The following is a 56,819-nucleotide window of genomic DNA, read 5'->3' on the forward strand; positions in this document are numbered from 1 at the left end:
GTCACAAACCGGTGCTCCCCGGCCGAAATTGACCCACGGAAGAGTCAGGAGAGCCCATTTTCCGGCGCAATTCGGCAAGCGTCCACCGCAGTGCCCCCATGGGATCGTCGGCGTCAGAAAACAGCTCATCCACGAGAACCTGGCGGGAAACCGGCCCCGATGACCGGACCAGTCTCCCCAATACGGCCCAGCTCTTATGACCTCTGGGCCCGGGAATCGGCTGGCCGTCGCGTTCAAGACCCAATCTGCCGATCAACCGAAGGCGCAGCACAAGCACAATGTAGCAACGCTCAGGCAGCCAGCACCAGAGCGTGTGCCGGATTGAGCTGCGCCAGGAGTTCAGCTTGGGCGGGCGCACCCAACACACGCACCAACACACCGTGAACGATTCCGAACGCCCGCAGCCGGGCTACCTCCGAACCGTCCCAGTCATTGAGCGCGGCCGCCGCGCCCGGTGCCAACGGCCGGACCGCGGATGCCATCATCTCCAGGGTCCGGCGATCCATCTGGGTGCCCTCAGCCACGATACGGTCGGCTGTGAGGGTGATGAGGGTATTCAGTTCTGCTGTGGTATTCCAATTAGTTTCCATAACTGGAGTTTCCAGCGCCGGCGTGTGACCGTGCGTGTGACCACCTGAAAATTAAAGCTGCGCTTCCCGGCGATCCAGGACAATCTGCTGCACGTCCAGGTAGCCGGACTGGAAACCCGCCCGTGAATAGCACAGATAGAACAGCCACATTCGCTGGAACACTGCGTCAAAGCCGAGCCCACCGACTTCCGCAGAGCGCGCGATGAACTGCTCCTCCCAGAGGCGGAGGGTCGCGGCGTAGTGATCTCCCAGGCCCATCCGCTCCCGCACCCGGAGTGTCGTGTGCTGCTGGGTCACGCTTTCGATGGCCCGCACGGACGGCAGGAAGCCGCCGGGGAAGATGTACTTGTGCACCCAGGTGTAGGCGTTGCGCGTGGCCAGCATGCGGCCGTGCGGCATGGTGATGGCCTGGATGGCCACCTTCCCACCTGGGGCCAGCACGCGGTCGATGGTCTGGAAGAAAATGGGCCAGTACTCATAACCAACCGCCTCAATCATCTCCACTGACACAATGGCGTCAAACTCGCCTTCCACGGCCCGGTAGTCCTGCAGCGCCACGGTCACCCGGTCTGCGTAGCCGGCGGCGGCAATGCGTTCCTGCGCCAGCGCCCGCTGTTCACTGGAGAGAGTCACACTGTAGACAGTGGCACCGCGTGCTGCTGCCCGGAGGGCCAATTCACCCCAGCCGGTGCCGATCTCCAGCAGCCGCGTGCCCGATCCGACGCCGGCCTTGTCCAGCAGCCTGTCGATCTTGGCCTGCTGGGCCTCCGCCAAGGCGTCCCACGGGACCGAATCCAGTGCACCGTCGCTCAGCGGGAAAAGCGCCGAGGAGTAACTCATGGTCGTGTCCAGGAAGTTGGAGAAGAGCTCGTTGGACAGGTCGTAGTGCCGCGAGATGTTGCTGCGGGTGTTGTGCTCTTCGTTGCGTTCCTGCCGTGGCGTCCGCGGCAGGTACAGGGTCCGCAGCTTCTGCAGCGGTGCGGGGATCAGCGTGTCCACGGAAGCGGCGAAGACCTCCAGCACTCCGGCGAGGTCTGATGCTTCCCAGTCCCCCGCCATAAACGACTCGCCGAGCCCGATCAGGCCGTTGTCCCCGATCCGCAGATTGAATGCTGCCGGCCTGACCATGGTCATCACCGGCGCGTCCGGGCCGCCGGTGCCCAGCACTGAACCGTCCGGGTAGGCAACGCGCAGAGGCAGCCGTCGTACGGCCGCCTTGAACAGCAGGCCGGCGGCTTTACCCGCCACCAGCGCCTTAGTTCCCGACGGCGCGTGGGCAACACCGGGCCATACGTCAGGATCAATGGTGGCCGGCGACGCCGGTACCCCGCCAGCAGTCTGCCCTGTCACCAGGTGCCGTGCGGCTGACTTCGCGGCGGAAACCTCCGCAGTCGCGGGTGTTCCGTTTTCATCGGTCATGGTCATTGGACTGCCTCCTGTGAGGGGTGATGTGGTTTTTTGATGACTGGCAGGCGTCGTGCCCAGAGTTTCATGCCCTGAATCCGGATCAGCGCCGATACCAGCAGCGGCGCGGCCGGGACTGCAACGGCCGCTGTCAGGATGTTCCTGACGGTGGCCGGGCGCCGGTTCCCGTCCATGGTTGCGGCGAACGGCCGCTGCCCTTCCCGCTCCAGGACGATGGAGACGGACAGCCGCTGCTCCGGCGCGGGCAGCTTCATCCTGTACTGCCCGTCAACGTCATTGAACGGTGAAACGTAGAAGGCCTTGGGCACGCTGGCCCGGCCGGAAGGATCCGTTTCCAGGAGGTAGCAGTGGCGTTCGCCGTAGGTGTTGTGGACCTCGGCGATGACGCATTGCAGCTCGCCGGACATCCGGTAGCACCAGAAAAGGGTGAGCGGGTTGAAGACGTGGCCGAAAACCCGGGCGCTGGTCAGCATCCGGATGGCGCCGCCGTCGGGCTCTATCTCCCGGGACCGCAGGAACCGTTCCACGTTGCTGCGGATGGTGGCCCCGGGATCGCCCAGGTGGTCGGCGGCACGGAAGACAGCCAGCGGCCGCATGATCCGGGGCAGAACGGGGAGCCGGTCCACGTCCACAAACCAGCTGTAGCTCCGGTAGGTGAAAGCATTCTTCAGCGGGCTCTGGCGCACGTGGGAGATGGACGTGCGGTAGATGGCTGCGGTTGAGCTCATGCGCCCTCCGAGGCGGAAAGCAGCTCAGGCTTGTGCGCCTGAATCCTGGGCGTATCCCAAGTGCGCCCCAGACTCTCTGCGGCACGGACACCGGCCAGGGCGCCATCTTCATGGAAGCCCCAGCCCAAGTAGGCGCCGGCGTAGGCGATGCGGTCATCGCTAAGGGCCGCAATACGCTGCTGTGCCCGCAGTGATTCAGGCGTGTACTGGGGGTGTTCGTAGACCATACGCTCCAGGACGCGGTTTTCCGCGATGAGCTCGGACTCCCCCAGGCTCACCAGGTAAGGCTGGCCATCCGACGGGTCGAGGCGCTGCAGCCGGGTGAGGTCGTAGCTGACCAGTACCTTGTCCGGCCGGGCTTTGCAGTCCGGGAGCCGGTAGTTCCAGGACGCCCTGGCATTGTCCGCGGTGGGCAGGACGGCCGCATCCCGGTGGAAAACGGTGTGGTTGACGGAGTACGGCATCTGCCCGAGGGCTTCCTTTTCGGCCAGCGTGGCGTCCGCGAGGAAGCCCAGGGCCTGGTCCGGGTGCGTGGCTATGACCACTGCCTCGAAATCTTCAATTCCCTGTTCGGTGGTCAGTTCCACACCGAGCGCGTGGCGCCGGATGCCGGTGACAGGACTGTTAAGCCGGATATCCGGCAACGTGGCTGCCAGTTTCTCCACGTACTGCCCCGAACCGCCGGTGACCGTCCGCCACTGCGGCGAACCCTTGACCCCCAGCATCCCGTGGTGTCCCAGGAAGGTGAAAAGGTACCGCGCCGGGTAGGACAGCGCTGTAGTGGGATCACATGACCAGACCGCACTGACCACCGGCGTCATGAAATGCGAGATGAAGTACTTGCTGAAGCGTTCCTTTGCCAGGAATTCACCGAGGGTGGGCTCCGCGCCGCCCGCACCAGTGCCGGCGTCGGACGTTGGGGCCGCCTCAATCAGCGCCCGGGCCCTGCGGTAGAAGCGCATGACCTCCAGCAGCATCAGCAGGTAGCGTCCACGCAGGAGACTGGACGGGCGCGCGATGATCCCGCGGCCGCCCCCACGGGCCCCGGCGTACTCCAGACCGCAGCCGTCACAGCGGACGGACATGCTCATTTCCGAATCCTGCGTCTCCACACCCAGCTCCGCGAACAGCCGCAGCAGGGTGGGATAGGTCCGCTCGTTGTGGACGATGAAGCCGGTATCGATGCCGAGCGCTGACCCGTCCGGCTGCGCGACACTGTGCGTGTGGGCGTGACCGCCCAGCCTGCTGTCCGCCTCAAAGAGGGTGACATTGTCGTGGCGGTTCAGGACATACGCGGCCGTCAGGCCCGCCACTCCACTGCCCACAACGGCAATGCGCCGTCCCTGCGGCTTGAAGGTCGAGTTCCCTGCCAAAAACACTGTTCTGCTCCCCTGCTCGGACTTCGTGGTGCACTTGCTCGGTGCAAACTCTCTAGGGGCAGTTCGACGCCGTGGGGCCGGTGGATGACTGAGTTTGAAGTTATTCTTTGTGCCACAATAAAGCGGGCCTTCCAGAACCGGTACCACACGGTGCTCAGGCGGCCCCGACCGAAGGACTGCCTTGGTAAATCCCGTTCATCTGAAGACTCTCCTCGAAGTTACCCGGTTGGGCTCGTTTGCGGCCGCAGCGGCACGCCTGGGGTACACGGCGTCGGCGGTGTCGCAACAGATGTCCGCCCTGGAACGCGAGACGGGTGTGGTCCTGTTCCAGCGTTCGGCCCGCAGCGTGGTCCCCACCGAAGCCGCGGTGGTGATGACCCGGCACGCCGCGAAGGTCCTGACGGACATCGAAGCCCTGATGGCGGCAGCCTCGAAGACACACAGCAGCTCCAGCCAGGAGCTGCGGCTGGGAATCTTTCCCAGCCTGGCCACCTACGTCCTCCCCCGCATCTTGAAGAATCCGGCGTGGAAAGACCTGGGCATCGACCTCAAGGTGTCCGTGGCCGAGCCGGCCCAGACTATCCAGGGACTGCGCACCGGCGGGGAGCTGGATGTGGCGTTGGTCTTCCAGGTGGGCCAGTCGGGGCTCGCCTGGCCGCACACTATCAACCGGCAGTGGATCGGCGACGACAACTTCCGCGTGGTGCTGCCCGCGGCCTGGGGGTTCCGCACGGACGCCAAGGTAGCGGCGGACCATTTGTCCGAACTGCCCTGGATCATGCACCACCCCGGGAGCCCCGATGCCGTGGTGATCGAACGGCTCTTTGCCAGCTGCAACCTGTATCCACGCGTGGTGGCGCACAGCGACGATTTCCATGCCAGCCTCGAAATGGCGGCCGCCGGACTGGGCGCCGCACTGGTGCCCGAGCTCGCATTGCGGCACCGGCCGGCCGGCGTTGTGGTGCTGGACGTTCCAGAGATCCGGCTGGCACGGAACGTGTTTGCCCTGCTCATCAACGAGAAGAAGACCGCCCGGGTGCAGCTGTTTGTGGACCTGATTGCTGAAACGCTGGCTGGCCTGGGGGATGCAGGGAATTAGCCCGAATGCTGGAAAGCGCAGCACTTGGGGTCTATGTTGAAGGTATGAACAGGGTAGCGAGCCAGCACTTTGGAGAAATCGAGCTCAACCACGGCAGGGATCACAACATCGCCGCCAAACATGAGCTGGGTGGCCAGTTACTGGAACTCGACCTGAATATTGACGCACACGACCACTTTGACGAAGCGGCCATGCACAAAGTGGACTACCGGTTGCGGTTCCTTCCCGAACTTGTGGACGAGGTCCGGCAGATGATCGCCGAGGAGCTGGAGCAGGAAGGCACCAGCCCGCAGGAATACCTTCACTTCCACTGCAGCGCGCTGAAGGACGAACACCTGCAGAAAGTCTTTGGCGTTGAAGAGCGCAGCCAGCTCACCAATGATGTGTTCCTCAAGGCCCTCAAGCTTGGCCACGTGGGTATCTTCCCCGGCCAGCCGGAGCGCTACTTTGTCATGGACTTCACCTTGGGCGCCCACTTCACGGACGAGGTGCTGGTGGTAGCCGCTGACGAGGACGGCGTGGTGGACGACGAAATCCTCTGGGAGTCCTAAACACTCTTAACGCACGTCGGCGGCCGGTCACCTTTTGGTGACCGGCCGCCGACGGCGTTAATGCGGTGGTGTTACTTCGCGGATTCCAACAGGCCTGCCCGGACCGTCTTGGTGGCCTTGACCAGGTTACGCAGGGACTCTTCGGTCTCGGCGTAGCCGCGGGTCTTCAGGCCGCAGTCCGGGTTGACCCAGAGCTGGCGGGACGGGACGTGCTTGACGGCGGTCGCCAGGAGTTCGGTGACCTCCGCTTCGCCCGGAACACGCGGCGAGTGGATGTCGTAGACGCCCGGACCAACGCCGCGGCCGAAGCCGTGGGACTCGAGGTCGTGGACAACCTCCATGCGGGACCGTGCCGCCTCGATGGACGTGACGTCTGCGTCGAGGCCATCAATGGCGTCGATGATCACGCCGAACTCCGAGTAGCAGAGGTGGGTGTGGATCTGCGTGGCATCTGTCGCCCCCGCGGTGGCCAGGCGGAAGGAATCCACTGACCACTTCAGGTAGGTGGCGTGGTCGGCCTTGCGCAGCGGCAGGAGTTCGCGCAGCGCGGGCTCGTCCACCTGTATGACCTTGATGCCGGCAGCCTCGAGGTCCTCGATCTCGTCGCGGAGGGCCAGGCCAACCTGGTTGGCGGTCTCGCCGAGGGGCTGGTCATCGCGGACGAAGGACCAGGCCAGGATGGTGACCGGACCCGTGAGCATGCCCTTCATGGGCTTGCTGGTCAGCGACTGGGCGTACTCGGCCCAGGCCACCGTGATGGGGGCGCTGCGGGTGACGTCGCCCCAGAGGATGGACGGGCGGGTGCAGCGTGAGCCGTAGGACTGGACCCAGCCGTGGACCGTGACGTCGAAGCCTTCGAGGTTCTCGGCGAAGTACTGGACCATGTCGTTGCGCTCGGGCTCGCCGTGCACCAGGACGTCGTAGCCGAGCTCTTCCTGCAGCTCAACAACGCGCTTGATCTCGTCCTTCATGAGCTGCTCGTACTGCTCGTTGGTGAGGGCGCCCTTGTTGATGCGGGCTCGTGCCGAGCGGATCTCGGACGTCTGCGGGAAGGAGCCGATGGTGGTGGTGGGCAGCGGCGGAAGGTGCAGGGCCTCTTCCTGGGCAGCTTCGCGGACTGCGTAGGCGGAGCGGCTGAAGTCCGCTGCGGTCAGTGCCTCGGTGCGGGCCCGGACGTCGTCGCGGCGGACGCCTTCGGCGATGGCGCGGGCTGCGATGATGGCGGACGCCTCGTCGATGGCTGCCTGTGCGGAGGCCGGGTCGGCCAGGTAGGACGCGAGCGTCTTGACCTCTACGGCTTTCTGGTCGGCAAACGCGAGCCAGCTGCGCAGCTCTTCGGAGAGCTGGCCTTCTTCGGTGACGTCGTGCGGGACGTGCTGGGTGGATGTGGAGGTGCTGACGGCGATCCGGCCTGCGGCAGCCTTCAGTTCATCCAGCTTGGCGGCGGCGACTGCGAGGTCGTTGCGCCAGATGTTGTGGCCGTCAACGACGCCGGCAACCAGGGTCTTGTTGCCAAGGCCGGCCAGCGCAGCTGCGGACGGGACTGCACCCTTGAAGGCGTCAATGTGCAGGGCGTCGATGTTCGTGGCGGCAAGTGTTCCCAGCTGTCCGTCGAGGGCACCGTACGGGGTGGAGACGAGGATCTGGGGGCGCTTGGCTGCCGCGGAGAGAACTTCGTAGGTGCGGGCAACGGCTGCTTCGATTTCTGCGGCCGGGGTGTCCTGGTCAACCACCAGTGCGGGCTCGTCCAGCTGGATCCAGCTGGCGCCTGCGGCGGCGAGCTTCTCGAGCAGCTGTACGTAAACCGGCAGGACGTCTTCGAGGCGGGACAGCGGGGCGAAGCCTGCGGGGGCCTCATCGGATGCCTTGGAGAGCAGCAGGTAAGTGACCGGGCCGACGATGTACGGGCGGGTCTCGATGCCGTTGGTCAGGGCGAACTCGAATTCCTCAACGATGCGGTTGGAGGCGAGGGTGAACTCGGTCTCCGGGCCGATCTCCGGAACGAGGTAGTGGTAGTTCGTGTCGAACCACTTGGTCATTTCCAGCGGCTGCTGGTCCTTGGTGCCACGGGCCAGGGTGAAGTAGCCGTCGATGTCGAGCTGGCCTTCGGCGTTGAGGAGCTTGCCGAAGCGGGCCGGGACAGCGCCGAGGTGGGCGGTGGCGTCCAGAACCTGGTCGTAGTAAGAGAAGGTGCCCGGAACGGCGGCGGCTTCGGTGAGGCCCAGTTCCTGCAGGCGCTTGGCGATGGTCAGCTGGATGCCCTTGGCGGCGGCGTCCAGTGCAGCGGCGTCGATCTTGCCGGCCCAGTAGGCTTCGATGGCCTTCTTGAGCTCGCGACGGCGGCCGATGCGCGGGTAGCCGAGGAGTGACGCGGCCGGGAACGGGGTGGTGTTCTGTTCAGTCATGGGAGATTCCTTGAGTGTTAGTGGAAACTGTGAATGGTGTAGCGGATGTTGGAAGATCAGCTGGCGAGCTGGCCCCGGAGGATGGCGCTGCGGCGGCCAACCGAACGGGTCTGGCGCGGAAGCGCCAGCTTGTCCAGCACCTCCAGCGCGCTCTGGTGTTCGTTGAAGGTATAGATGTGGATGCCCGGTGCTCCGGCTTCGAGGGCCGCGTTGGCCAGGTCCACTGTGGCCCGGACACCGATCCGGAGGCGTTCGGAATCAGTGTCCGCGGCGGCGAGTCGGGCCAGGAGTTCCGGGGCCGGCTCCACGCCTGTCAGTTCCCCGAGCCGTGTGACCCGGCGCAGGCTGGTGAGCGGCATAACGCCCGGGATGATGGGGATGGTGACCCCGGCCCGGCGTGCTCGGCTGATGAGGTTCGCGTACTGCTCGGTGTGGAAGAAGACCTGGGTGATGGCAAAGTCGGCGCCGGAGCGCTGCTTGGCGAGCAACACCTCGACGTCGTGGGCTTCACTGGGTGATTCCGGGTGCCGGGTGGGGTAGGCGGCGACGCCCACGGCGATCTTGCCTGCACACAGAAGGGCCGACCGCCGCTGTTCAACCCGCCGGATGAGTTCGATCAAGTCCTGCGCATACCGCAGTGACCCTGCGGCAAGCGGCGCACCGCCCTTGGGCTGGTCGCCCCGGAGGGCCAGGATGCCCCGGACCCCGGTGTCCAGGAGGTCGCCGATGATCTCTGCCAGTTCCTCCGGCGTGTTGCCAACGCAGGTGAGGTGGGCCAGCGGTCGGAGCGTGGTTTCCAGCAGGAGCCGGTTGATGAGTTCGACGGCGGTGTCCCGGTTCGAGCCACTGGCACCGTACGTGACGGAGACGTAGTCCGGTTCGGTGGTTTCCAGTTCCCGGATGGTGGTCCAGAGTGACTCGGCCGCAGCCGGTGAGCGGGGCGGGAAGAGCTCGTACGAGAGCGCCACGGGGGCGGTCTCGGAGAGATTCGGATGCGTTTCGATAGGGCTTGGCGGTGACATTTGCGTCCTTGGCTTTGGGCCATTGCCGGATACCGATCAGCAAATGTGACGGTGGTGCCGGGAATGAATTTGAGTTTGGGAACACGGAAAACTCCACAGGGACGCAGCCGCGACTGTTACGCCTGTCATGAAGCTGTCCGTGAGCAAATGTCAGGCCCACATGGGGGCACCCACACCCTCCACACTCGGAGGATCGCTGACACGTTACCTCGGTAACTTGTTTAGAAGTCTAGGAGCCGGCGGGGCACCCTTCAAGTCGGCTACCGAATTAAGACGCAGTTTTACGGCGCGGTTCGTCCTGGTGCAGAATTTTGTTCGCCGTTTTCGTCAAAGAATTCAAGGGGGCATACTGCGGGCCCGCCTGCTTTGGCCTGTTACCAGGGCCGGTCGACGCCCGGTCCGAAGTCATCGTCCCGGAGGTACTCGTCCCGCTCCCGCCCGGAATTCCGCTTGCTTTGGGCTTCTCTTGCACTGTCCGTGAGCTGCTCAAGCTGGCTCTGCTGGTCCGGATCTGCGTGAACCTCGTCCTGCCCAGGCTGTTCCGACGGTTGCGGACTGGCCGTGTCCGTCGCCGCTGCATCGGCCTTTTGCTGCAGCCGTTCCGCCGCCTGTCCCAGCTTCTCCCCTGCGCCGTTCTCCTCGCCGGCCTCGCCGGCGGTTTCGAAGCAACCCTCCGGCGCAGCCTTGACTACGGCAACACCTTCGGCGAAGAGCCGGGCCGCCGCCGTCGGATCTTCTGCTGTGGCCTGGGCGTCCCCAAGGCGTTCGATGGTGAGCGCCAGGTTGACCCGGACGACGCACTCGTCGGCCGTGCCCGCCAGGGAGAGTGCCTCCTCGAAGCGTTGGCGGGCGGCAGCGAAGTCGCCCGCAAGGAACAGCCCGTCACCCTCGGCGAACGGCGCCTTCTGCGGTTCGACGAAGTTGGCCATCCGCAGTCCGGCCGCAGCATCCGCCACGCCGCCGGAGTCCCCGGCCGCGAAGGACCGGGCAGCAGTGTCGGCGAGAATGCCCACGCTGAGCAACTTGGCGGCCAGGCAGAGGATCAGGAGTGCGGGCAGCGCAGACCACCACAACAGCCGACGGCGGCGCTCCCGCCGGTCCCGTGAGTTCACCGGGGCTGCCCGTCTGGGCGATGCGGGCTCGCGTGCGAGCGATGTCGGTAAGGGAGGTACGGGTGTGGGCGCTGGAGGTGTGGGCGCTGGACGCATCATGTGCGGACTCCCTGTTCCGGCCGGAGCTGCCGCCACTGGCGCAGCAGCAGAAAACTCTCTCGGAGGGCCAGCAGGAACGCGCACGCGGCCAGAAGCCAATACAGCTCAGTCCGGCTGGCAACGTCACTATCCGCCGCTGACCGTTCGAGGTCCCCGGGATCAGCGGCCTGCATCATCGGCGCCACCGGATCTCCGGCCGAACGGTGGACGTAAGGAACCCCCAGCTGACCGGCAATCCCCTGCAGCCGTGCCTCCTCGATGACCGACAACGCATCCCTGCCCATTCCGGACGACCGGTCCTGGATGTAGCCGGCAGCCACGTCCTGCCCCGGTCCCTGCCCCGTGTTTTCCTTCATCCGGCCACCACCCGCCGTGCCATAGCCGAGTACCGCACCGCCGTCCACCAGGCCACCGCCGACCCGAAGAGGTTCCGCTGCTTTGGCGCTGGTCTGTTCGCCGTCTCCCAGGTAGTAGACCACGCGTGGCCGTTCGGGATGGCTGTCCCGCGCGGCGCGCAGCCGTTCCGCCAGCAAGGTTCCGGCAGCCGTGATGCTGCTGCCTTTGGAGAATGCGGTGACCTGGGGCTCCAGGACGGAGACGATCGTGTCCAGGGTGGTGGTGTCGGTGGTCAGGGGCATCCGGACCACGGCGTTGCTGTCGAACGTCAGGAGCGAAAAGCGGGCTCCGGCCAGTTCACTCGCGATGGCCATGATGTCCTGCCGCACCCCCTCCAGCCGGGGTGAATGGTCGCCGTAGTCTTCGGCCGCGATGCTGCTGCTGGTGTCCACCACAAAGAAGACGCTGACGTCCGCCGTCGCGGCTTGGGAACTTCCACCGGGAACACCCGGCCGGAGCGCCGCCGAAAGGAGCAGCAGCACCAGAGCGCCCCTGAACAGCCAGTCGCGGCGTACACCGGAAGAGTGCGCCCGCGAAGCCTGGACCAGTCGCCAGACCAGAAACAGCACGGTCGCGGCGATGAGCGGGGCCATAACCCACCAGGGCAGGATCGGTTGCAGTGTCATGGCCGCAACCGCCACGATGCGCCGGCCAGCACCAGGCCGGACAGGACCGCCAGAGTCAGCGGCAACTCGGGCCGGTCCGAGACAACTGCCTGGGGTGCACCCTTCATGGCAGTGGCTTCGCTTTCCTGAACGGACCTGACGATGTCCGCCACAGCTTCCGGGCTGTCCAGCCGGTAGTACTTCCCACCGCTGGCTTCGGCCGCTGTGCGCAGCCTGGCTCCGGGCTGGCCGGCGCCGGGTCCATAGTCGAAGTCGCCGGGGTTCAGCGCGTACACCGTCACTTCACGCCCCTTGGCCAGGGCGGCCGCCTGTTCGAGGGTGAAGATGGGATCGCCGGACAGGTAGTTGTCCGTTGCCATGACAATGGACCGCGAGCGCCGCTGACCGGTGTCTGCGTTGCCGGTGTGACTCGTGCCGGCCTCCGCGCTGCGGGCATCCGTGGCGGCCGTGTCCGGGAATCCGTTGACACAGGACGCCAGGCCGTCGCCGATCAGCGACGATCCGCGGCCGTTCCAGGTGCCGTCCAGGAATCCGGCGCTGCCGGAGTTACCCTCGAAGGCGTCCTTGGCCAGCGTGAGCTGCTCCTGGACATACGCGTAGTCGTCGGTCAGTGGGAAGACCTGGACGGCGCTGCTGTCGAAGACCGTGAGGCCGATCCGTTCACCGTCGAACTCTTTCGCCAGTTGGGCAAACACCTGCACCACAGCCGAGTCGGCGCTGCTCATCGAACCCGACGTGTCCAGGCAGAGCATGATGTCCCGGTTGTGCTGCTCCGGCGCGATGGTGGTCAGCTCCACCGGGCGCGCCGCTGCGGCCACGGCCGAGACCAGCAGGGTTACAGCCGCGAGCGCGGACACCGCCAGCCAGCGGCGGTGCCGGCGGAGGGCGGCCTGGTATTCGGGCAGGGCGGTGAGGCGGTCCGCATTGGCCACCGGCCGCCGTCGTGCGTTGGCGTGGCGGTCCGGGCGGAAGGCGCGCCATCCTGCCAGGGCCGCGATGACCAGCGCCGGAGCGATCAGCCACCAGAACATCAGTTCCATTGCCGCACCGTCTGGCGGGCAGTCGCGGCCGATTGCGTGACCGGCGGCAGCGGTTCCAGGCCGAACTCGCCCGGGTAGATCGTGCGGACGGCCTCGGCCACTGGGGGCAGCGGGTGCCCGTGCAGCTCCGCCAGGGTCATCCTGGGGGCGTCGATGCCGGTGACGTCGCGGGCGAACCGGCGGACCAGCAGGCTCAGTTCCTGGTGCGACTCCCGTGCGGTCAGCAGCCCGGCGTCGGCGTCGGCTGTTACGGCATCGATCCTCTGCAGGTAGGCCTCCTTGAGGCGGGCAAGGTCCGACGGCGGCGTGAACCGGGATGCCTGCTGCGGCGCCGCCGGTTGACGCGTACTCAGGAAAACGAACGCGTACCATCCCAGGACCGCTGCCAGGAGGGCGACGCCGGCCCACAGCCATGCCTGGCTGTACTGGAGGGGTCCGTAGATGCCCGGTTCAGCCTGCACGCCGGTGCCTTTCCAGGAGGGCGAAGAGTTCCGTCATGACCGCGCTGCTTCCGGCCACGTGGCCCTGCGTGATGCCCGCGCGGCGGAGCATGGCGTGCCGGGCGGCGTCCCGCTCCCCTGCTGCCTTGACATAGGCCGCCGCGATAGCCGGGGATGCTGCCAGATGTGCTGGCAGCATCGACGAGTCTGGCACGCTGAACGCGTCCTGGCCGGTAAGGCCTTCCCCGGCCAGGACGGCGTCCCGGATGGTGAGCCAAAGGACCTCATGCTGGGCACGGAGCCGGCGGAGCAGCTGTTCGGTGCCGGGGCCGGCGGCATGTTCGTCGGACACCACGAACAGCAGGAACCGGCCCTTGACGTTGCGGGCCACGTATTCCAGCTGGTCCTCGATCCTGCTCGGGCCTGAGTCCAGGGAGGTGGATGCGTCAACCTCGCGCAGGAGCCGTTCCAGATGCGGCTCACCGGCTTTCGCCGGGATGGAACGGGTCCCGTTGCGATCGCCGCAGACCAGGCCCACCACGTCGCCGTGCCGGTGCGCCAGGTAACCCACCACACCGAATGCCATCACGGCGATGTCATTCTTGGTTTCGCCGTCGCGGGACTCGGCAGCCATGCCCCGTCCTGTATCGGCAATCAGCAGGACGGTCTGGCGCCGTACGGCGACATACCGTTTGGTGAGCGGCGATCCGAACCGGGCGGAAGCCTTCCAGTCGATGTCGCGGACATCGTCCCCGGGGATATAGGCGCGCAGGTCATCAAAGTCGAGGCTGCGGCCGCGGAAGACGGAACCGTATTCGCCGTCGAGCATGCCGCGGGCTTTCCGGTGGGCGAAGATGGCCATCTTCGACTTCACGCGCTGCAGGAGGCTGGTCACCACAGCCTCAGGGAGTCTGGACGGAGGCTACGACCGCATCGATGATCGTCTCCACCGGCACCTGCTCCGCAACGGCGTCGAATCCCAGGATGAGGCGGTGCCGCAGCACACGGTGGGCGAGGGACTTCACGTCCTCCGGGATCACATGGTCCCTGCCGCTGAGCAGTGCCACTGCCCGGGCGGCCTGGCTGAAGGCAATGCTGGCGCGCGGGCTGGCACCGAATTCGATGAAGCCGGCGAGGCGCTGGTCGATGTACTGCCCGGCGTTCCGGGTGACGAACACCAGGCCCACGATGTAGTTGATGATGGCCGGGTCGATGTAGATCCGCTTCACCAACTCCTGCACGCCGATGACGGCGTCCAGCGAGGCCGCGGCCGCCGGCTTCTGCTCGGCGCTGAAGACCCCGGCGTCGATCCGGCGGATGATTTCCGTCTCCTCGGCCGGCGTGGGGTAGTCCAGCACGTCCTTGAGCATAAAGCGGTCCATCTGCGCCTCCGGCAGCTGGTACGTGCCTTCCTGCTCGATCGGGTTCTGGGTGGCCAGCACCATAAACGGGGACGGCAGCCGGTATTCCTCTCCCCCGATGGAGGTCTGCCGCTCCTGCATGGCTTCCAGCATGGCACTTTGGGTCTTGGCGCTGGACCGGTTGATCTCATCGAGCAGGACGATGTTGGCGTGCACCGGCCCCAGCTGGGTGATGAAGGTGCCCTTGGCGGCGTCGTAGATCTGCGTGCCCACGATGTCGCTGGGCAGCAGGTCCGGCGTGCACTGGATCCTGCGGAATTCTGCACTCACTGCTTCGGCCACAGTCTGGGCGGCGGTGGTCTTCGCCAGGCCCGGAACGCTTTCCAGCAGGATGTGCCCGCCGGTCATCAGGCCCACCAGCAGGGATTCACGCAGCCGTGCCTGGCCCACCACTTTGGCCTCGAAGCTGCGGGAAATGTTCGCCACCACCTGCTGTGCACGCGCCAGTTCCGCCGGTTCGAGTCGTGCGGGCGCACTGGTCTGAAGCAATGGATTTCCCCCTGATGGCTGGTGGTGGACGGTTGGTAGGCCGCGTGCTGCCGGGCGGCTGCACTCCGCCCGCCATCCTATCCAAGCCACCTGCAGGTCAGGCCGCAATGGGGACCCCTCCCCATCGCGGGTCTGCAGGTCTATTCTGGTGGAATGAGCCAGCTACCAGCCAGTTATCAGGAGTATCTCGCAGGAAAAAGCGAGAGTTTCATCAACACCGTTCGGCCCATCCTGATGCAGTCGGCGGCGGATCAGGCCCACGGTGTGCGGGTGCTCAACCTGCCTCACGGCCACCAGGCCCACCTCGATGACAGCATCCCCTTCGGAGTGGTGGTCGAGGACATCGACTGACGGCTCGGCCCGCATCGCCAGCCCCGGGCCGCGCTCAGCCCTTCACTGCACCCGAGAGCGCGAAGGAACTGCCCGCGCCCCTGGCCACAATGACGTACAGGGCCAGCACCGGGACTGAATACAGGATGGAGAAGGCGGCTAGCTGGCCGTACGCCACTGCGCCGTGCTGTCCGAAGAAGCTGAAGATCGACACCGCCGCGGGCTGACGGGCTTCGGACAGGAGCAGGACGAATGGGACGAAGAAGTTCCCCCAGGCCTGGATGAACACAAAAATGAACACCACGCCCAGCCCCTGCCGCATCAGGGGCAGGACGATGGTCCGCAGCGCCGTTAATCCTGACGCACCGTCCACCCAGGCCGCTTCCTCCAACGACACCGGGACGGCGTCCATAAAGTTCTTCGTCATCCAGATGGCCATGGGCAACGTGGTAGTGGCCATAAAAAAGATCGTGGCGGGCATCGAATCCAGCAGTTGAAGCTGCACAAACAACCCGTACACCGGCACCATGATGGCCGTGATGGGAAGGCAGGTTCCAAACAGGACGGTGTACATAAACGGCTTGTTGAACCTGGACTGGTAGCGGGACAGCGGGTAGGCCGCCAGGACTGCTGCCACGAGGTTCACGGCGGCCGTGCCGGCGGACAGCACCATGCTGTTCCAAAGCGGCTGGAACAGCAGCCCCGGTGTCATGATGGCGGCAAAGTTATCCAGGGAGACCCGACCCGGGAGCCTTGCCTCGTGTCCGGCGGAGGCATCAAGGGACGCAAACACCAGCCAGAGCAGCGGCAGGACAAAGCAGGCGCCGATCAGGACCAGGGACACGTCCGCTGGCAGCCGGGCACGCCGCCGGGCACGGGAAACCGCGCCCGTCCCGGACCGCAGCTGCCCCCGCGCGGAGGTCCCCGCCGTCGTCGTCATGGTTTGCTCTCCCGCAGGAGCCGGACGTAGGCGGCACCGAACACCACGCCAATAAGGATCAGCACCGACGCCACCGCCGTGCCGTAGCCGATGTCGCCGAACTTGAAGGCCTCCAGGTACGCCAGCACCGGCAGCGTAGTGCTGGCGTTGGCGGGACCGCCCGCTGTCATCACCCAGATGAGGGTGAACACCGCCAGCGTCTGCAGGGTGATAAGCATCAGGTTGGTGACGATGCTGCCGCGGATCATGGGGATGCTGATGAAGGCCAGCCGCTGCCAGCCACCGGCACCGTCCATCAGCGCGGCCTCCGTGACCTCGCCGGGAATGTCATTGAGCGCGGCGCGGTAGACGAGCATGGAGAACGCCGTGCCCCGCCAGATGTTGGCAAGCAGGATGGCGACCATCGGGAACGAATACAGCCAGTCGGTCTGCCCGAGCCCCAATCCGCCGAGCAGCTGGTTCAGGGTCCCGTCCCGGCTGAAATAGGCGTAAGCGGCGAAGGCGGCCACGATCTCGGGAAGCACCCACGCAGCCACCACCGCAGTACCGACGACGGCGGCCACCGTTCGGCGGGCCCGCCGCATCAGCACCGCGAGGGTGAGCCCCAGCAGGTTCTGGCCCAGGATAGCCGAGCCGCCCACGAACAGGACCGTCAAGCCGAGCGAGAGCGGCAGCATCGGATCGGACAGGAGCCTCGCGTAATTGTCGAACCCGATCCAGCCTGGATTGCGGGCGTTGCGGCCGGTCAGGGCAGCGTTGGTGAATGACGCGTGGAAGGCCCACAGCACGGGACCGGCCAAAAACACAAGCAGCAGGAGGACGGCCGGGAGAACCGGGAGCAGCCGTGTCCGGCGCCGGCGTCCGGGGCGACGCCGCCGGTGGCCGGTCTGGTGACGCGCTGGGGAAACCGCCACAGGCTACTTGGTGACGGTCTTGGCCTCACCCACAATGCCTTTCACCGCCGTGTCATAGTCGGCGGCAGCCTGCTCCGGGGATTTCGCCCCGGTGATCACGGCTTCAGAGGCCTCCTGGACGGCCGCGGAGATCCGGGGGTAGTCGGCGGTTGCGGGACGGTAGTGCGTAACGGCCACAAGCTCGGACACGTCCTTCACAAACGGGTTGGCCGCCTGGTAGCCGGTGTCGGCGGCGACGTCCTTCCGCACGGCGATCTGGGAGCTGGCGATGTTGAAGGCCAGGGAGTTCTTCTGGTTCAGGGCCGTGGCGAGGAACTCAAACGCGAGGTCGGGGTTTTTGGTCTCCGCCCCTACCGCCAGGGTCCAGCCGCCGGACATACTGACGCCGCCGGGTGCCTGGCCGTTCTGGGTGGGGAACGCTGCGACGCCCATGTCCTGCCCGTACCCGGCCCATTCGTAGCTGCCGCCCTTCTGCCAGAACGACGGCGCATAGGAACCCTCCACAGTGGCGCCCATCTTGCCCTGCGGCAGCCATTCGCCGAAAATCTTCTTCCACACATTCGCGTCGAGGGCCTCCGCCGGGGAGACGGCCAGTTTTTCGTCGTAGAGGGTCTTAAGGAACGCCAACGAGTCGGTGAACCCCGGGGCACCGACTACCCACTTCTTGGCGTCGGCATCGTAGAGTTCGGATTCCGTTCCGTAGAGCAGTTCGTAGAAGCTCTGCATTACGGTGCCTTCGCCGGTGGCCGTGCCGGCGTACATGTTGAACGGCACCACGGAGGCGTCGCTGGCCTTGATTTTGCGGGCAGTGTCCAAAATGTCCTGCCAGGTGCGGGGCTCCCACGGGACGCTGACCCCCGCGGCGGCGAGCACCTTTTTGTTGTACCAGATACCGCGGGTGTCGGTGCCCAGCGGGACCGCGTACGTACCGCCGTCGTCCCCCAGGCCGGCGGCCTTGGCGCCAGCATCGAAGGTATCCCAGTCCTCCCACCCCTCAAGGTGACTGTCCAGCTTCAGGAGGTACCCGGCGTCGACGTCGGAACGCACCTTGAAGGTGTCCTCATAGAAGACGTCCGGGGCAGTGGAGGGCGAACGGAGGGCGAGGGCAAGCTTGGTGCCGTAGTCGTCGTCGTTCGCCTGGATGGGCTCCAGGGCAACCGTGACGCCATGGTTGGCGGCCTCAAACTCCTGCTTGGCCGACTGGAAGAGCGTGTCCAGGGCAGTGAAGGAATCGGTCTTTTGATAGACCACCTTCAGTGTTTTGGTCTCCGCTTCGGGGGCAGCGGGGGAACATGCGGTCAACACCAAGCCCGCTGCAGCGATGAGTGAGGTGAAGTTGAGGGCCCGGCGCATTAGTGCTCCATTCAGTCAATGGCTGCCGTCCCCTGTACCTGCGGGCCCCAGCCGCGGCGATATCCACATGCTAGATGGGGCTCCTGCCACTGGCAAGGAGACCCCGGTCAGACGTCCGGTTCAGACTTCCAGGAGAAGCCGCTGGGCCCGGGGCGCCAGCGTATGCTCCAGGACCAGACAGGCTGCTCCAATGGCGCCCACGTCCTCACCGACACCCGTCCCGACTACCTCGATGGTGTGGATCAGGCGGGCCGCGCTGTTGGCGTCAACCAGTGCCGGGATCTTGGCCAGGTAACGGTCAGCGATCCGGCTCCAGAACGGCCCGCCGAACACCACCCGTTCCACATCCAGGGTGTTGGTGACCACGGAGACGGCCCGGGCCACCAACACGGCTGAGGTGTCGATGATCGCCAGGGCCTTGGGGTCGCCGGCATCGGCGAGGTCGCACAGCTGAGCAAAGCTCTGCTGCACTTCGGCGCCGCTGGCGTCCTTTCCTGAGCCGTCCAGAATACCGGCGGCAACGGCCTCGGCGACGAGCACCTGCGGGATGGCCGAGGACTTTACACAGCCGCGGAGGCCGCAGTCGCAGAGCGGGCCATCGGGATCCACCACAATGTGGCCGATCTCGCCCGCATTCCCCGAGGTTCCGCGGACAACTTCATCGTTGAGGACGATGCCGCAGCCGATCCCGGTTCCCATATACATAAAGATGAAGCTGCCCGAGCCGCTGGGCCCGCCGGCCCATGTTTCGGCGACGGCGGCGCTGGTGACGTCCTTATCCACGAGGACGGAATAGCCCGTGGCCTTGGCCAGCGCGTCCCGGAGTCCCACACGGTCCCAGCCCGGCAGCAGCGGCGGATCCACCACGGTGCCATTGTCCAGGTCGATGGGTCCCGGCGCGGCCAGGCCCAGGCCGGCGATCCTGCTGGTGTCCACGCCGGACTCGGTGACCAGCTGTTCGATCTCGGTGGCCATGGTGGACATGACGGCGGCGGGATCATTCCCGCCGGGTGTTTTGATCCGTGAATGCTGCACAACGGCGCCCACGAGATCGAGGACCACGAACGTGGTGACGGCGGGGTCCAGGTGGACGCCGATGGCGTACATGCCGCCGGGGTTGAGGCGTAGCATGGTGCGCGGTTTGCCAGGGCCGCTGCCTTCTTTGCCGGCTTCGACGATCAGGTGCTGGTCCAGCAGGCGGCGGGAAATGTTGGAGATAGTCTGCGGCGAGAGGCCCACAATCTGGGCGAGCTCCACGCGGCTCAGACCCCCGGAAGACCGGCGGATGGCATCGAGGATGACCGTGAGGTTAAAGTCCCCCATGCGCGGAAGATTAGTCCCGCGCCGTGGCGCCGAGGACTGGCGGATTTCTGGCACGGTCTCCCCTAGGTTTTCGGCCGCGTATTCATGATGATGTCTGAATGGTACGTTACCTCCTGATCAACGCCCAGAGCCGGAGGTTGGGCCGCGCCGCGGCCGGGGGCGCCACCTTGCCGTGCTGGCGCGCCTACGGCCGTCTGGTGCTGACCGCCACCGTGAACTTTGGATTGCCGCCCCTCTCAGTGGTGGGACCCACCAGCCGCTCCAGCGCCGGGAGGTACTGCAGGTGCCGGTTGAACACCGTCCACAGCTCACCGCCCGGCGCCAGGACCCTGGCTGCCGCCTCGAATAGTTTGATGCCCGCTCCGGCATGAACACTGGCGCCCAGGTGGAAGGGCGGATTCAACAGGACCAGCTCGGCGCTTCCGGCCGGGAGGGTGCTCATCGCGTCATCCTGGAGGGCGGTAATCCGCTCCTCGAGGCCGTTGGCCTGCGCCGTGGCCCGGGCGGACGCGACGGCGGCGGCGGACCGGTCCGTGGCCGTGACCCTTGAGGCCGGGTTCTGGCGGGCGTACATGGCGGCAAGGATACCGGTGCCACAGCCCAGATCGATGGCGTGCCCGGCTTCAGGCATCTCCGGCAGGAAGGTCAGGAGGAACCTGGTCCCGATGTCCAGTTTCGCCCCAGCAAAGACGGCACCGTGCGCAGCGACGTTCAGGTCCAACTCGGCAAGGCGTTCGACGGCGGGACTCCACTCATGCGTCTCAGTTTGCCCTGCGCCGCTGGCCAGGATGATCCGGGATTTCTGCCGTGCCAGCTGCGGCTGGACCGTCTCGAAATAGCGTTCGAGGACCGCGTTCATTCCCAGGGACATGTGTTTGATCCGCCCGCCGGCGAGCAGCACCACGTCAGGGGCGGCATAACGCGCCACGGCGGCTGCGATTTCCTCAAGCTCCGCCAGCGTCCGCGGCAGTTGAAGCAGCACCAGCTCCGCGCCGGACAGCAGTTCCTCCCCCAGCGGAGATTGTTCGAACCCAGTGGCGCCAACGGCTCCGGGAGCTGCGGCTTCGAAGCCCAACCCGGCGGCATTGTTCCGCAGGGCGCGCTCTCCGGTGATGAGATCCTCGTGAACACGGACCCGCCGGACCCCCAGGGCGCCCAGTGCACCAAGGGTGAGGGCGCCGTAGCGGTCCCCGATCACTGCCAGCCGCGCCTCCGGTTCCGTGCGCGCTGCGGCGGCTTCCAACAGGAGCCGGTCTGTGGCGTCCCAGGCCTGGAGGTTCGGGGCTTCGACGTCCGGGTGGCGCCGGAGCGTGCCGAAGATGTCCTCAAGAGTGTTCTGTGCCACTGGTTCCTGCGATCTGGTCATGTACTGGTTGTTGATGCGGTTGGTGCAAGCGCGGGCAGTTTGAGGATGGCGGTGACGGCCGCCCGGCCCGCCCTGTTTGCTCCGATGGTGGACGACGCCGGTCCAACGCACCCGTTGTGCCGCCACCCACAGTGCCGATGACCACAACGGCCGTGGTTCCGTAGTCCATGCTCGTGGCCGGTTTCCTGCTAGACCTTCTTCACCACAGAGGATTTGAGCTGCATCGGCCCCACACCGTCCACTTTGCAGTCGATGTCGTGATCGCCCACACCGTCCATCAGCCTGATGCCCCGGACCTTGGTGCCTACCTTGATGACACCGGAGCTGCCCTTGATTTTCAGGTCCCTGACCACCGTGACGGTGTCGCCGTCGGCGAGGATGTTCCCCACTGCGTCCTTTATGACCCGCGGCCCGGCCTGTGCCGTGGCCTCCGCTGCCTCGGCGGTCCACTCGTGGCCGCATTCCGGGCAGACCAGGAGCGCACCCATTTCGTAGGTGTAGGCACTGGAACATTCGGGGCATGGCGGCAACGTCTCATTCACTCCCCCATGATAAACGCGCCGCTGCGCTGACAGGCGCGCGCCGCCGTCGTACTGTTGGCCCTAGGCAGACGAAAGGCGAGGACCATGACAACGGAAAAAGGGGCGGCGTCGCTGCTGGCCAACGCACTGGGCATTGTGCTGGGCACGGCGGAGATACCCCTGCGCCTCCGGGCGTGGGACGGTTCCGAGGCGGGGCCGCCCGACGCCCCGGTCCTCGAGTTCAGGTCACGCCAGGCCCTGCGCCGGATCCTGTGGTCACCCGGGCAGCTCGGGCTCAGCCGCGCCTACGTCGCCGGGGACATCGACGCCCCCGGCGACATCTTTGCCGCCTTCACGGCTCTCAGCTCGGTGGGAAAGTTTTCCGAGCCCGGCCCCTTCCGGCCCCTGACTCCGCGCGAACTCGCCACGCTGTTCGGGGCGGCCGTCCGGCTTGGCGCGGTGGGCGCCAACCCTGCTCCGCCGCCGGAGGAAGCAAAGGTCACGCGGAAGGGCCGGCTCCACACCCGGCAGCGCGACGCCGCGGCCATCTCGCACCATTACGACGTCGGCAACGACTTTTACGCCCTCGTGTTGGGACCGTCGATGGTCTACTCCTGCGCCGTGTGGGCGGACGGACCCGACGGCGGCGTCCCCGCCGGCCGCGGCCTGCCGGCCGGACTGGATGAGGCACAAGAGGCCAAGCTGGACCTCGTCTGCCGGAAGCTGGGGCTGAGGCCCGGGATGAGGGTGCTGGATGTGGGCTGTGGCTGGGGCAGCTTCGCGTTGCACGCCGGGCAGCACTACGGCGTCACGGTGGTGGGGGTGACGCTTTCCACGGAGCAAGCCGTGCTCGCACGCAAACGTGCGGCCCACGCCGGTCTGACGGAAAACATCGATATCCGGGTGCAGGATTACCGGGATATCTCCGACGGGCCGTTCGACGCCATCAGCTCCATCGGGATGTCCGAACACGTGGGCCGGGAACAGACACCCCACTACGTCGACGTGCTGCACGGCCTGCTCCGTCCCGGCGGCCGGCTGCTCAACCACGCCATCTCGTGGAACGCCGGGCGAACCAAGCCTGATCCGGATTCTTTCATTCCACGCTACGTCTTTCCGGACGGCGAGATGATCAGCCTGGCCGAGATGGTCAGCTCGCTGGAGACCGGCGGGTTTGAGGTGCTGGACGTGGAGGCCCTGCGCCAACACTATGCGCTGACCCTGCGGGCGTGGGTGCGCAGGCTCGAAGCGAACTGGGACGAAGCCGTCCGGCTCACCAGCCTGGGCCAGGCACGCGTGTGGCGGCTCTATATGGCCTCAAGTGCCCTGGGCTTTGAAACCGGGATCACGGGCGTGAACCAGGTACTGGTCCAGCGTGCGGGCGGAGACGGGCCGCCGCTGCGTCGGAGTGAGTGGATTTGAACTTTCACTACCCGGGTGCCTACCGCCCCGGGCTCGCTCAGGAAACAAAAAGGAGCCACCCGGCCGGGTGGCTCCTTTTTACGGACCATGGTCCTGTTTGGTGGAGCTGAGGGGACTCGAACCCCTGACCCCCTGCATGCCATGCAGGTGCGCTACCAGCTGCGCCACAGCCCCAAACTTGTGCCCGACAAGCGGTGCAGACCGCCCGAAGCAACCTGATCAGCTTAATAGAAATCTGCGCAGGGCGCCAATCGGTAGGTGAGTTTTCCTGCCATAAAAAAATCCGCCGGAATCTTTCGATTCCGGCGGATTATCCGGTGGAGCTGAGGGGACTCGAACCCCTGACCCCCTGCATGCCATGCAGGTGCGCTACCAGCTGCGCCACAGCCCCGAACCTTCGTTACTCCGTGGTCTCCCCGGAGCAACTCAAATATCTTAGACCAGCTATTCCGAAAATTCCAAATCGGGCATATTCGGGCCCGCGAGGCCTGCTATTCGGAGTCGGAAGCCGCCGTCGTCTTGGCTGAGCTGTCTTCGCCCAGCTGCAGGTCAACTACAGGGCAGTCCTTCCACAGACGCTCCAGGGCGTAGAAAACGCGGTCCTCTTCATGCTGGACGTGGATGACGATGTCCGAGTAATCCAGCAGTACCCAGCGCCCGCCGGAGCGGCCTTCGCGGCGTACCGGACGGAGGTCCTGCTTGGAAAGTTCTTCTTCGATGCCGTCAACGATGGCGTTGACCTGGCGCTCGCTCGGCGCGGAGGCGATGAGGAAAACGTCTGCCAGTGCCAGCCGTTCGCTGACATCGAGGGCCACGATGTCGTGGGCAATCTTGTCCGCGGCGGCCTTGGCGGCTTGGCGGGCAATGGCGATGGATGAATCTGTTGCAGTCATGGGACTCCTTGTAGTTTTCTAAAGCTTCGTAAAGAAGGCGATACCTGGTCAGCCGGAGATGCCGCTGACAATGAGGATGACGCCGCAAATAAGGGCCACGATCCCAAAAGCCAGAACGAGGACCTGCATGAGACGGAGCCGTTTCGCGCGGGCCAGGCCTGCCGTTGCCGCATCCAGCGGCTCCAGCCCGTGTGCTGACCGTGCCGGGATGCGCGGCAGGTCATCAAACAGGTCGTCCGGCTCCCCCACCGGCATATCAGGCATGACGGGCTGGACGGGGACGATACTTTTCGGCGCCGTGGCCGCTCTGGCAGCAGCTTCCGCACGGGCGATCACACTGGAACGGCCCGCAGCGGCTGCCTGCGCAGAACCCGCGGCCGGCGCCGTTGAAGCAGTGGACGGCCGGCGGCCCTTCCCGCCAGCCCTGACCTTCGGTCCGGGCTGGGTCATCAGTGGCACGTAAGAGGTCGCCGGGGGTTTCATCACAGGACGGTCGATGCCGGGTACCTGCACAAATTCCAGCGGCGTCACCATGGCCAGGTTATCGGCGGTGGCCGGGCCAGTCCGGGGAACGGATTCGGTGGCCTGCGTGGAGGCAGCCTGCGTGGGCGCAGGTACTGGCTGCGCAGGGGCAGCCTGCTCGGCCAGCTTCTGCTTGGCCATTGCCCGGCGGTTGAGCACCGCCGCACGCTCGGCCAAGGCGATCTGTTCCGCAAGGATGTCCGGATCCACAGCTTCGGGGTCCAGCGAGGCGATGTGTTCCATCTTGGCCAGTTGGTTCCTGGCCTGCTCAGCGATGAGGGCTCGGGCCGCGAGTGCCTGTTCCACGCTCATGCCAGCCGGAACACCTGAATCCTTGTTCGGCGCGGAGGGCCCGGTCTTTTCTGCGGATACAGCGGTGCCGTGACCCGGCTTCGACGGATCTGGCTGGGTTTGACCCGGCTTGGCCTGGCCCGGTTTGGCCTGCCCTGGCTTAGGTTGGCTCGGCGCAGGTTGGCTTGGCAGTGGCTGCCCCATGGGAGCGGGAATGATGGGATTGGCCGAAGTGACGGCCTGTTCCTTCAGTTGCTGGAGCCGCAGCTGCCTGCGGGTCGGAGGGCCCCCAGCGGAAAGCTGGCCCTCTTTCTCCTCAAGTTCCTTGATGGCACGAAGGGCCGCGCGGTCGCGGGCCCTGATCTGCGAGGACCGCTGCGCCGGGGTCTGCTCGGGGACGGAGTCCACCGGGGTATCAGCCGCGCGCCGTTGTTTTGAGGCAGGCGAAATCTGGCCCGGGCGGTTGGACCCGGGAGCCGTGTTCTCATCTCTGGCCTGTCGCAGTTCGCGGCGGCTGCGGACGGGGGGCTTTTCCTGACTCATTGAGGACTCATTCAGTACTGGCTGGCTCATCTGTTTTGGTAGTTCGGACGTCCTCGGGATCTGGTCCCTCGGCGTACAGACCATATTTGGCGATGTATTGGACCACTCCGTCCGGCACGAGGTACCAAACGGGGTTGTTCCCTGCTACACGGACACGGCAGTCCGTGGACGAGATGGCCATGGCGGGCACCTCGAGAAGGCTCACGTCTTTGCGGCCCATGCCATCAAGCACATGTCCTGGCCGTGTCACGCCGACAAAATGCGCCAGGGACCACAGCTCGTCAATGTCCTTCCAGGACAGGATCTGCGCAAGCGCATCCGCACCGGTAATGAAAAACAGATCCGCATCCGGACGCTGGGTCCGGAGATCCCGCAAGGTATCAATGGTATACGTGGGACCGGGCCGGTCAACATCCACCCTGCTGACGGTGAACCGGGGGTTTGATGCCGTGGCAATTACCGTCATAAGGTAGCGGTGCTCAGAATCGCTGACCTGCTTGTGCGACTTCTGCCACGGCTGCCCCGTGGGGACAAAAACCACTTCATCCAGGCCGAACTTGGCGGCCACCTCGCTGGCTGCAACAAGGTGGCCGTGGTGGATGGGATCAAACGTCCCGCCCATCACGCCCAGCCGCAGCCGCCCCTGCGCACCATCACGGTGCAGAACACGCGAAATGTCAGTGGCCTTGGCCGTGGTCGTGCTTGTTGGGGTGCTGGCGATGCGGATCAGCGTGCTCGTCCGTTACCGTGTGACGGTTGCCCAGGTTGGAGTAGGACCACGTCACGAACATCAACACCATCAGGATGGCGAAAATGGATACGCCGAAGACCCACGGCTCAGCCCAGATCGGAGCGGGCGCGTGTTCCCCACCTTCGGCAACGGTCATGGCAATCTGCTGGAGTAGCATTTTCTCCCCTAAGGCTCAAGGATGTGGCAGCGGATTGTCCCGCCGTTCCGGACTTCTGTCTATATTACCGCGTTGCTACCCGCGGACCTGGCCCTCGCCCTGAACGATCCACTTGGTGGTGGTCAGCTCCGTCAGTCCCATGGGGCCGCGCGCGTGCAGCTTCTGCGTGGAGATGCCAACCTCGGCACCCAGGCCCAGCTCGCCGCCGTCGGTAAACCGCGTGGACGCGTTGACGATCACCGCCGCCGAATCAATCTCGGCGATAAACCGTTCCGCGTTAGCGAGGTTGTTGGTAAGGATGGCTTCGGTGTGGCCCGTGGTCCAGGTCCGGATGTGCTTCACGGCATCATCCAGGCTGTCCACCATGGCCACGGCGAGGTCCAGGTCCATGTACTCGGTTGCCCAATCCTCATCAGTTGCCGGCTCGGACTCAATGGAGGACGGCAGTGCCGCCCGGATGCGCTCGTCGGCATGGAGCCTGACGCCGGCACCGCGCAGCGCGGCGGCTACAGCGGGCAACACAGTGGACTTCGAATGGACCAGCAGGGTCTCCACGGTGTTGCAGACACTGGGCCGCTGGGTCTTGGAGTTCAGGAGGATCTCCACCGCCATGTCCTCGCTGGCGGATTCGTCGATGAAGATATGCACATTGCCCTCACCGGTCTCGATGACCGGCACGGCGGCGTTCAGCACCACGGACTGGATCAGATCCCGGCCGCCGCGCGGAATCAGGACATCAACGCGGCCGCGGGCACGCATCAGCGCATTCGCACCTTCACGGCCGTACTGGTCCACAGTCTGAATGGCGTCCGCCGGCAGCCCGACGGAGTGCAGGGCTTCGCGAAGGATCTGGACCAGTGCTTCGTTGGTGAAAGCGGCAGCAGTACCGCCGCGGAGGATGACGGCGTTCCCGCTCTTGAGGCCAAGTCCGGCAATATCTACCGTGACGTTGGGGCGGGCCTCGTAAATGGCGGCCACCACTCCCATGGGCACGTTGATCTGGCGCAGGCGCAGCCCATTGGGCAGGGTCTGGCCGCGGACAACGTTTCCTACCGGATCCGGCAGGCTGGCCAGGTTCTCCAGTGAAGCGACGAGCCCGTCGATCCGGGTGTCAGTCAGGGTGAGCCGGTCCAGCAGTGCCGCCGACGTGCCGTTGGCTTTGCCGGCCGCAACATCCTTGGCGTTGGCGGACAGGATCAAGTCCTTCCGCTCCAGCAGTGCAGCACCGATTGCCCGGAGGCCACTGTCCTTCAAGGCGCGGTTGGCTCCGGACATCTGGCGTGCAGCCTGCCGCGAGCGGTCAGCGATGATGTGGACGGCTGCCTCGACCTCCGCCGGAGTGGGGGTACTCCCCCGTTCCGGCCCGGAAGGAACCGCGTTCGAATTGTTGGACGTACCAGGGGCTTGGGAAATCAGTGCCTCAGTCATCCTTCAAGTCTAGGCGAGCGGACCGCTCAGACCAGCACCAGGTCGTCGATATGGACAACCTCACGGTCGAAGCCGCGGCCCAGGGACTCGCCCAGTTCCACTGTCGAGCGGCCCAGCATCTGGGGCAACTCTTCGGAAGAGTAATTCACCAAACCGCGCGCGATGATGGTACCGTCGCCGGCCACCATCTCGACGGCGTCGCCGGCTTCGAAGGTGCCGTCCACCGATGAAATTCCGGCGGGGAGCAGCGAGTAGCGATTGTCCCGCACAGCATGCACGGCGCCGTCGTCAAGAAAGAGCCGGCCCTGGACATGCGCCAGGTGGGCGAGCCACATCATCCGCACGGACTTCCGGCCGCTGTTGACGGTGAACCAGGTCCCCACGTCTTCACCGGCCAGGGCGGCTGCGGCGTTCGCGGTGGAGGTGACCAGCGCCGGGATGCCGGAATCGGCGGCCATGATGGCAGCCTCGACTTTAGTCTGCATTCCGCCGGTGCCTACGCCTGCCTTGCCCGGCTTCCCGATGGTCACTGCCTCAAGATCTTCGGGGCCGTCCACCTGGGAGATGCGCTTGGCGCCCTTGGCGGGCGGGCCGTCGTATATCGAGTCGACGTCGGACAGCAGGATCAGGGCGTCAGCACGGACCAGATGGGCCACTAGCGCTGAGAGCCTGTCGTTGTCGCCGAAACGGATCTTGTGCGTGGCAACGGTGTCGTTTTCGTTGACCACCGGCACCACGCCGAGGTTGAGGAGGCGGTTCAGTGCACGGAACGCGTTCGCGTGGTGGCTGCGACGCATGAGGTCATCTGCAGTCAGCAACACCTGGCTGACGGTGACGCCGTGGGCGCCGAATGCGTGCGTGTAGCGCGCCATGAGCAGGCCCTGGCCCACGCTGGCGGCAGCCTGCTGGGTGGCGAGGTCGCGCGGGCGCTTCACCAGACCGAGGGGCGCAAGCCCTGCGGAAATGGCTCCCGAGGAAACCAGGATAATTTCCGTGCCGGCGTTATGTTTGGCGGCCAAAACATCTGCGAGGGCGGTGAGGGACTCTTCCGAAATGCCGCCCTTGATGCTGGTCAGCGACGACGACCCGACCTTGACAACGATCCGGCGGGCCCGGGCGAGTACACTGCGGTCGCCTTTGGGTTCCTCGATGATTACGGCGGAATTTTCGGTCATTTCAGTGGCCTCACTCGTCATCTTCAACGCCCAGTCCACTTTCAGTGACCGGCTTGGCAGCGCGGCGGCCGCTGACCGATTCGGTCCAGATCCCGGCCTTGCGCTCTGCCTCGAGTTCGGCGCGGGCGGCGGCCTTGGCCTCCCGGCGTTCGACCTGCTCGTCCCGCTTCTGCCCGCGGGTAGGCCTGTCGCCAATGTCGGCGAATCGGACGTCGGTGCCACGTGGCGCCGCCAGCAGTTCCGCGCCAGCCATCATGGTGGGTTCCCAGTCGAAGACAACGCCGTCGTCCTCGCCGATTACCACAGTGTCGCCCGGAGTGGCGCCCTGCTTGAACAGTTCATTTTCGACGCCGAGCTTAGCCAGGCGGTCGGCGAGGTAACCGATGGCTTCCTCGTTAGTGAAGTCGGTCTGCTTGACCCAGCGGACGGGCTTGTCGCCCAGTACGCGGAAGAGCGGCTCGAGGTTCTTTTCCTCGCGGCGGATCTTGAAACCGGATTCGTTGACAGCCCGGGGCCGCAGAATGGGCGGCTGGACCTTGGGCGGGGCGGCCGCGAGGGCGGCACGGGCGGCCTGGACGATTTCCGCCATGGCGAAGCCCAGCTGGCGGAGACCCTCGTGGCTGGTAGCCGAGATCTCGAAGACCCGGTAGCCGCGTGACTCGAGTTCCGGGCGGACAAATTCAGCCATGTCCTTGCCGTCCGGAAGGTCTACCTTGTTCAAGGCGACCAGGCGCGGGCGGTGGTTCAGCGCAACCACTTCGCCGTCGGCACCCGCGAAGCTCATGTCGACGGAGTACTTTTCCAGCTCGGCCTCGATGATGGCCAGGTCCGCCAACGGGTCACGGTCCGATTCAAGCGTGCCGCAGTCCAGCACGTGTACCAGGGCGGCGCAGCGCTCCACGTGGCGCAGGAAGTGGTGGCCAAGACCCTTGCCTTCGCTGGCGCCCTCGATGAGGCCCGGGACGTCGGCAATGGTAAAGCGGACGTCACCGGACTGGACAACACCCAGGTTCGGGATCAGCGTCGTAAAGGGGTAATCAGCGATCTTGGGCCGCGCGGCGGACATGGCCGCGATCAGGCTGGATTTGCCAGCAGAGGGGAAACCCACCAGTGCGATGTCCGCGATGGACTTCAGTTCCAGGACAATGTCACGGGCGTCACCCTCGATGCCCAGCAGGGCGAAGCCCGGGGCACGGCGCTTCTGCGAGGACAGTGAGGCATTGCCAAGGCCGCCCAGACCGCCGGCAGCCGCCACGTATTCGGCGCCTTCGCCGACGAGGTCCGCCAGGACGGTGCCGTCCTTGGCCTTGACCACGGTGCCGTCCGGTACGGGCAGGATGAGGGTTTCCCCGCTCTTGCCGCCGCGCCAGTCACCCATGCCGGGGCCACCGTTGGTGGCGTGGCGGTGCGGGGCGTGGTGGTAGTCCAGCAGCGTGGTGGTCTGGTGATCAACGCGCAGGATGACGTCACCGCCATCGCCGCCGTTGCCGCCGTCGGGACCGCCCAGGGGCTTGAACTTCTCCCGGTGAACAGAGACACAGCCGTGGCCGCCGGTACCGCCGGATACGTGCAGTACTACCCGGTCTACAAAGCTCGCCACGTGGATCTCCTCAGTGCTGTTTCCTGACGCCCAAGGGCGCCAAGATGATTGTAATGCGGTTAAAAGAATAGTGGAGCGGACCAAATGGCCCGCTCCACCGTTTCAGAACTATTTGTTACTCTGCAGCTGCAGCAGCAACGATGTTGACAACGCGGCGACCGCGGCGGGTGCCGAACTGGACGGCTCCCGGTGCCAGTGCGAACAGTGTGTCGTCGCCGCCACGGCCAACGCCAGCGCCCGGGTGGAAGTGGGTGCCACGCTGGCGGACAATGATCTCGCCTGCGGAAACTACCTGACCACCGAAGCGCTTGACGCCGAGGTACTGGGCGTTGGAGTCACGACCGTTGCGAGTGGAACTCGCGCCTTTTTTATGTGCCATTTGAAATGCCTGCCTTTAAATTCTGGGGAATCTGCTGAAGAACCTGAACAGTAACGAAGAGTTACTTGATACCCGTGATCTTGACCTTGGTCAATTCCTGACGGTGACCCTGGCGCTTCTTGTAACCGGTCTTGTTCTTGAACTTCTGGATGACGATCTTCGGACCACGGAGGTCTTCGAGGATCTCAGCCGTAACCGTTACCTTGGCCAGGTCCGCAGCAGCAGAGGTGACTTTGTCACCGTCTACCAGGAGCAGTGCGGGCAACTCAAAAGTGCTGCCGGCTCCACCGGGGACGCGGTTCAGGGTAACGAAGTCTCCAACGGAAACCTTCTCTTGGCGGCCGCCTGCGCGGACAATCGCGTACACCACTTGGGAACTCACTTCTCTCGACGTTTATTACTAAATTTGCGTGCTGAACCCGATTCAATAATCGGCCGGGTTCTCGCTGTGCCTCAACGCCGTGGGGTCGTAACCCAAGTGTTGGCGTAAGCACCGAAGATCTAGAATACGCTAATTTTGCCTTCGGCCGCAAATGAGGCTGGTTACGGTCGGTTGTCTGTGATAGGACCCATAAGCAGGTACTGCACTGACAATCCAAAACCGTGCCTGACTATCGTACAGGCCAGGCGGGCCCCGGACTGTCAGGAATGAATTCGCGGCGCGTCGAAGAATTCCACTTCGAACCGGCACGACTGCCTGAACGCCACGAGCATCGCCGCACGTTCATCGGTGGAAGCGCTCCGGCCGGCCTCGTCAGCCAAGGCGATGGCGTCGCGGGTGGCCTGCGCGAAGTCCTCGTCAGCGTAGGCCCGCAACCAGTCGGCATAGGGGTGCTCTTTCGGTGCACCGGCGGCCAGGAACTCCGCGTGGAGGGTCTGTCCCACCTCGGCGTACAACCAGAAGCACGGCAGCACCGCAGCGACGAGGACCGCGTAGCTGCCTGAGGCCGAGGCTGCCAGCAGGTGGTCCACGTAGGACTTGGTGACTGGGCCAAGGGCGGAGTTCACCGTCCTGGTGCTCAGCCACGTGCGGTGCAGCTCGGATTCGACCTCAAGGCATTGCCGGGCAGACTTTGCCCAGAACGTCTGCGCGGCTTCCGTGGGCGCCAGCGCACTGGCCCGGGCCAGGACCCGCGAATAGCCGTTCAGGTAGATGGCGTCCTGCGCAAGGTAGTAGCCGAACTCTTCCTCAGCCAACGTGCCGCCCGCCAGGTCGCGGATGAAATCCAGCCCGAAGATGGCCGCAAGATCCGGCGCCGACGCCCGCTGGAGCGTCTGGGCGAATTCGCCGGCTGCCGGAACCTGTTTCATGTGGTGGAAGTGGTTGATGGGGCCGTGGCCACCGCCCACCTCCAGTTGATCAGCGGCCTGCAGTGCGCCGACCAGCCAAGGCTTCACGTGCCGCAGCGCGGATTCCCAGTTCCCCAGCCTCGCCTGGGCCGTAGCCATAGCCGACGACAGCGAGCAGCCGGTGCCGTGGCTGTTGCGGGTTGGGATCCTGTCACCGCTCACTTCCACTACCTCCTGGGCGAGCAGCCCGGCGGCGTTGACCAGGGCATCCGGGCACGCACCGCCGTCGAGATGGCCGCCCTTGACCAGGACCGTGGCACCGGCCGAGGCGGACAACCGCTGCCCCTGTCCGAGCGCATCAGGCCAGTCCCGCGCCTGCGGCTCCCCCACCAGGATGGCCAATTCGGCCAGGTTGGGGGTGATCAGGTCAGCGAGCGGGAGCAGCTCCCGCAGAGCTGCCTCGGCAGACTCGTGCAGCAGCCGATCACCGCTCGTGGCCACCATCACCGGATCGAGAACGACGACGGCGGGACGCGCCTTTTCCAGCCAGTCCCGGACCACGCCAATCACCGCAGCATCGCCGAGCATGCCGATCTTGACCGCATCGATAGTGATGTCGTCGCTGATGGCGTCCAGCTGCTGGCCCAGGAAGGATGCCGGCGGCACGTGAACCGCCTGCACCCCCTGGGTGTTCTGGACTGTCAGTGCAGTGATGGCCGCCATGCCGTAGCCGCCAAGAGCCGCAATGCTTTTGAGGTCGGCCTGGACGCCCGCGCCGCCTGACGGGTCCGATCCGGCAATGGACAGCACCCGCGGGACGTCACGCAGCACCTGGACGTTGCCAGACCGGCCTGGCGCAGGCCGGACCTCACCCTGGTTTGCTGAGATATCCGGCAGAACCGCCGCGGGCGTTGCAGAAGGAAGGACAGAACTTGAAGCCAAAGGAGACATCCCTTCGCCGGTGCTAGCCGGACAGGTTCAACGGGTGTGGATCTCAGCCGGCTCTCTGCGCGGCACCCCGTGTCAGTCACCAGCCTAGCGTCCCTCGGGACATAACGCAGGACGCCCGGACGCAGCCTGTGATTCACAGACACGTCCGGGCGCCGTTGTAGAGGCTTGCCCGCTGCTTCGTTAGAGCTCCGAGGCCGGAACCCCAACACCCAGGATGATAGGCGCGTTGGTGGCCGCAGGCTTCTCAGCCACCGGAGCCTTGACGGACTCCGGGGCCTTGGCGGCGTGGGTGTGTCCAGCGGCAGCCGCCGGACCGGCTTCGTGATGCTCCACAGACGTGGCGTTGGCTGCGCCCTGGGCACGGCTGGCGCTCCGGTTCCGCCGGGGACGGCGGGCGCGGGGCTCCTCGGTATGGTCGGAGTAATCCTCCTCGGCCACTGCCGGCTGCTGCTGACGGGCAGCTTCGCCCGGTTGGCTTGCAGCTGCCTGGACTGCGGACGGCTCGTTTTCCACGACAGGGGCTGGCTCGCCAAGGTGGGCGAAGGCCTCCGCGAGGCGGTCAAGCGTCAGTGCCGGTGCGTGCGGCTGGTCCTCGTGATGGGCCACGAACGGCAGCACCACCTGCTCGCCGCCGAACGTCAGCACAGCGGCCGGGCGGTCGTTGGAGTCCATCGCGGGCCGCGAAGCCGGCACTGGTGCAGCCGGAGCTTGTCCCGCCGCGGCTGATGCGCGAGCCACTTCGTCGTCGTGCACGTGCGCAGCGTGGGCTGCGGCCGCAATGTTCGCAAGCGCGGCCCGCGTGGCCTCGGCCTTGGCATGGCGCTCGACGTCACTGGGTTCCGGGTGGACCGTGTGGATCTGCACCGCCGCTGCCGGTGCCGTTTCCAGTTGCTGGCCGCCACGTCCGCGGCGGCGCTTCCGGTCAGTGCGGCCACCCGGCTGGCTGTCCGTGCGCTGACTGTCCGGGCGCTGGCTGTCCGTGCGCATGCTGTCGGCGCGCTGATCGTTGATGCGCGGTTCCTGCCGGCTGTCCACCCGCTGCACGTGGTGCTCAGCGGCTACGGTATTGGCGCGGCGGTGCTCTACGGGGTCGTCGTGGGTGACGATTCCTCGGCCTGCACAGGATTCGCACTGCTCCCCGAAGACTTCCAGGAGTCCGGTACCCATGCGCTTTCGCGTCATCTGCACGAGGCCCAGCGACGTCACTTCTGCAACCTGGTGCTTGGTCCGGTCACGGCCCAGGCACTCCACCATGCGGCGAAGGACCAGGTCCCGGTTGGATTCGAGGACCATGTCGATGAAGTCGATGACGATGATGCCGCCGATGTCGCGGAGCCGGAGCTGCCGGACCACTTCTTCAGCTGCCTCGAGGTTGTTCTTGGTGACGGTTTCTTCGAGGTTGCCACCACTGCCGGTGAACTTGCCGGTGTTAACGTCCACCACGGTCATGGCTTCGGTTCGGTCAATGACCAGCGAGCCGCCCGAAGGCAGGAAGACCTTACGTTCCAGGGCCTTGTGGATCTGCTCGTCGATCCGCCACGCGGCGAAGATGTCCTGGTCCTTGGTCCACTTTTCCAGACGGCCCACGAGGTCCGGGGCAACGTACGTGACGTAGGCCTCGATGGTGTCCCAGGCCTCTTCACCCGAGACGATCAGCTTGGAGAAGTCCTCGTTGAAGACGTCACGGACCACCTTGATGGTGAGGTCCGGTTCTCCGTAGAGGAGCTCGGGCGCGAGGATCTTGGTCGACGTGGACTGGCTTTCGATGCCCTCCCACTGCGCGCGCAGCCTGTTGATGTCGTGCGTGAGCTCCTCTTCCGAGGCGCCTTCGGCAGCGGTGCGGACAATGACCCCGGCGTGCTCCGGGAGGCGGTCCTTGAGGATGCGCTTGAGCCGGTTGCGCTCGACGTCGGGCAGTTTGCGGGAGATGCCGGTCATGGAGCCGCCGGGCACGTAGACGAGGTAGCGGCCGGGCAGCGAGATCTGGCTGGTCAGGCGTGCACCCTTGTGGCCCACGGGATCCTTGGTGACCTGGACCAGGACGGTGTCGCCGGACTTGAGCGCGTTTTCGATCCGGCGCTGCTTGCCCTCGAGGTTAACGGCTTCCCAGTTCACTTCACCGGCATAGAGGACGGCGTTGCGGCCGCGCCCGATGTCAACAAACGCCGCTTCCATGGACGGCAGCACATTCTGCACCTTGCCGAGGTAGACGTTGCCGATCAGGGAGTCCTGCTGGGTCTTGGAGACAAAGTGCTCGGCCAGCACGCCGTCTTCGAGGACGCCGATCTGGATTCTGTCGTCGCGCTGGCGGACGATCATCTGCCGGTCCACTGATTCGCGGCGGGCCAGGAACTCGGCCTCGGTGATGACGGTGCGGCGGCGGCCGGTATCACGGGATTCGCGGCGGCGCTGCTTCTTGGCTTCGAGGCGGGTGGAACCCTTGACGGATGTGACGCGGTTGTTGACCGGCGCTTCCGTGGCTGCACGCGGCGCACGGACGCGGGTCACCGTGTTGGGCGGGTCGTCGCCTTCTCCGCCGGTCAGTTCCAGATCCTGGTCGCCACGGCGACGACGGCGACGGCGACGGGAGGTCACGCCTTCGTCGGCCTGCCCGGCGGATTCCTCATCAGCTTCCTCGGCTGCGCCGTCTTCACCTTCGTTGTCACTGTCAGCATCACTTTCGCCGGTGCGGCTGCGTCCCCGCCGGCCACGGCTGCGGCGCCTGCGGCGGCCGCTGGCGTCGTCCGTTTCACCGTCTTCGGCTTCGTCCTCTTCCGGCTCTTCAACCACGGCGGCGGCCGGTGCCGGACGGACCGCACTGCTGAGGTCAGGGGCCTGGAAAAGCACCGACGTGGTTGACGCCGGCTCAAGGAACAGTGAACTGAACGGGCTGGCAGACTCGGCAGCACCCGGTTCTCCAGCCGGCGCGGCGGCAGCGTCGACGGCGGCCGCCTTAACGGGCGGGACGGCGGCGGTTGCTGCGGGCGCGCCGGCTTCCGCAGCTGCGGCTCCCGCTGCGTCCGGGGCCGGAATTACTGCTGCTTCGGCGGCTGCCTGCTCCTCGGGAGCTGTTAGGTCTACGGCCGTGGGGGCGGCGTCGGGGGCCGACGTTTTGCGCGTGGCAACGCGGCGTCGGCGGACGGGCTTGGTCTCCGTTGCAGCCTCCGGGGCTGCGGCTTCGGCGGCGGGTTCGACCACGGCAGGCTCTACGCCCGTCTCGGCAAGAACGGCGTCAGCTGTCTCCAGAACCTCAGCAGCGAAGGCCGGCAACGGTTCGGCGGTGTCCACCTTCTTACGTGCGCGGGTCCGGCGAACCGGCACCTTGGGCTCCGGCGCGGCGTCCGTCGCAGGCTCAGCCTCGACGGCGTCAGTTACGGGTGCTGCCTCCGCAGCCTTCGGCACTGCCTTCCGGCGCGTCCGGGCGACCTTCTTGGGCGCTTCGGCAACCTCGGCAACGGCTTCATCATTAACGGCTGGTGCTTGTTCGTTTTCCATATGTGGCAACACTCCTGCCCCTGACGCACCGCCACATCCGGCACCCATTGGGGCACATATTGTCAAAACCCGCGGGCGTTGACAGAAGTCAAGTGGATACTCCCAGGTTCGCACCGGCAGAGGGGTGCGGCAGCCCGTGGGAGCCGTCGGCTGTGTCCTGAAACCCGTTGTTCTACACGCCACAACCAGGTGCCGACCAATGGAATTGCGGGAAGCCGGATCAGAGAATCCGAAGCCTGCCCTGCTCATCATTGGCGGTCTTGAAACAAGCCACCGGACCGGAGTCCGCATGTGGGTCGGCCTCCAGCCATGTTCATTCTCTCACACCCGGGCTGAAAGGCGGCGGAAGCAAGGGCGACGGATCCGTAGGTGATGGCCCCGGCTGAATGCTCCTTCCAGCCGCCGGCGTTACAATCGGGGCAAGGAGCACCCGAAGCAAAGGACGCCACACACCATGCCCAGCATTTCCTCCCACGGCACCGACACGCCGGCTGCCTCCAGTGCGGCAGAGCCGTTGCCCGACTCGCCGGGGACTGTGCCGCCGATGGCACGTAACCGGCCGTTCGGCTGGCTGATGGTCATCACCGGCGCCATCGGCTGGCTGGCCTCGGGCACGCTGGTCCTGGAAAAGCTCGCTGTCCTCGAGGATTCGAATCACGTAACGGCCTGCGACGTGAATCCGTGGATCTCCTGCGGCCAGGTCATGCAGACCTGGCAGAGCTCCGCGTTCGGGTTCCCCAACATGTTTATCGGCATCGTGGCGTTCGCTGTCATCATCACTGTGGGCATGGCCCTGCTGTCCGGCGCCACGTTCGCCCGCTGGTACTGGGCAGGTCTCCAGACCGGCGTCACGCTCGGCTTCGCGTTTGTGGTGTGGCTTTGGTTCCAGGCCCTCTACGACATCCGCATCCTGTGCCCGTACTGCATGATCGTCTGGGCCGCGATGATACCGCTCTTCGTCTGGGTGACCATCCGCAACGTCGTCCACGGCATCATCCCCGTCCCGTCGGGTGCAGCACGTGTACTGGGTGAATCTGGTTGGATTATCACGGCGTTGCTGTACGTGGCCGTCATCGCCACCATCTTCTTCGCGTTCATCCAGGTGTTTGCCGGAACGTCGGGCTTCTAACGCGGGCCCCTCAGCGCACCCACCAAACAGCGCGAACGTACAAGCGCGAACGGACACTTGAGGCCCCGGTTTGCCGGGGCCTCAAGTGTCCGTTCGCGCTGTGGGCCTCAAGTGTCCGTTCGCGCAGCTGGTGCGGGACTTAGTCCTGGAACCAGATCTTGATTTCGCGCTCGGCGGAGTCAACGGAGTCGGAGCCGTGCACCAGGTTCTGCTGGACCTTCAGGCCCCAGTCGCGGCCGAAGTCGCCACGGATAGTGCCTGGGGCGGCAGTGGTGGGATCGGTAGTGCCGGCCAGAGACCGGAAGCCTTCAATGACACGGTGGCCTTCGAAGATCGCGGCCACCACCGGTCCGCTGAGCATAAATTCAACGAGGGGCTCGTAAAACGGCTTGCCCACGTGCTCTTCGTAGTGCTGCTCCAATAGTTCCCGGCTGGCGTCAACCTTCTTCAGTTCAGCCAGGGTGTAGCCCTTGGCCTCAATGCGGCCCAGGATGGCGCCGCTGAGGTTGCGGGCAACGCCGTCGGGCTTGATCAGTACCAGGGTGCGCTCAATGGTCATAGCTGCTCCAATGCGTAATGGGTGGGTTTCGGGACAATTCTACGAGGCTTCCGGGGCGTCCCCGTGCGAGGCGTTCCACTCAGCCTGTTCGCGTTCACGCTTTGCGGCTTCGGAATCAATCCTGATGCCGGTGCGGATTCCATACCACCAGGCCAGGCCGAACAGCGCGCCAACAAGGAACATCATGGGCTCAACAATGCCCGTCAGGATCAGCACGATCTGCAGGATCCAGCCCAGCGCCACGCCCCACGGCCTGGACAGCACAGCGCAGGCAAGGACCATCACGACGCTCAAAGCGATGCCAATCCCCAGGATCAGCGCCGGCGGAAACTCACCGCGCTTGAGTCCGAAGACGGCCAGCGTCGCGAAGAACACCACGAACGCCTCAAGGAGCAGGACGGTGGAGGCAAACATCACCTTGGTGGACCGGCGCTTCCTGGGCATTCCCGGGCGCCATTCACGCTGGGCTTTGGTCAGCTTGGCCATGCCTAGGCCTCCGTCTTTCCGAGCAGGATCCGCGCTTCCGCCACCAGGGTGATGGACCCCGTGACCAGGACCCCGCCGGAGAGGTCGTCGTTGGCTTCGGCTCGTTCCACGGCCCATTCGAGGGCGTCGTCGAGTTTCTCCGCGATGTGGACGTTGTCTTCGCCGAAGCCCATTTCCACAGCCAGTTCGGCCAGTTCGGCCGCGGGCACTGCCCTCGGCGAGTTGGACTGGGTAAAGCAATATTCCTGGGCAATGTCGCCCAGGGATTCCTTCAGCTGGCGCAGGATCTCTTCGGCGTCCTTCTCCTTCAGAACTCCGACCACCGGCACCAGCCGGGTGAAAGTGAAGGCCTCCTGGATGGCCTCGGCCGAAACTCGGATGCCGTCCGGGTTGTGGGCCGCGTCCACGATGATGGTGGGCGCTGTGCGGACAACCTCAAGGCGGCCCGGGGACGTGACGGACGCTAAGGCTTCCTGGAGCACCTCGGCGTCAAGCTCCTTTTCGCCGCCGAAGAAGGCCTCGAGGGCTGCCACTGCCACTGCGGCGTTCTGGGCCTGGTGCGCGCCGTGCAGCGGCAGCAACAGTTCCGGGTAACGGCCGGCGATGCCCTGGATACTCACTACCTGGCCGCCCACGGCCACTGTCCGGGATTCGACGCCGAACTCCACGCCTTCAAACCGGAACGGGACTGCCACTTCCTTGGCTTTTTCCAGCAGCACCTGAGCAGCATCAACAGGCTGCGAGGCGCTGATGAGGTAACCGCCTGGCTTGATGATGCCGGCCTTCTCGTAGGCAATCTCCTCCGTGGTATCGCCCAGCAGATCGGTGTGGTCCAGTGAGATAGGGGTGACCACGGAAACGAGGCCGTCGCCCACGTTGGTGGCGTCGGTGATGCCGCCCAGGCCCACCTCGATCACGGCCACGTTGACGGGCTGGTCCGCGAAGATTGCGAAGCCCAGGATGGTCAGACACTCGAAGTACGTGAGCCGGGGCTCCCCCGCAGCGGTAAGTTCGTCGTCGACGATCTGCAGGTACGGGCGGATCTCGTCCCAGATCCGGACGAACGTTTCGTCAGAGACGGGGTGGCCGTCAATGCTGATCCGTTCGGTGACCTTGGACAGATGCGGGCTGGTGTAGCGGCCGGTGCTCAGGCCGTGCGCACGCAGCCCGGCCTCAATCATCCGGGCAGTGGAGGTCTTGCCGTTGGTGCCGGTCACATGGATGATCGGGAACGCCTTGTTGGGCTCCCCCAGTACATCCATCGCCCGGAACAGCGGCGCAAGACGAGGTTCCATCTTGTTTTCCGGTGCACGCCCCAGCAGCTCGGCGTAGACACTTTCCACGGAGAATTCGTCAGTCATTGCTCAGGCCTCTGCTTTTTCGACGGCAATGCGTGATTCGCCGGACTCAGCCGGAACCGTGGCCAGCTCCAGGGTCAGGGTTTCGGTCTTGACCAGCTCGGCGTTGGCCAGGAGGGCCTCCAGCACGGTGGCAACGGCGGTGACGGTGGTCCGAATCCGGTCGCTCACGTTCAGTCCGGCGTCCTTGCGTGCCTGCTGGATGGCGCGGACCATGTCGCGTGCAGTGCCTTCGGCCTCAAGTTCTGGAGTGACTTCGGTGTTCAGGACCACGAAGCCTCCGCCCGGAAGGACAGCTACTGAAGCTGAACCGCCGTCGGACTCCGCCACTACTGTCTCCAGCGTGTATTCCTGCGGTTCCAGATCCAGGCCGCCAGCGGTGACCACGCCAGCATCGGACACCGACCAGTCACCGGACTTGGACCCCTTGATGGCCTGCTGAACGTTCTTGCCAAGGCGCGGGCCCGCGGCGCGGGCGTTGACTACAAGCTTCTGCTCGATCCCGAACTCCTCCGGGGAGGCGCTCTCGGCGTCGAGCAGGCGGACCGAGCGGATGTTCAGTTCATCAGCGACGACGGCGGCAAAGCCTCCCAGCGCATCCGCGCCGGGTGCCACGACGGTCAGTTCCTGCAGCGGCAGGCGGACGCGGAGGTTGGCGGCCTTGCGCAGCGAGGATCCGGTGGAGCAGATCTGTTGCACGCGGTCCATTGCTTCCACCAGGGACGCGTTGGCCGGGAACAGGTCAGCGTCCGGCCAGTCAGCCAGATGCACGGAGCGTCCGCCGGTGAGGCCGCGCCAGATCTCCTCGGACACCAGTGGCAGCAGCGAGGCGGCCACGCGGCACACGGTCTCCAGCGCCGTGTAGAGCGCATCGAAGGCGTCAATGTTCTCGTCGAAGAAGCGCTGGCGGCTGCGGCGGACGTACCAGTTGGTGAGCATGTCCAGGTAGCTGCGGAGTTCGTCGCAGGCGCCGGAGATGTCGTAGCTGTCCAGCTGGGCGGTCATGTTGCGGACCAGGTCGCCGGTGTTGGCCAGCAGGTACTGGTCCAGGGTGTCGGCGTACCCGTCGTACCGGAGCTTCGCGTCGTAGCCGTTACCGCCGGATGCGGCGTTCGTGTACAGCGTGAAGAAGCTGTACACGTTCCACAGGGGCAGGATGACCTGGCGGACGCCGTCGCGGATTCCCTGTTCGGTGACCACCAGGTTGCCGCCGCGGAGGATGGGGCTGGACATCAGGAACCAGCGCATGGCGTCGGAACCATCGCGGTCCAGCACCTCGGACACGTCCGGGTAGTTGCGCAGGCTCTTGGACATTTTCTGGCCGTCCGAGCCCAGCACGATGCCGTGGCTGATGACGTTCCGGAAGGCCGGGCGGTCGAACAGTGCGGTGGAGAGGATGTGCAGCATGTAGAACCAGCCGCGGGTCTGCCCGATGTATTCCACGATGAAGTCGGCCGGGTTGTGCGTGTCGAACCACGCCTCGTTCTCGAACGGGTAGTGCACCTGTCCGTACGGCATGGAGCCGGAGTCGAACCAGACGTCCAGGACGTCTTCTACGCGGCGCATCACGGACTGGCCTTCTTCGGGAGTCCGCGGATCGTCAGGGTTGGGGCGGGTCAGTTCGTCGATGAACGGCCGGTGCAGGTCAACCTGGCCGGCCTTGTTCAGGGGCAGGCGGCCGAAGTCCGCCTGGATTTCGGCGAGCGAACCGTAGACGTCGATGCGCGGGTATTCGGGGTCGCTGGACTGCCACACCGGGATGGGGCTGCCCCAGTAGCGGTTGCGGCTGATGGACCAGTCACGGGCGTTGGCCAGCCACTTTCCGAACTGGCCGTCCTTGACGTTGCCGGGGATCCAGTTGATCTCCTGGTTCAGTTCGGACATCCGGTCCTTGAACTTGGTGACCTCCACGTACCAGGAGGACACCGCGCGGTAGATCAGGGGGTTGCGGCAGCGCCAGCAGTGCGGGTAGCTGTGCTCGTAACTGGCCTGGCGGACCAGTCGTCCCTGGGCGCGCAGCACCTGCGTGATGGGCTTGTTGGCCTCGAACACTTGCCGGCCCACGATGTCGTGCAGGTCGCCGTGGCTGAACAGCGGCAGGAACTTGGCGCCTTCGTCCACGGAGAGGACCACCGGGATGCCGGCCTCTTCACAGACCTTCTGGTCCTCCTCGCCGTAGGCAGGTGCCTGGTGGACGATGCCCGTGCCGTCGGTGGTGGTGACATAGTCAGCCACGAGGAAGCGCCAGGCATTCTGGGTGCCGTACTTTTCGGTGTCGTTGAAGTCGTTCCAGAGAGGCTGGTAGGCCAGTCCCTCGAGTTCGGCGCCGGTGTGGGTGGACGTGACGGCGGCCTCGGCGGAGTCCGCATCCTCGTAGCCCAGGTCCTTCGCGTAAGCGGCCAGCAGGTCAGCGGCCAGGAGGAAGCTTCCGGTAACCGGCGCGTCCGGCGACGCGGCCTTGACGCCGTTGGGCCCGGCCGGCAGCACTGCGTAGGTGATGGAGGGCCCGACGGCGAGCGCCAGGTTGGTGGGCAGCGTCCAGGGCGTGGTGGTCCAGGCGAGCGCCTGCACGCCCGCGAGCTGCTTCGACAGCTCCGTCTCCCCTGCGGAGATGGGGAACGTCACCGTGACGGTCTGGTCCTGGCGGTTCTTGTAGACGTCGTCGTCCATGCGCAGCTCGTGGTTGGACAGGGGCGTTTCGTCCTTCCAGCAGTACGGCAGCACGCGGTAGCCGTTGTAGGTCAGGCCTTTTTCGTGCAGCTGCTTGAACGCCCACAGGACCGATTCCATGTATTCGACGTTGAGGGTCTTGTAGTCGTTGTCGAAGTCCACCCAGCGGGCCTGGCGGGTGACGTAGCTCTTCCACTCGTCCGCGTACTTCATCACGGAGGCACGGCAGGCGTCGTTGAACTTGTCGATGCCCATGGCCTCGATCTGGGTCTTGTCCGTCATGCCCAGCTGCTTCATGGCTTCCAGCTCGGCCGGCAGTCCGTGGGTGTCCCAGCCGAAACGGCGTTCCACACGGCGGCCGCGCTGGGTCTGGTAGCGGCCCACCAGGTCCTTGGCGTAACCGGTGAGGAGGTGCCCGTAGTGGGGCAGACCGTTGGCGAAGGGAGGACCGTCGTAGAAGACGAATTCGTTGCTGCCGGGCTGCCCGCCGGGGGCGTCGGCGCTGCGCTGGTCAATGCTGGCCTGGAAGGTGCCGTCCTGGTCCCAGTACTTCAGGATGCGCTCTTCGATTTCCGGGAACTTCACGGAGGCGGAGACACCAGCGGCAGCTGAGGCCGAAGGGGTAGCTGAGGCTTTGGGGTAATACGTCATTCTCGTCATCCTGGGTTGAGCCGGTGAACCGCTCAGCAAATGCCTCCCGGTTCCTTCAGGATGCGAGGACGGCTCCCGTGCAGTCCTGGAACTGCACAATCACCGCGGTACCACCTCACTTACCGGCACCGCCCTCCCTGGGGAAGGCTGCCCACCGGCCGCTCATTACTGCTGTGACGGGCTTACCCGTCCGGTTCTACTGACGCCGCCGCCAGTCTCCTGGCGGTCAGCGCGTTCTTCCGGAAGCTCACCGGTGATTGCCGGGTCGTAGCCACCTTCGAGTCTACTATCGCTTGGCTCTCCTCCGCCATTCCTGGGCGGCCCGCGCGCACAGCACCAGTGCTCCGGAGCTCAGGGTGGTGCTTAGACTGACGGTCATGACTGCTTCCGGCCACGCCACGGCAAGAACGCGACCCACCACGCTGTTCAGGTGGCTATGGCTCCTGGCCACGGCGCCAGTGCTGGCCTTGTCTGTCTTCCGCGCCATTCCGGCGGAGTGGCCCGTTCTGGTGGTGCAGCTGCTGTCCTTTACACCGTGGCTTGCGGTGCCAGCCGCCGCAGCCCTGCTCCTGGCGTTCCTGGGACGGAGCCGCTGGCGGCAGTCCGTGGCCGCAGTGCTTGTGGCGTGCCAGGCCTTCTGGCTTTTCCCTTTGGACGCGGCCCGGCCCGCTCCGGCCGCCGGCCTCCCGGCGGTGCAGCTGAAAGTCATGAACCTCAACTCCGAGTTCGGCCAGGCCGACGCCGGCGAAATCGTTCGCCTTGTCCGGGACAGCGGCGTGGATCTCCTCACGATCCAGGAACACACGAAGGGCCTCCAGGACCGGCTTTCGGCGGAGGGCCTGGACTGGTTACTGCCGAACCGGACCAGCCAACCCACCAACGACGCCGGCGGCAGCGCCGTGTACTCGCGCTACCCAATGGAGCTGGTGGGCGTTGTCCCGGACACCCCGTTCAGGATGCCCACGGTCCGCGTGACGGCGGAGGCGGGCGGGTCGGTGGCCACGCTGGAAGTGACCAGCGTCCATGTGCTGCCGCCCGTGGATGTCAGGGTTGCCCAGTGGCGAAGTGACCTGGCCGCGGTGGGCAGGGTGGCGGAACGGCCTGGCAACCGGCTGCTCATCGGTGATTTCAACGCCACCTACGACCACGCCGAATTCAGGAGGATCCTGGACATCGGGGGCATCGCTGCGGACAGGATGGTGGACGTTGGGGCGGCCTCGGGCTCGCGGGTGGTGCCCACCTGGCCCATGGACGGGCAACTGCTTCCCGGCATCACCATCGACCACCTGGTCACCAGCCCCGGACTGGCCAGCTCAGGCTACGAAGTCCACCGCGTGCCGGGAACGGACCACGCAGCCGTTCTGGCAACGTTGGCCATTCCTGCCGACTGACCGGCTCCGGCAGATCAGGCCTTGCGGATCAGTTTGTGGTTGGCGGCCTGGGCCACCGGGCGGACGACGATCTGGTCCAGGTTGACGTGGTGCGGCACGCTGACGGCGTAACGCACAACGTCGGCGACGTCGGCTGCGGTCAGCGGCTTCTCCACGCCCTGGTAGGTCTTTGCCGCAGCCTTCGGGTCGCCGAGCCGGTTGAGGGCGAACTCCTCGGTGTGGACCAGCCCGGGCGCCACCTCGATGACCCGGATGTTGTGCTCTGCCTCTTCGAGCCGGAGCGCACCGGTCAGTGCGTGCTGGGCGAACTTGGCCGCGTTATAGCCACCGCCGCCCTCATACGCCACCAGGCCGGCAGTTGACGTCAGGTTCAGGACAGTGCCTTCCCCGTTGGCACGGAGCATCGGCAGGAACGCCCGGGTGAGCTTCATGGTGCCGAGAACGTTGACCCGGTACATCCATTCCCAGTCTTCGGTGTTGGCAGCGCCCACCAGGTCAGCGCCCCGGGCACCGCCGGCGATGTTGATGAGTGTTCCCACACCCCCGGCTTCGGTGACGCGGGCCAGCAGCCGGGCGACATCGTCGTCTTCGGTAATGTCGGCGGGAATTCCGACGGCGCCGGTCTCCGCTTCGAGCGCGGCCAGCCGTTCCGCGCGCCTCGCCACTGCGAATACCTTCCAGCCTTCTGCCGTAAGGGCGCGGACCGTTGCCTCGCCGATGCCGGTGCTTGCGCCAGTGACTACTGCTGCCCTGTTCCGTGAATCCTCAGTCATGGCACCACCCTAAAGGCATCGGCGCTCGGGGTGCCCCGCATGAACTCCAGTAACACCCGGGCGTGGTTGACCTCAGGATCCCGGGCTCCATACAGGAGGGTCACGCGGCTGTGCTCGGTCCCCAACTTCAGGAGGGTGGCAACAGCCGCGTTGCTTTCCAGCTCCTGCCGGTATTTCAGCCGGAAGTCGTCGAAGCGCTCCTTCATGTGCCCGAACTCCTGACGCAGCGGCGGTGACGGCGCGATGTCCTTCAGCCAGAGATCCAGTTGCGCGTCCTCCTTGCTGACCCCGCGGGGCCAGAGCCTGTCCACCAAGACCCGCCAGCCGTCGTCGTCCGCCGGCCTGTCATAGATGCGCTTGATCACAAAATTTTCACCGGTTGTGCCCATCTACCGCATGCTACGGCAGGCTCCCGTGCCGCGGGCTGAACAGACCATGAAACAATTGCCAGATGGCTGAAGACACTCAGGGTACAGACACGCCCTCCACCGCCCCTATCAACGTTCCGGACAAGCCCGCCCTTGAGGGGCTCGAAGCTGCCCTCACGCGGCGCTGGCTTGCCGAAGGGACCTACAAGTTCAACCCGGACACCACCCGGGAGCAGGTCTACTCGATCGACACTCCCCCGCCCACAGCGTCCGGTTCCCTGCACGTGGGGCACATGTTCTCCTTTACGCAGACGGACGTGCTGGCCCGCTACCAGCGCATGATCGGCAAGAACGTGTTCTACCCGATGGGTTGGGATGACAACGGCCTGCCCACCGAGCGTCGCGTGCAGAATTACTACGGCGTGCGCTGCGATCCGGCCACCCCGTACGATGCCGGCTACCGTGCTCCGGCCGAGCCCGCCAAGAACCAGCGCGATTTCGACGTCGTCTCGCGCCGGAACTTCATCGAGCTGTGTGAAGAACTGGCAGTGGAGGACGAGAAGGTCTTCGAAAGCCTGTTCCAGCAGCTCGGACTTTCCGTGGACTGGCAGCTGACGTACCGGACCATCGATGACGCCTCCCGGGAAGTCTCCCAGCGCGCCTTCCTGGCCAACCTGGCAGCCGGCGACGCGTACATGGCCGAGGCGCCAACCCTGTGGGACATCACCTTCCGAACGGCCGTGGCCCAGGCGGAACTCGAAGACCGCGAAGTCGCCGGCGCGTACTACCGCTACCCGTTCTTCACCGAAGACGGCGAAAAGATCTACGTCGAGACCACCCGTCCCGAACTGCTGGCCGCCTGTGCCGCCCTGGTGGCAAACCCCGACGACGAGCGCTACCAGCCGCTGTTCGGCAAGAAGGTCACGTCCCCGGTCTTTGGTGTTGAGGTTGAGGTCAAGGCCCACGCGCTGGCCAAGGCGGACAAGGGCTCCGGCATCGCCATGGTGTGCACCTTCGGTGACCTCACCGACGTCACCTGGTGGCGGGAACTGCAGCTGCCCACCCGCGCCATCGTTGGCCGGGACGGCCGGATCATCGGCGAAACACCGGACTGGATCACTACCGACGCCGGCCGCACCGCCTACGAAGCCATTGCGGGCAAGACCGTCTTCAGCGCCAAGGAAGCAGTGGTGGAGCTCCTGGCCGCCGAAGACCTGATCGACGGCGAACCGAAGAAGATCATGCACCCCGTGAACTTCTACGAAAAGGGCGACAAGCCCCTTGAAGTCGTCACCTCACGCCAGTGGTATTACCGCAACGGCGGCCGCGACGAAGAGCGCCGCGCCCGCCTGATCGCGCGCGGCCACGAGATCGACTTCCACCCGGCCTTTATGCGGTCCCGCTTCGAGAACTGGATCTCCGGGCTCAACGGCGACTGGCTCGTCTCCCGTCAGCGCTTCTTCGGTGTGCCCATCCCCGTCTGGTACCCGCTGGATGCCGAGGGCAACCCGCAGTACGGCGCCCCGATCGTGCCCCTGAATGAGCAGCTGCCCGTTGACCCCGCAGCCGATGCCGCACCGGGTTACGACGAAGCCCAGCGCGGCGTCCCAGGTGGCTTCGCCGGCGACGCCGACATCCTCGATACTTGGGCGACGTCCTCCCTGACCCCCCAGATCGTGGGCGGCTGGAGCCGGGACGAGGACCTGTTCGCCAAGGTTTTCCCGTTTGACCTGCGGCCCCAGGGCCACGACATCATCCGCACCTGGCTGTTCTCCTCGGTAGTCCAGGCTGACGCACTGCAGGACGCCGCGCCGTGGAAGCATGCCGCCATCTCGGGCTGGATCCTGGACCCGGACCGGAAGAAGATGTCCAAGTCCAAGGGCAACGTGGTGGTTCCCACCGATGTGCTGGACGAATTCGGCTCCGACGCCGTCCGCTACTGGGCCACGTCCGCCAAGCTCGGCGCGGATACGGCGTACGAGATCGCGCAGATGAAGATCGGCCGCCGCCTGGCCATCAAGCTGCTGAACGCCTCCAAGTTCGTCCTGAACCTCGGTGCCACTGAAGACTCCGTGGTGTCCAGCGACCTTGCTGTTCTCACCAACCCCCTGGACCGCGCCGTGCTGGCACAGCTGGCCGAGGTGGTGCGCCAGTCCACCAAGGCGTTCGAGAACTACGACTACGCCCGGGCCCTGCAGATCACCGAGAGCTTCTTCTGGCAGTTCACGGACGATTACGTGGAGCTCATCAAGGACCGCGCCTACGGTGCCGCCGGCGACGCTGAGCAGGCCTCCGTGCTGGCAGCTCTCGCCACCAGCCTGGACACGCTGCTCCGCCTGTTCGCCCCGTTCCTGCCCTTCGCCACCGAAGAGGTCTGGGGCTGGTGGCGCAACGGCTCCGTGCACCGTGCACAGTGGCCCACCTCAGTGGACGTGGACGGCGACACCACCTTGCTTGCCACCGTTGGCACGGCCCTGAGCGGTGTCCGCAAGGCAAAGTCCGAAGCCAAGGTCAAGCAGCGCACCGAGGTCCTCTCCGCCACCATCACGGCGTCCGAATCCCTGACCACGCAGCTGAAGGCAGGACTTGGCGACCTGAAGGCTGCCTCGAACGCCCGCGAGCTGACCCTCGTGGCGGGCGAGGGCGAATTGACCGTCAGCGACGTTGTGCTGGCCGCTCCGGAGGAACAGCCCAAGGCCTGACCGGATATAGGCCTGTTTCTGGGCAGCAGCCCTGTTTCTGAGCCGGCCTGTTTTTGGGCAAAGGGGAAGCCCCATCAGCGTTTTGCCGTTGGTGGGGCTTCGACTTTTCGGCCATCCTGGTGACGTCTTTGATGGTCTGGCAGGATCCTTGGATCTTCAGGTCTTCCTACCTCGTCACTGGTAGCTTGTATCTGACTTTGCCGATGGCTGCGTCGGATACATATCACTGAATCTTTGGTTCCTACGTCTCACTTCTTTCGAAGTGGGTAAGAACCATTGTTGTCCCGAAGGTTTGGATGCGCAAGAGCCCCGGACGAACTACATCAGAGTAGTTCGTCCGGGGCCTCCTGGCTGCCTGCGTCAGCCTGGCGTCAGTCGAATTCGGGGCTTTCGCTGCGGCTGCGCTTAATCTCGAAGAAGTACGGGTAGGAAGCCAGCGTGACGGTGGCGTCCCACAACTGGCCGGCCTGCTCGCCGCGCGGGCTGCGGGTCAGCACCGGCCCAAAGAAGGCCGTTCCGTTGACGGCGACAACCGGCGTGCCAACGTCCTGCCCCACCAGCGAGATGCCTTCCTCGTGGCTGGCCCTCAGCTGGGTGTCAAAGGCGTCCGTCGCGGCTACGTCTGCCAGGCCGGCCGGGAGTCCGCACTCGGCGAGTGCCTTGCTGATGACAACGCCATAGTCCGTTTCCCCGCCAAGGTGGATCAGTGTGCCCATGGCGTCGTAGAGCGGCTTCACCACGTGGTCGCCGTGCTGCTCCTGGGCCGCGATGATGACCCGAACCGGGCCCCAGGCCTTGTCCATGAGCTCCCGGTAGCCGGCGTCCAGTTCGCGCCCCTCGTTGAGGACAGCCAGGCTCATCACATGCCACACGGTCTCAATGTTGCGGACGGCCTCGACCTCGCCGATCCAGCGTGACGTGATCCAGGCGAATGGGCACAGCGGATCGAACCAGAAGTCGGCCCGGTTGATGGTTGTTTCAGTCATGCGTGAGTCCTCGGGTTCCTGAGCGTGCGGGGATGGACGGGGCAGGGGCCGGCGGGGCGGCGGACGCGTCAGGCGGACTTGCGTCGCTTGGTCACGTGCGGAATGAGGGTGGGCTCGGCCTTGCTGAGGACAACGTCAGCAGTGATGACCACGCTGGCCACGTCTTCGCGGCTGGGGAGGTCGAACATCACCGGAAGCAGCACCTCCTCCATGATGGCGCGGAGGCCGCGGGCACCGGTGCCACGCTCAAGGGCCTGGTCGGCGATGGCGTTGAGGGCGTCCTCATCAAAGACGAGTTCCACGCCGTCGATCTGGAACATCTTCTGGTACTGCTTGACCAGCGCGTTCTTCGGCGTGGAGAGGATCTGGATGAGGGCATCGCGGTCCAGGCTGGAGACCGTGGTGATTACGGGCAGGCGGCCGATGAATTCCGGGATGAGGCCGAATTTCAGCAGGTCCTCGGGCATCACTTCGCCGTAGGAGTCCACCTTGTTGCTGGCGTCGTTAAGCGGGGCGCCGAAGCCGATGCCCTTGCGTCCGGAACGCGAACCGATGATCTCTTCCAGCCCGGCAAAGGCGCCCGCCACGATAAAGAGCACATTGGTGGTGTCGATCTGGATGAATTCCTGGTGGGGGTGCTTGCGTCCACCCTGGGGCGGAACGGAGGCCACCGTTCCTTCAAGAATCTTCAAAAGGGCCTGCTGCACGCCCTCACCGGAGACGTCCCGGGTAATGGAGGGGTTCTCGCTCTTGCGCGAAATCTTGTCGATTTCGTCAATGTAGATGATGCCCTGTTCGGCCTTCTTGACGTCGTAATCCGCCGACTGGATGAGCTTGAGGAGGATGTTCTCCACGTCCTCACCCACATAGCCGGCCTCGGTGAGCGCTGTGGCGTCGGCAACCGCAAAGGGAACATTCAGCCGCCGTGCCAGTGTCTGGGCCAGGTAGGTTTTACCGCACCCAGTGGGGCCGATCAGGAGGATGTTGGACTTGGCAATTTCAACATCGTCGTGGTGGCCGCCCTCGGCGAGGCTGCCGCTCTTGGGGGCGTGGCCGGCCTGGATCCGCTTGTAGTGGTTGTAGACGGCGACGGCGAGGGAACGCTTGGCAGGTTCCTGGCCGATGACGTATTCCTGCAGGAAGTCGAAGATCTCGCGGGGCTTGGGCAGTTCGAAGCTGCCCAGATCGGCGACTTCCGCGAGTTCTTCCTCAATGATCTCGTTGCAGAGTTCAATGCATTCGTCGCAGATGTAGACACCGGGCCCGGCAATGAGCTTGCGTACCTGCTTCTGGCTCTTTCCGCAGAAAGAACACTTCAGCAGATCCGTGCTCTCGCCAATCCGAGCCATATGTGAACCCCTTTAGTATCTTGCTGCGAGGCAGCTGTGCACCGTTGCTGGAATCGAGGCGGGCCTGGGAGGACCGGCCGTGACATCTTCCACTCTAGGTCACAATTGCGTCCAAGGGTGGAAAGCGAAGGCCGGTGCGGCCCAAATAGCTGGACCGCACCGGCCGTCGAATAGCCGTACTACCTGGTAATTGCCTGTGGCTTGATCTTGCGGGAATCTAGGACCTGGTCGATAAGACCGTAGTCCAGGGCGTCTGCCGCGGTCAGGATCTTGTCGCGCTCGATGTCGTTGTTGACCTGCTCGGACGTGCGGCCTGAGTGGTGTGCGAGGGTATCCTCAAGCCAAGACCGCATCCGCATGACTTCCGCGGCCTGGATTTCGAGGTCCGAAGCCTGGCCACCCTGGCCGCCGGACAATGCCGGCTGGTGGATCAGGACACGCGCGTTGGGCAGCGCCAAACGCTTGCCGGGGGTGCCTGCGGCGAGCAGAACCGCGGCAGCGCTGGCCGCCTGGCCCAGGCAGACAGTCTGGATTTCGGGCCGGATGTACTGCATGGTGTCGTAGATCGCCGTCATGGCCGTGAACGAGCCACCCGGGGAGTTGATATACAGGGTGATGTCACGGTCCGGGTCGGTGGACTCGAGGACCAGCAGCTGGGCCATGACGTCATCGGCAGAGGCGTCATCCACCTGGACGCCGAGGAAGATGATGCGGTCCTCGAACAGCTTGGTGTAGGGGTCCTGGCGCTTGAAGCCATAAGGCGTGCGCTCTTCGAACTGGGGAAGGACGTAGCGGCTGGTCGGAAGGTTACCGGCAGTCGATCCGAAGTTGTAAGTCATTGTTGTTGCTCCTGATCTAAAGGTTCTATTGCCGGGTTACTTCTCGGATGCCGACTCGCCGGAGGGTCCGTTGGCGGTTCCGCCGCCGCCGGCCACGGTGCCGGCGTGGGCAGCGATCTTGTCGAAGAAGCCGTATTCGAGGGCTTCTTTAGCAGTGAACCATTTGTCGCGGTCGTTGTCCTTGAGGATGGTTTCCACCGACTGTCCGGTCTGATCCGCGGTCAGTTCAGCCATGACCTTCTTCATGTGCAGGATGAGCTCGGCCTGGATCTTGATATCCGAGGCCGTACCGCCGATGCCGCCGGAGGGCTGGTGCATCAGGACGCGGGCGTTGGGGGTGGCGTAGCGCTTGCCCTTGGTGCCGGAGGAGAGCAGGAACTGGCCCATGGAGGCTGCCAGGCCGGTGGCGACGGTGACGACGTCGTTCGGGATGAACTGCATGGTGTCATAGATGGCCATGCCTGCGGTCACGGAGCCACCGGGAGAGTTGATGTAGAGATAGATGTCCTTTTCCGGGTTCTCGGCGGACAGGAGCAGCAACTGCGAGCAAATGGCGTTGGCGTTGTCGTCACGCACCTCGGAGCCCAGCCAGATGATGCGCTCTTTCAGGAGGCGGTTGTAGATGTAGTTGTCCTGGCCGGCCGGATCTACAGTCGCCATCCGGGGGGCCTCTGCGTGCTGTGACATATGTACTTACCTCTCGCTGGTGACGGTGACATCACTGAACTTCACTACTTGGACACTAACCGGTTTGGTGGCCGATTTGTTCGCCGGAATCGCGCTGTTCGCTGACGGCGCACGATCCCTGCAACTGCCCGTAAACCAAGGCAGCCCCCGGACCAGTAGGTCCGGGGGCTGCCTTCAGTCGCACTGCCAGGGGCGTGCTACAACTTCACTGCTGCCGGGTCGTCACCCGGGGTGGCGTCGGTCTCGGCGTTGATGTCTTCAGTGGCCTCAGCCTCAACGGCGGGAGCCTCGTCTTCGCCGCCGGGGCGGACGAAGTCACTGAGGTCAACAGACTTGCCATCGGTGTCGGTGACGGCGGCCTGGCCCAGGACTACGGCCAGTGCCTTCCGGCGGCGGACCTCTGAAACCATCATGGGAACCTGGCCGCTCTGATCGATGATCTGGGCGAACTGGTTCGGGTCCATGCCGTACTGGCTGGCGGCGCTGACGATGTAGTCGATCAGCTCAGCCTGGCTGACGTTGACTTCTTCCTTTTCGGCAATGGCGTCGAGGATGACTTCGTTCTGGAAGGCGCGGGCGGTGTTGGCCTTGACCTCTTCGCGGTGCTCCTCGGTGTCGTGCTCGCCTTCACCGTGGCCGTTGCCCTCCTTGAAGTGGGCGTCGACCTGCTCTTCGACCACGGAGTCCGGAACCGGAACCTGGACGAGTTCAACGAGCTTGTCCAGGACCTTGTCTCGGGCTTCTACGCCCTGCTCGACAACCTTGGACTCGGCAGCCTGCTTGGCCAGGTCCTCGCGGAGTTCAGCCAGGGTGTCGAACTCGGAGGCCAGCTGGGCGAAGTCGTCGTTGGCTTCCGGTAGCTCGCGCTCCTTGACAGCCTTGACAACAACCTTCACCTGGGCGGACTCGCCGGCGTGGTCACCGCCCACAAGGGTGGTTTCGAAGATGGCGTCTTCGTCAACGCTGAGGCCGGTGACGGCCTCGTCCAGGCCCTCGAGCATGGTTTCGGTGCCTACCTGGTAGGACAGACCGGACGCGGAGTCAACGTCGGCACCGTCAATGGTTGCGGTGATGTCGATGGTCAGGAAGTCGCCATCGGCGGCCGGGCGGTCCACGGACTTCAGCGTGCCGAAGCGGCCTCGCAGCTCATCCAGGGCCTTGTCAACGTCTTCGTCGGAGGACTCCGCTGCGGCTACCTCAACCTTGATGCCGGCATAGTCCGGGAGTTCGATCTCCGGGCGGATATCAACCTCCGCGTGGAACTTCAGTTCCCCGTCCGTGGAGCTGGGGTCCGGAACCTCGGTGATTTCAACCTCGGGACGGCTCAGGGGGCGGATGCCTGATTCCTGGACTGCAGCCTGGTACCAGCCGTTGAGGCCTTCGTTAATGGCCGTCTCCAGCACGTAGCCGCGGCCAACGCGCTGATCGATCAGCTTGGACGGGACCTTGCCCTTACGGAAGCCAGGGACCTGGATCTGCGAAGCAACAGTCTTGTATGCCTCGTCGATGCTGGGCTTCAATTCCTCAAAAGGGACCTCAACATTGAGCTTGACCCGCGTGGGGGTGAGGTTCTCGACAGCGCTCTTCACGGTCTAAGTACTCCTGGGTTTGTGGGATGGGTTTCTGCAAACGCATTTTTCTGCCCGGGCCGTTTGCACGGCCCGAGCCGCAGAGTCGGGGTGACAGGATTTGAACCTGCGACTTCCTGCTCCCAAAGCAGGTGCTCTAGCCAAGCTGAGCTACACCCCGTAAGTGCACAGGCAAGTCTACGTTCATCCGGGCGGTCTTTGCACATTTGACACGTGGGGCATGAATTAGGTTTAGTTGTATCCGGCTTCAACAGCCAGCCCGAAGAAACGCGGTTCAGCCTGATGCAACAGCTGGGGTGTATTTTTCCGGGGACGTAGCTTAGTGGTAAAGCCTCAGTCTTCCAAACTGATGATGCGGGTTCGATTCCCGTCGTCCCCTCCACATCAAGCAGGGCCCCTCGCTGAGGGGCCCTGCTTTTTTGTTGGCTGACTTGGAAGTTAGCTGCTTCGTTGGCTACTGCTGGCAACCGGGGCACCAGTAGAGCTTGCGGCCCACCATTTCGGTGATGGCCACCGGCACGGCACAGACCCGGCAGGGCTGCCCTTCACGCTTGTATACAAAGTGGGCGTCGCCGGCCGCGGGCGGGACCGCCCCTGCGTGCAGGTAACCCCGCTCCCGGCGGTCCAACTCCCAATACACCGGCGGTGTGGTGATGATCCGTCCGTCGCGGACGCCGTCGGCCATTACTGCGGCAGTGTCGTCCCACAACAGCCCGGCGGCGCTGCCGGAAAGGGCTGTGCCCGGCAGCCAGGGATCCAGGCCTTGCCGGAACAGCACTTCGGCCCGGTAGACATTCCCGACGCCGGCGATCACCTTCTGGTCCATCAGCAGCGCTGCGATGGGCGTCTTGCGGGACAAAAGGCCCGTCACAAAGAGGCCCCTGTCCACGGGACGGTTATGCAGCGGATCCGGCCCCAGCCGGGCCAGGACGGCACGCGCTTCGGCCTCGGTGATGGCCGCGCACGTGGTGGCACCGCGCAGGTCCGCCCAGCCATGCTGGCTGACCAGCCGGACGCGTACGGCACCCTTGGGCTCGGGCGGGCCTGAGTACTCAACAGTCCCGGCGCCGTCGACAATTCCGCGGTCCTCGAAAACCTCGCGCTCCCCGATCTTCCGCGGCGCGCCGATGCTGGACGCCCCGCGGAACGTGGCGTCTCCGCCGAAATCCCAGGCACCGTAGAGCCCCAGGTGGACGTGCAGCACCACGGCGTGGTCAAAGTGCAGGAAGAGGTGCTTGCCATGAGCGCGCGACTCCGTCAGGACCTGGCCGTCCAGCAGGGCCGCACCTGCGGCGAACCTGCCCTGCGGGCTGCTAACGGACAGTGATTCGCCGGTAAACACATCCCCGAACTGTTGCGCCAGGCGGCGGACTGAATGCCCTTCGGGCACTATTCGACGACCTCGCCGGTGGTTTCGTAAACCGCAATCTTGCCGATGCGGCGGACGTGCCGCTCGTCGTTGCTGAACGGCTCAGCCAGAAAGGCCTCGATCAGTTCGGTTGCTTCCTCGACGGTGTGCTGGCGGCCGCCCACGGCTACCACGTTGGCGTCGTTGTGTTCACGTGCCAGCGTGGCCGTGGAGTGGTTCCAGGCGAGGGCGGCGCGGACGCCCTTGACCTTGTTGGCCGCAATCTGTTCCCCGTTGCCCGAGCCGCCCAGGACGATGCCGAGGGCGTGGATTCCTGCCTGCTGGTCAGCCACAACGGCGAGCGCTGCGTTGATGCAGAAGGACGGGTAGTCGTCCAGGGCATCGTATTCCTTGGGTCCGTGGTCCACTACGTCGTAGCCCTTGGCCGTGAGGTGGCTGACCAGATGGGCGCTGAGTTCCATGCCTGCATGGTCGGTGGCGATATGTACCCGCGGGAAGGCAGGGGAAGAAGTCACAGCAGTATCCGTTCGTTTCGGCGCCGGGGGCCAGCAGTGCTGGTTCAGGCCAGGGTCAGATCATCACGGACAAGGTTACTAGGACTCAGACTCCGGGGCACGTTCGCCGGACGCACCCCCGTGCGCCCTCGCTGCCACCCGGGTCAGGACTTCAGCCAGCCGCGCTGCCGACGCCGGGCTGCCGCCGCTGACCGCAATGTTGTGCCCATCCGTTTTATGCACGACGACGGCGGGGCCGCTGCTGACCAGCATCGCGGCGGTACCGCGATGGTTGCGGTAGCCCCACCCGCCGTAGTCGGCGGCGCGGACGTCCGCAGCGCTGGCGGTGGCGATCGCGTCCGCGGGCACCTCCATGACGGGCAGCACGCCGGCCACCAAGACGCGCAGGCCGCTGCGGTCCGCCTTGACGCGGGCGGAGAGGAAGGCCGCGGCCACAACGGCGAGGGCAGCCACCAGCGCCCCGAGCCATGGTTGTGCCACTGCGATCAGCGCCGCAGGAAACAGGCTGGCGACGGCGATCATTACAAAGACCGAGCTCCGGGCGTGCACCCACAGCCGGAGCGTGTCTCCGGCAAGCTCCGGGTCAAGTTCGCGGGCGAGGGCCCGTTCCAGGGCCCGGTCGTCGTCGAGCGACCACTGCCGGTCGGCTTTGAAGACGAACCCCATGGTGACGCCCAGCGACACCGCGGCCCCGCTGCCCAAGGCAAGGACCGTGAGGTCCACCCGGGACTCCCGGGCATCAGCGAGGCCGGTCTGGCCCACCAGCCCGGCGGCCAGGACGCTAGTGATGAACAGGCTCAGGAACAGGCCCGTTCCCATCATGATCCGGCGCATCACCGCCGGCCGGGACACGGGCACCGCCTGGGACAGCACCAGCCACCCTGCGCCGATGATGAGCAGCGCGCCGCCGGCCGCGTAGGCGCCGAAAGGGG

50 protein-coding genes, 4 tRNA genes and 1 riboswitch (1 of these 55 running past the window's edge) are annotated in these 56,819 nt (G+C 65.3%); of the genes, 8 read left to right on the plus strand and 46 right to left on the minus strand.

Annotated elements, in window-relative coordinates; translation table 11 throughout:
- Nucleotides 1-290: 290 nt before the first annotated feature.
- Genes QK290_RS11660 through QK290_RS11675 form a run of 4 tightly spaced genes read right to left on the minus strand, consistent with a single transcriptional unit; the run spans nucleotide 291 to nucleotide 4,122 of the window.
- On the minus strand, nucleotides 291-590 hold the full coding sequence (locus tag QK290_RS11660) for a hypothetical protein (RefSeq protein ID WP_282330816.1): 300 nt from the start codon (nucleotides 588-590) through the stop codon (nucleotides 291-293).
- 51 nt (nucleotides 591-641) lie between these two features.
- Nucleotides 642-2,015, minus strand: coding sequence for a class I SAM-dependent methyltransferase (locus tag QK290_RS11665; RefSeq protein WP_282330817.1), 1,374 nt, complete (start codon nucleotides 2,013-2,015; stop codon nucleotides 642-644).
- Nucleotides 2,012-2,743 (minus strand): DUF1365 domain-containing protein, encoded by a 732-nt coding sequence (locus QK290_RS11670; RefSeq protein WP_282330818.1) that lies wholly within the window; start codon nucleotides 2,741-2,743, stop codon nucleotides 2,012-2,014. Before QK290_RS11670 ends, QK290_RS11665 begins: the two co-directional genes overlap by 4 nt.
- Nucleotides 2,740-4,122 carry an FAD-dependent oxidoreductase gene (locus QK290_RS11675; RefSeq protein WP_282330819.1) on the minus strand — a complete coding sequence of 461 codons (1,383 nt, stop codon included), beginning with the start codon at nucleotides 4,120-4,122 and terminating at the stop codon, nucleotides 2,740-2,742. Before QK290_RS11675 ends, QK290_RS11670 begins: the two co-directional genes overlap by 4 nt.
- Before the next feature lie 181 nt (nucleotides 4,123-4,303).
- On the opposite strand from QK290_RS11675, the gene QK290_RS11680 reads away from it, so the two are divergent.
- Entirely contained in the window at nucleotides 4,304-5,221 is a 918-nt protein-coding gene (locus QK290_RS11680) for a LysR family transcriptional regulator (RefSeq protein ID WP_282330820.1), read from the plus strand.
- A gap of 44 nt (nucleotides 5,222-5,265) precedes the next feature.
- On the plus strand, nucleotides 5,266-5,772 hold the full coding sequence (locus tag QK290_RS11685; protein WP_282330821.1) for a DUF2004 domain-containing protein: 507 nt from the start codon (nucleotides 5,266-5,268) through the stop codon (nucleotides 5,770-5,772).
- 71 nt (nucleotides 5,773-5,843) lie between these two features.
- Here the strand turns inward: QK290_RS11685 and metE are convergent, their stop codons facing one another.
- The 8 genes from metE to QK290_RS11725 form a co-directional block, all read right to left on the minus strand.
- Nucleotides 5,844-8,177, minus strand: coding sequence for a 5-methyltetrahydropteroyltriglutamate--homocysteine S-methyltransferase (metE, locus tag QK290_RS11690; protein WP_282330822.1), 2,334 nt, complete (start codon nucleotides 8,175-8,177; stop codon nucleotides 5,844-5,846).
- Between the two features lie 56 nt (nucleotides 8,178-8,233).
- The gene (locus QK290_RS11695; RefSeq protein ID WP_282330823.1) at nucleotides 8,234-9,199 is read right to left on the minus strand and encodes a methylenetetrahydrofolate reductase; all 966 of its coding nucleotides are present in this window, start codon (nucleotides 9,197-9,199) and stop codon (nucleotides 8,234-8,236) included.
- A 374-nt stretch (nucleotides 9,200-9,573) separates the two neighbouring features.
- Nucleotides 9,574-10,311 (minus strand): hypothetical protein, encoded by a 738-nt coding sequence (locus QK290_RS11700; RefSeq protein WP_282330824.1) that lies wholly within the window; start codon nucleotides 10,309-10,311, stop codon nucleotides 9,574-9,576.
- Between the two features lie 95 nt (nucleotides 10,312-10,406).
- Complete coding sequence (locus QK290_RS11705) at nucleotides 10,407-11,432, minus strand: VWA domain-containing protein (RefSeq protein ID WP_282330825.1); 1,026 nt, start codon at nucleotides 11,430-11,432, stop codon at nucleotides 10,407-10,409.
- Nucleotides 11,429-12,472: a VWA domain-containing protein gene (locus QK290_RS11710; RefSeq protein ID WP_282330826.1), complete on the minus strand. Its 1,044-nt coding sequence runs from the start codon at nucleotides 12,470-12,472 to the stop codon at nucleotides 11,429-11,431. The genes QK290_RS11705 and QK290_RS11710 overlap by 4 nt, the downstream gene beginning before the upstream one ends.
- The gene (locus QK290_RS11715) at nucleotides 12,463-12,933 is read right to left on the minus strand and encodes a hypothetical protein (RefSeq protein WP_282330827.1); all 471 of its coding nucleotides are present in this window, start codon (nucleotides 12,931-12,933) and stop codon (nucleotides 12,463-12,465) included. The genes QK290_RS11710 and QK290_RS11715 overlap by 10 nt, the downstream gene beginning before the upstream one ends.
- Complete coding sequence (locus QK290_RS11720) at nucleotides 12,923-13,807, minus strand: DUF58 domain-containing protein (protein WP_282330828.1); 885 nt, start codon at nucleotides 13,805-13,807, stop codon at nucleotides 12,923-12,925. Before QK290_RS11720 ends, QK290_RS11715 begins: the two co-directional genes overlap by 11 nt.
- A gap of 7 nt (nucleotides 13,808-13,814) precedes the next feature.
- Nucleotides 13,815-14,822 (minus strand): MoxR family ATPase, encoded by a 1,008-nt coding sequence (locus QK290_RS11725; RefSeq protein WP_282330829.1) that lies wholly within the window; start codon nucleotides 14,820-14,822, stop codon nucleotides 13,815-13,817.
- Nucleotides 14,823-14,975: 153 nt separating this feature from the next.
- Between QK290_RS11725 and QK290_RS11730 the strand changes: the two genes are divergently transcribed.
- Nucleotides 14,976-15,173, plus strand: a complete 198-nt coding sequence (locus tag QK290_RS11730; RefSeq protein ID WP_282330830.1) for a hypothetical protein — start codon at nucleotides 14,976-14,978, stop codon at nucleotides 15,171-15,173.
- Between the two features lie 34 nt (nucleotides 15,174-15,207).
- Here the strand turns inward: QK290_RS11730 and QK290_RS11735 are convergent, their stop codons facing one another.
- The 6 genes from QK290_RS11735 to QK290_RS11760 all read right to left on the minus strand — a co-directional run bounded on the left by QK290_RS11735 (nucleotide 15,208) and on the right by QK290_RS11760 (nucleotide 21,590).
- Nucleotides 15,208-16,092, minus strand: coding sequence for a carbohydrate ABC transporter permease (locus tag QK290_RS11735; RefSeq protein WP_282330831.1), 885 nt, complete (start codon nucleotides 16,090-16,092; stop codon nucleotides 15,208-15,210).
- Entirely contained in the window at nucleotides 16,089-16,934 is an 846-nt protein-coding gene (locus QK290_RS11740; protein ID WP_282330888.1) for a sugar ABC transporter permease, read from the minus strand. Before QK290_RS11740 ends, QK290_RS11735 begins: the two co-directional genes overlap by 4 nt.
- 75 nt (nucleotides 16,935-17,009) lie before the next feature.
- Nucleotides 17,010-18,359 (minus strand): extracellular solute-binding protein, encoded by a 1,350-nt coding sequence (locus tag QK290_RS11745; protein WP_282330832.1) that lies wholly within the window; start codon nucleotides 18,357-18,359, stop codon nucleotides 17,010-17,012.
- 120 nt (nucleotides 18,360-18,479) lie between these two features.
- Complete coding sequence (locus QK290_RS11750) at nucleotides 18,480-19,682, minus strand: ROK family transcriptional regulator (protein ID WP_282330833.1); 1,203 nt, start codon at nucleotides 19,680-19,682, stop codon at nucleotides 18,480-18,482.
- A gap of 184 nt (nucleotides 19,683-19,866) precedes the next feature.
- Complete coding sequence (locus QK290_RS11755) at nucleotides 19,867-21,048, minus strand: methyltransferase (RefSeq protein WP_282330834.1); 1,182 nt, start codon at nucleotides 21,046-21,048, stop codon at nucleotides 19,867-19,869.
- 188 nt (nucleotides 21,049-21,236) lie between these two features.
- Entirely contained in the window at nucleotides 21,237-21,590 is a 354-nt protein-coding gene (locus QK290_RS11760) for a zinc ribbon domain-containing protein YjdM (protein WP_282330835.1), read from the minus strand.
- 84 nt (nucleotides 21,591-21,674) lie between these two features.
- Between QK290_RS11760 and QK290_RS11765 the strand changes: the two genes are divergently transcribed.
- Nucleotides 21,675-22,991 carry a cyclopropane-fatty-acyl-phospholipid synthase family protein gene (locus QK290_RS11765; RefSeq protein ID WP_282330836.1) on the plus strand — a complete coding sequence of 439 codons (1,317 nt, stop codon included), beginning with the start codon at nucleotides 21,675-21,677 and terminating at the stop codon, nucleotides 22,989-22,991.
- 98 nt (nucleotides 22,992-23,089) lie between these two features.
- On the opposite strand, the gene QK290_RS11770 is transcribed toward QK290_RS11765, so the two are convergent.
- The 13 genes from QK290_RS11770 to QK290_RS11830 form a co-directional block, all read right to left on the minus strand.
- Nucleotides 23,090-23,165 (minus strand) — tRNA-Ala (locus QK290_RS11770).
- A 144-nt stretch (nucleotides 23,166-23,309) separates the two neighbouring features.
- Nucleotides 23,310-23,382, minus strand: a tRNA-Ala gene (locus QK290_RS11775).
- Between the two features lie 100 nt (nucleotides 23,383-23,482).
- Nucleotides 23,483-23,884, minus strand: a complete 402-nt coding sequence (gene rsfS, locus QK290_RS11780; RefSeq protein WP_282330837.1) for a ribosome silencing factor — start codon at nucleotides 23,882-23,884, stop codon at nucleotides 23,483-23,485.
- Between the two features lie 48 nt (nucleotides 23,885-23,932).
- A complete protein-coding gene (locus tag QK290_RS11785) occupies nucleotides 23,933-25,240 on the minus strand; it encodes a hypothetical protein (protein WP_282330838.1) in 1,308 nt (435 codons plus the stop codon).
- A 7-nt stretch (nucleotides 25,241-25,247) separates the two neighbouring features.
- On the minus strand, nucleotides 25,248-25,877 hold the full coding sequence (gene nadD / locus QK290_RS11790) for a nicotinate-nucleotide adenylyltransferase (protein WP_282330889.1): 630 nt from the start codon (nucleotides 25,875-25,877) through the stop codon (nucleotides 25,248-25,250).
- Between the two features lie 40 nt (nucleotides 25,878-25,917).
- A complete protein-coding gene (locus QK290_RS11795) occupies nucleotides 25,918-26,148 on the minus strand; it encodes a hypothetical protein (RefSeq protein ID WP_282330839.1) in 231 nt (76 codons plus the stop codon).
- 75 nt (nucleotides 26,149-26,223) lie between these two features.
- Nucleotides 26,224-27,576, minus strand: coding sequence for a glutamate-5-semialdehyde dehydrogenase (locus tag QK290_RS11800; protein WP_282330840.1), 1,353 nt, complete (start codon nucleotides 27,574-27,576; stop codon nucleotides 26,224-26,226).
- Nucleotides 27,577-27,602: 26 nt separating this feature from the next.
- On the minus strand, nucleotides 27,603-28,751 hold the full coding sequence (gene proB / locus QK290_RS11805) for a glutamate 5-kinase (RefSeq protein WP_282330841.1): 1,149 nt from the start codon (nucleotides 28,749-28,751) through the stop codon (nucleotides 27,603-27,605).
- A 10-nt stretch (nucleotides 28,752-28,761) separates the two neighbouring features.
- The gene (gene obgE / locus QK290_RS11810) at nucleotides 28,762-30,351 is read right to left on the minus strand and encodes a GTPase ObgE (RefSeq protein ID WP_282330842.1); all 1,590 of its coding nucleotides are present in this window, start codon (nucleotides 30,349-30,351) and stop codon (nucleotides 28,762-28,764) included.
- A 115-nt stretch (nucleotides 30,352-30,466) separates the two neighbouring features.
- Nucleotides 30,467-30,730, minus strand: a complete 264-nt coding sequence (gene rpmA / locus QK290_RS11815) for a 50S ribosomal protein L27 (RefSeq protein ID WP_056340543.1) — start codon at nucleotides 30,728-30,730, stop codon at nucleotides 30,467-30,469.
- Nucleotides 30,731-30,791: 61 nt separating this feature from the next.
- Complete coding sequence (gene rplU / locus QK290_RS11820; protein WP_018773353.1) at nucleotides 30,792-31,100, minus strand: 50S ribosomal protein L21; 309 nt, start codon at nucleotides 31,098-31,100, stop codon at nucleotides 30,792-30,794.
- Nucleotides 31,101-31,372: 272 nt separating this feature from the next.
- Nucleotides 31,373-32,971, minus strand: a complete 1,599-nt coding sequence (gene thiD / locus QK290_RS11825; protein ID WP_282330843.1) for a bifunctional hydroxymethylpyrimidine kinase/phosphomethylpyrimidine kinase — start codon at nucleotides 32,969-32,971, stop codon at nucleotides 31,373-31,375.
- A riboswitch (TPP riboswitch) is annotated at nucleotides 32,954-33,051 on the minus strand. (Overlaps the previous gene by 18 nt.)
- A gap of 100 nt (nucleotides 33,052-33,151) precedes the next feature.
- Nucleotides 33,152-36,466, minus strand: a complete 3,315-nt coding sequence (locus QK290_RS11830) for an Rne/Rng family ribonuclease (RefSeq protein ID WP_282330844.1) — start codon at nucleotides 36,464-36,466, stop codon at nucleotides 33,152-33,154.
- Nucleotides 36,467-36,920: 454 nt separating this feature from the next.
- Between QK290_RS11830 and QK290_RS11835 the strand changes: the two genes are divergently transcribed.
- On the plus strand, nucleotides 36,921-37,595 hold the full coding sequence (locus QK290_RS11835) for a vitamin K epoxide reductase family protein (protein WP_282330845.1): 675 nt from the start codon (nucleotides 36,921-36,923) through the stop codon (nucleotides 37,593-37,595).
- 139 nt (nucleotides 37,596-37,734) lie between these two features.
- Here the strand turns inward: QK290_RS11835 and ndk are convergent, their stop codons facing one another.
- Genes ndk through ileS form a run of 4 tightly spaced genes read right to left on the minus strand, consistent with a single transcriptional unit; the run spans nucleotide 37,735 to nucleotide 43,319 of the window.
- Nucleotides 37,735-38,154 carry a nucleoside-diphosphate kinase gene (ndk, locus tag QK290_RS11840; RefSeq protein ID WP_058932211.1) on the minus strand — a complete coding sequence of 140 codons (420 nt, stop codon included), beginning with the start codon at nucleotides 38,152-38,154 and terminating at the stop codon, nucleotides 37,735-37,737.
- Nucleotides 38,155-38,193: 39 nt separating this feature from the next.
- Nucleotides 38,194-38,640 carry a DUF4233 domain-containing protein gene (locus tag QK290_RS11845; protein ID WP_282330846.1) on the minus strand — a complete coding sequence of 149 codons (447 nt, stop codon included), beginning with the start codon at nucleotides 38,638-38,640 and terminating at the stop codon, nucleotides 38,194-38,196.
- 2 nt (nucleotides 38,641-38,642) lie between these two features.
- Nucleotides 38,643-40,001 (minus strand): folylpolyglutamate synthase/dihydrofolate synthase family protein, encoded by a 1,359-nt coding sequence (locus tag QK290_RS11850; RefSeq protein WP_282330847.1) that lies wholly within the window; start codon nucleotides 39,999-40,001, stop codon nucleotides 38,643-38,645.
- 3 nt (nucleotides 40,002-40,004) lie between these two features.
- Nucleotides 40,005-43,319, minus strand: coding sequence for an isoleucine--tRNA ligase (gene ileS, locus QK290_RS11855; RefSeq protein WP_282330848.1), 3,315 nt, complete (start codon nucleotides 43,317-43,319; stop codon nucleotides 40,005-40,007).
- Between the two features lie 377 nt (nucleotides 43,320-43,696).
- On the opposite strand from ileS, the gene QK290_RS11860 reads away from it, so the two are divergent.
- Nucleotides 43,697-44,710 carry an endonuclease/exonuclease/phosphatase family protein gene (locus QK290_RS11860; protein ID WP_282330849.1) on the plus strand — a complete coding sequence of 338 codons (1,014 nt, stop codon included), beginning with the start codon at nucleotides 43,697-43,699 and terminating at the stop codon, nucleotides 44,708-44,710.
- A 14-nt stretch (nucleotides 44,711-44,724) separates the two neighbouring features.
- Here QK290_RS11860 and QK290_RS11865 read toward each other — a convergent pair whose 3' ends face one another.
- Nucleotides 44,725-45,483 (minus strand): SDR family oxidoreductase, encoded by a 759-nt coding sequence (locus QK290_RS11865; protein ID WP_282330850.1) that lies wholly within the window; start codon nucleotides 45,481-45,483, stop codon nucleotides 44,725-44,727.
- On the minus strand, nucleotides 45,480-45,872 hold the full coding sequence (locus QK290_RS11870) for a DUF488 family protein (protein ID WP_282330851.1): 393 nt from the start codon (nucleotides 45,870-45,872) through the stop codon (nucleotides 45,480-45,482). Before QK290_RS11870 ends, QK290_RS11865 begins: the two co-directional genes overlap by 4 nt.
- Nucleotides 45,873-45,934: 62 nt before the next feature.
- Here QK290_RS11870 and valS point away from each other — a divergent pair, with 62 nt between their 5' ends.
- The gene (gene valS, locus QK290_RS11875; protein ID WP_282330852.1) at nucleotides 45,935-48,553 is read left to right on the plus strand and encodes a valine--tRNA ligase; all 2,619 of its coding nucleotides are present in this window, start codon (nucleotides 45,935-45,937) and stop codon (nucleotides 48,551-48,553) included.
- A gap of 371 nt (nucleotides 48,554-48,924) precedes the next feature.
- Here the strand turns inward: valS and QK290_RS11880 are convergent, their stop codons facing one another.
- The 6 genes from QK290_RS11880 to QK290_RS11905 form a co-directional block, all read right to left on the minus strand.
- The gene (locus tag QK290_RS11880) at nucleotides 48,925-49,539 is read right to left on the minus strand and encodes a DsbA family protein (protein WP_282330853.1); all 615 of its coding nucleotides are present in this window, start codon (nucleotides 49,537-49,539) and stop codon (nucleotides 48,925-48,927) included.
- A 68-nt stretch (nucleotides 49,540-49,607) separates the two neighbouring features.
- Nucleotides 49,608-50,888: an ATP-dependent Clp protease ATP-binding subunit ClpX gene (gene clpX, locus QK290_RS11885; RefSeq protein ID WP_185260773.1), complete on the minus strand. Its 1,281-nt coding sequence runs from the start codon at nucleotides 50,886-50,888 to the stop codon at nucleotides 49,608-49,610.
- Nucleotides 50,889-51,067: 179 nt separating this feature from the next.
- Entirely contained in the window at nucleotides 51,068-51,727 is a 660-nt protein-coding gene (locus QK290_RS11890) for an ATP-dependent Clp protease proteolytic subunit (protein ID WP_141140836.1), read from the minus strand.
- Between the two features lie 36 nt (nucleotides 51,728-51,763).
- Nucleotides 51,764-52,387 carry an ATP-dependent Clp protease proteolytic subunit gene (locus QK290_RS11895; RefSeq protein WP_282330890.1) on the minus strand — a complete coding sequence of 208 codons (624 nt, stop codon included), beginning with the start codon at nucleotides 52,385-52,387 and terminating at the stop codon, nucleotides 51,764-51,766.
- 224 nt (nucleotides 52,388-52,611) lie between these two features.
- A complete protein-coding gene (gene tig, locus QK290_RS11900) occupies nucleotides 52,612-54,003 on the minus strand; it encodes a trigger factor (RefSeq protein ID WP_282330854.1) in 1,392 nt (463 codons plus the stop codon).
- 85 nt (nucleotides 54,004-54,088) lie between these two features.
- Nucleotides 54,089-54,163 (minus strand) — tRNA-Pro (locus tag QK290_RS11905).
- A 148-nt stretch (nucleotides 54,164-54,311) separates the two neighbouring features.
- Here QK290_RS11905 and QK290_RS11910 point away from each other — a divergent pair.
- Nucleotides 54,312-54,385: transfer RNA gene (locus QK290_RS11910), tRNA-Gly, on the plus strand.
- Nucleotides 54,386-54,457: 72 nt separating this feature from the next.
- On the opposite strand, the gene QK290_RS11915 is transcribed toward QK290_RS11910, so the two are convergent.
- The 3 genes from QK290_RS11915 to QK290_RS11925 form a co-directional block, all read right to left on the minus strand.
- Complete coding sequence (locus QK290_RS11915; RefSeq protein ID WP_282330855.1) at nucleotides 54,458-55,393, minus strand: DNA-formamidopyrimidine glycosylase family protein; 936 nt, start codon at nucleotides 55,391-55,393, stop codon at nucleotides 54,458-54,460.
- Nucleotides 55,393-55,887, minus strand: coding sequence for a ribose-5-phosphate isomerase (locus QK290_RS11920; protein ID WP_282330856.1), 495 nt, complete (start codon nucleotides 55,885-55,887; stop codon nucleotides 55,393-55,395). Before QK290_RS11920 ends, QK290_RS11915 begins: the two co-directional genes overlap by 1 nt.
- A 78-nt stretch (nucleotides 55,888-55,965) precedes the next feature.
- Nucleotides 55,966-56,819, minus strand: partial view of a hypothetical protein gene (locus QK290_RS11925; protein ID WP_282330857.1) — the 3' portion only. The gene runs 163 nt beyond the window's last position; only the last 854 of its 1,017 coding nucleotides appear in the window; its start codon lies off the right edge, out of view; the stop codon is at nucleotides 55,966-55,968.

This window comes from Pseudarthrobacter sp. AL07, from assembly GCF_029960665.1.
Classification (GTDB): Bacteria; Actinomycetota; Actinomycetes; order Actinomycetales; family Micrococcaceae; genus Arthrobacter.

Coding starts and splice junctions, on each gene's coding strand:
- ileS (WP_282330848.1), bottom strand. CDS start 43,319: ATGACGTATTACCCCAAAGCCTCAGCTACCCCTTCGGCCTCAGCTGCC.
- QK290_RS11685 (WP_282330821.1), top strand. CDS start 5,266: ATGAACAGGGTAGCGAGCCAGCACTTTGGAGAAATCGAGCTCAACCAC.
- valS (WP_282330852.1), top strand. CDS start 45,935: ATGGCTGAAGACACTCAGGGTACAGACACGCCCTCCACCGCCCCTATC.
- rsfS (WP_282330837.1), bottom strand. CDS start 23,884: ATGACTGCAACAGATTCATCCATCGCCATTGCCCGCCAAGCCGCCAAG.
- QK290_RS11795 (WP_282330839.1), bottom strand. CDS start 26,148: ATGCTACTCCAGCAGATTGCCATGACCGTTGCCGAAGGTGGGGAACAC.
- QK290_RS11710 (WP_282330826.1), bottom strand. CDS start 12,472: ATGGAACTGATGTTCTGGTGGCTGATCGCTCCGGCGCTGGTCATCGCG.
- clpX (WP_185260773.1), bottom strand. CDS start 50,888: ATGGCTCGGATTGGCGAGAGCACGGATCTGCTGAAGTGTTCTTTCTGC.
- rpmA (WP_056340543.1), bottom strand. CDS start 30,730: ATGGCACATAAAAAAGGCGCGAGTTCCACTCGCAACGGTCGTGACTCC.
- QK290_RS11860 (WP_282330849.1), top strand. CDS start 43,697: ATGACTGCTTCCGGCCACGCCACGGCAAGAACGCGACCCACCACGCTG.
- QK290_RS11695 (WP_282330823.1), bottom strand. CDS start 9,199: ATGTCACCGCCAAGCCCTATCGAAACGCATCCGAATCTCTCCGAGACC.
- QK290_RS11870 (WP_282330851.1), bottom strand. CDS start 45,872: ATGGGCACAACCGGTGAAAATTTTGTGATCAAGCGCATCTATGACAGG.
- metE (WP_282330822.1), bottom strand. CDS start 8,177: ATGACTGAACAGAACACCACCCCGTTCCCGGCCGCGTCACTCCTCGGC.
- QK290_RS11800 (WP_282330840.1), bottom strand. CDS start 27,576: ATGACTGAGGCACTGATTTCCCAAGCCCCTGGTACGTCCAACAATTCG.
- QK290_RS11670 (WP_282330818.1), bottom strand. CDS start 2,743: ATGAGCTCAACCGCAGCCATCTACCGCACGTCCATCTCCCACGTGCGC.
- ndk (WP_058932211.1), bottom strand. CDS start 38,154: ATGACCATTGAGCGCACCCTGGTACTGATCAAGCCCGACGGCGTTGCC.
- QK290_RS11660 (WP_282330816.1), bottom strand. CDS start 590: ATGGAAACTAATTGGAATACCACAGCAGAACTGAATACCCTCATCACC.
- QK290_RS11890 (WP_141140836.1), bottom strand. CDS start 51,727: ATGACTTACAACTTCGGATCGACTGCCGGTAACCTTCCGACCAGCCGC.
- QK290_RS11755 (WP_282330834.1), bottom strand. CDS start 21,048: ATGACCAGATCGCAGGAACCAGTGGCACAGAACACTCTTGAGGACATC.
- QK290_RS11835 (WP_282330845.1), top strand. CDS start 36,921: ATGCCCAGCATTTCCTCCCACGGCACCGACACGCCGGCTGCCTCCAGT.
- QK290_RS11830 (WP_282330844.1), bottom strand. CDS start 36,466: ATGGAAAACGAACAAGCACCAGCCGTTAATGATGAAGCCGTTGCCGAG.
- QK290_RS11735 (WP_282330831.1), bottom strand. CDS start 16,092: ATGACGACGACGGCGGGGACCTCCGCGCGGGGGCAGCTGCGGTCCGGG.
- QK290_RS11895 (WP_282330890.1), bottom strand. CDS start 52,387: ATGGCGACTGTAGATCCGGCCGGCCAGGACAACTACATCTACAACCGC.
- QK290_RS11765 (WP_282330836.1), top strand. CDS start 21,675: ATGACAACGGAAAAAGGGGCGGCGTCGCTGCTGGCCAACGCACTGGGC.
- QK290_RS11705 (WP_282330825.1), bottom strand. CDS start 11,432: ATGACACTGCAACCGATCCTGCCCTGGTGGGTTATGGCCCCGCTCATC.
- QK290_RS11730 (WP_282330830.1), top strand. CDS start 14,976: ATGAGCCAGCTACCAGCCAGTTATCAGGAGTATCTCGCAGGAAAAAGC.
- QK290_RS11745 (WP_282330832.1), bottom strand. CDS start 18,359: ATGCGCCGGGCCCTCAACTTCACCTCACTCATCGCTGCAGCGGGCTTG.
- QK290_RS11845 (WP_282330846.1), bottom strand. CDS start 38,640: ATGGCCAAGCTGACCAAAGCCCAGCGTGAATGGCGCCCGGGAATGCCC.
- QK290_RS11880 (WP_282330853.1), bottom strand. CDS start 49,539: ATGACTGAAACAACCATCAACCGGGCCGACTTCTGGTTCGATCCGCTG.
- proB (WP_282330841.1), bottom strand. CDS start 28,751: ATGACCGAAAATTCCGCCGTAATCATCGAGGAACCCAAAGGCGACCGC.
- thiD (WP_282330843.1), bottom strand. CDS start 32,971: ATGTCTCCTTTGGCTTCAAGTTCTGTCCTTCCTTCTGCAACGCCCGCG.
- QK290_RS11750 (WP_282330833.1), bottom strand. CDS start 19,682: ATGGGGGACTTTAACCTCACGGTCATCCTCGATGCCATCCGCCGGTCT.
- QK290_RS11785 (WP_282330838.1), bottom strand. CDS start 25,240: ATGAGTCAGGAAAAGCCCCCCGTCCGCAGCCGCCGCGAACTGCGACAG.
- QK290_RS11665 (WP_282330817.1), bottom strand. CDS start 2,015: ATGACCATGACCGATGAAAACGGAACACCCGCGACTGCGGAGGTTTCC.
- QK290_RS11850 (WP_282330847.1), bottom strand. CDS start 40,001: ATGACTGACGAATTCTCCGTGGAAAGTGTCTACGCCGAGCTGCTGGGG.
- QK290_RS11865 (WP_282330850.1), bottom strand. CDS start 45,483: ATGACTGAGGATTCACGGAACAGGGCAGCAGTAGTCACTGGCGCAAGC.